Origin of the sequence: Nostoc sp. CCY 9925 (assembly GCF_963920935.1) — a bacterium.
Taxonomy (GTDB): Bacteria; Cyanobacteriota; Cyanobacteriia; order Cyanobacteriales; family Nostocaceae; genus Nostoc.
In genome coordinates, this window is record NZ_CAWUDO010000004.1 from 1 (window position 1) to 57,671 (window position 57,671).

Consider the following 57,671-nt stretch of genomic DNA (forward strand, 5'->3'; position numbering starts at 1 on the left):
ATCCACCTTTTATCTCCGTTAACGAGTATTTGAACTGGATGAATCCACCTTTTATACTTGTGAATCAAGAATCGTTAGTTGGGTTTTGTCCCTTAACCCAACCTACACGCCAGTACATACTATACTTCCTCTGCCCCATGTCCAATATTGCCCAAAACAAACTATCCTAAGATATATAAAACTTTATATCCTGAGTTTAATAAGCTTTAATAATTCTTTTAAAACTGGTGCAAGAAGATTTTAGATTAATTGTTGATTTAGTTTCAGTTTTGGCGGTTGCAGCCTGTGGCGGACTGTTAGCGGCACTTTTGCGACAACCGGTGCTGCTGGGGTATCTCATTGGCGGGATGATCGTCGGCCCAGCCGGACTGGGAGTGATTAAAGAAGTTATTCAAGTTGAGACTCTGGCACAGTTCGGGGTAGCGTTTTTATTATTCGCTTTGGGTGTAGAATTTTCTTTTGCCGAACTCAAGAAAGTAAAAGCGATCGCTCTGGGTGGAGGTGGACTCCAGATAGCTTTGACGATTTTAGTCACAGTTACGGTATGCGGGTTAACTGGTGCCTGGGGAACGTTACCCGCTAAGGGCATGTTTTTGGGCTGTATTCTTTCCTTGTCTTCCACGGCAGTTGTCCTCAAGTCGTTGATGGAACGCAATGAAACAGAAACGCCCCACGGACAAGTGATGTTGGGTATTTTGGTAGTCCAGGATTTGGCGCTGGGATTGATGTTGGCAGTCTTACCAGCCCTCAACCAACCCGCAGAAACTATTGGCATCGCCGTACTCACAGCGCTGGCGTTGATTGCTTTATTTGCCGCCGGCGCAATAGCAGCAGGGATTTGGCTGATACCGCCTTTGTTGCGGCTCTTAGCTCGTACTGAAAGCAAAGAGCTATTTTTATTAGGGGTTGTAGCTTTATGTTTGGGCATAGCCTTGCTCACAGAGCATTTGGGGCTATCCATTGAAATGGGGGCGTTTGTTGCCGGGTTGATGATTTCTGAGGTGGAGTATGCCGACCAAACCCTGACTTACGTGGAACCATTGCGAGATATCTTTGCCAGTTTGTTTTTCGCTGCCATTGGGATGTTAATTGACCCGGTGTTTTTGTGGAAGAACCTGGAATTGATTTTAGGGCTGGTGGCAATAGTTTTTGTAGGTAAGTTTCTGATTATCACTCCCCTAGTGAAACTGTTTCGCTACCCGTTGAAAACAGCCATAATCGCTGGTTTGGGACTAGCGCAAATTGGGGAATTTTCCTTTGTTCTCGCCAGTGAAGGGCAATCCTTGGGGCTGGTGTCCCGACGGATATATTTGCTGATTTTGGGAACCACAGCAGTTACTCTCGTGCTAACGCCATTTGTTTTGCGGTTTGTGCCATTGTTATTTAACTTCGCCGAATCCATGCCCTGGTTGAAACCGTATTTAGCAGAAGACCAGCCACGGGATATGTCAGAAGATTTACCTTCAAAAGGCCATGTGGTGGTTTGCGGCTATGGGCGAGTGGGCAAAAATTTAGTTAAGTTGTTGCAGCAACACGACCTACCTGTGGTAGTAATTGACCAATCAGAAAGTAGAATTCAGCAGTTGCGTGAAGCTGGGGTATCTTATGTTTATGGCAATTGTGTGAGTTTACATGTTCTGGAAACTGCGGGAGTGAATCATGCCAAAGGAATGGCGATCGCACTTCCTGACCCCATGAGTACGCGTCTTTGCTTGAAACGTGCTTTGGAATTGTATCCAGAATTAGATTTAGTTGTTCGCGCTACCCACAACAGAGATATTGAAGTGCTGTATCAACTGGGAGCCAGAGAAGTGGTGCAACCAGAGTTTGAAGCCAGTTTAGAAATGGTGACTTATTTATTAACTGGCTTAGGCTTTGCCCAAGCTGTTGTCCAAAAGGAAATGCAGCAAATCCGCAACGATCACTATTTAGACTTGCGGCCGGAACGTTCTGCTACTGAAGTTGCCCACGATTTACGCCAAGCAACTCAAGATTTAAATCAGCGCTGGTATCCTCTACCATCTGGTTCGCCTTTAATTGGCATGAGTTTAGAAGAAGCCGATATGCGCTACTTAACAGGAGCAAGTTTGATGGCGATTCGCCGCGCTAACGGCGATGAAATCGATTATCCCAGTAATGAAACTCGTTTGGAAGAAGGCGATCGCTTGCTAGTAGTGGGAGCAGATGAAGAACTGGCAGCTTTAGCAGAATTCGCCAAGGGACAAGCAGCTATTCCGGGAGAAAATAGTGCTTGTCAGTGGATGTCGGTAAACGCTGACTCTCCAAGCTCGGCTAAAACTCTTGCAGATTTAGGTATTAGCAAACAATACGGCGTACAAGTGCAGGCAATCCGCCGCGATGGTAAATTTATCCGCTATCCCGATAGCAGCATGGATTTGCGAGTCGGTGACCAAGTATTGTTGTGCGGTAACTTGACAGGTCTGAGTCAACTACAACAGTTATTTGGCATCCCAAGTTCAGTACCCCTTTCTCTGCCCATGGTGAAAGCTAGTGAAGCAGAAGCCCTCAAAGAGTTTTTGCCTGCGGATAGTGTGACGGATTAATCACAGCACAATTCAAGAGTCAGAATTCACAGTTCGGAAGTAATACCATTTGCAAAAATCTTTGCAACAAATAAATCGGCTGTAGGGGCGTACAGCTGTACGCCCCTACCCGTCACAATACTTGTCGGTTAAGGGGAAAAGGGGAAGGGGAAAAGGGAAAGAAAAAACCTTTAACCCTTACCCTTTAACCTTTTCCCCAAACCAAATTCTGAGTTCAAAATGCACAAAGCGAGTAGTATTGCTACCCGTCATCTGTGACATTCTGATTTGAAATTAATATAAAACAGTCTTGACACAAGGGTTTGAGACTACAATTGTGTAGCTTTTGGTGCAATATGTTTCGGCTAGGGCTAAAACTCTTGGTCAAAGTCAATTTTTTGAGCGTAAATGCAAAGCGGCTTCCCGCAGGGTAGGACACAAAGAGAAGAAAGAAATGCTTAACTGAACTGTATTGAATTTAAGAATCCTTTTTTAGGATTCGCACTATTTTCGTCTCATTTTCTTTAATTTCAAAACTCACAGACCTAAAATAATTTTGATAAATTGGATTAAACTGATAATTTGTTATAGCCTCTTCAATTGCTTCTAATTCTTGTTCCAATGCTTCTTGAGCTTTTTTTTCGATTTTAATATCATATTCCAACTCTAGTTTTTGATTAAGACCTGCCCTAGATATCTTATTTTTTTCTAATTGTGTTATTTTATTCTTTAGCACATCTAACACATCTTTTTTAGCCTTACGATCTTCCTCTAGTCTTTGCAGTTTCCCAAGAGTTTTTATATTTCCTGTCTTAGCCACAGAAGAATCTACATATTCTACATACAAGTCATAATAACCAGCTTTTAAGCTATTTTCACCCCAAAGATTATCGTCGCGTCTGGCAAGCTTATGGTTCTCAAGCTGCTGAATTCCTGCTTCAACAATCAGCCATCCGCGAATATTATTTTGTTGTTTTATTATAATTTTGCTCTCATCGGTTGACTTATTTGAATTCTTCATTTTATCTGTTTTATTAAACGATGAATTAACTGTTTTTACAACTACATCAAAATAGTCTTGTTCATCATATCTAAACAAACGAATTTTTTCACTTGACTTGGCAAATCTTTCTAAACTAGAGTTAGCAGAAGAATCTTTTTCTGAATAATCAATAATATACATAACAAAGTTAATATACTCTTCAAGTTTCTTGATAATCATGATGGGACTACCATCACAAGTATCGTAGCTACTTGTAATTAAAATAATATGAGGGATGCTACTTTTTTTTACCCGAGATATAAGTTTTTTAATAGGTTTACTATAAGAGCGTTTTTGTATTTCTTCTTCTAGTCTTTTTTCTACTTTTTGTTCTAATTCTTGTTGAGAGATATTACCAGTATTGCTCTTTCTTAGTTCTTCTTCTAGTCTTCTTTCTACTTTTTGTTCTAATTCTTGTTGAGAGATATTACCAGTATTGCTCTTTAGGATTTGTTGTTCTATTTCTTCTCTGAGCTTCTCTTTTTGTTTTTCTTCTCTTTGTATTTGTTTTTGTATTTCTTCATTTAGTATTTCTTCCCTGAAAATTTCTTTAGGTATATCATCGGAATATCGCTCTAGTATTTCTTGTTTTAATATTTTTTCTAAGACATCGGCTAGGGGCGCTTCTCCTTCAGGAAAAGTTTTGATTAAAGTTCTAATAATTTCAAGGTGTTGCCTAAAAGCAGGCTTTTTTATAAAATATGAATTAGGCTTATAATTTATACCAAAAATAGCTAATCCTATTTTTATAAATTTATTTTCATCAGCAAAGATTTGTTTGTCAATTATCATCTTTGCAATATCAATTTTTCTGATATGCTTCTCTAAGCCATCCCAAATCACATCTACTTCACTAGACATTCCTTGAGAAGCATCTAATATAAATATTAGTGTGTCCTGACGAATATCGCTAAAAAATTTGCTGACTTTAAATATAACAAATATAAAAATGAATGGGAAAGGTAATAATAACCAAAAAAGGTTAATAGCCCAAGGATTAGTATTTGTTGTTACTGGAGGATTAGGATTTGTTTTTTTTGAAATATTAATCTTTTGAAAGTTTACTTGGGTTGCAATTTTATTTAAGGGTACTGATTTACAATTGTAATTTTTCTTAATTTTATCTTCATTGAGTTCTTCTGGCTTTGCTCCATATAAAATTCTAATTTCTTTTAAAATCTTAAATTTATTAGGTGCGGCTTTGATTTCTTTATCTATACCATCCACAACGTCACATACTGGTACACCACAGTTGGGTTCGCCATCAGTCATGATGACTAATCGACGCTCACCTTGCTTATTCTTGACCATCTTCCATGCTAGATCAAGAGCTTTACCAGTTCCTGTAGAACCACTATGATTAGGAATTATTAGTTCTTTATTGTTGATTTGGTCTTTGAAAGAAGTGATGTTTTTTGTTAATTTAATGGCTGTCCTTACTAGACATGTTTCTTTTTTAATTTTAGTTAATTCTTCGGGATCTGTTGTAGTCACTCCCCCCATCTCAATTAGAGCAACTTCAGAATTACTGCTACTTAATTGATCAATTTTCTCGATGATTGATAGGCGACCTATATCAACAGGATATTTAACTGAGCTTTCACATCTCTCTGGATGAACTTTATCAACTTTATCGGAAAATTTTGTATCGCTGGCACAACCCATGCTACCTGAATTATCTAAAATAAATATATTGCTTGTAGCATAAGAACTAGATGGATCTGAATTAAAAGCAAGTAATAATACTATACTTCCTAAAAAAGAATATTTAAGCGAATATTTACGTTGATTTTGCTGCATAATTTTAGATTATTTTGGTGAGTATTAACGCAATTTATATGTGATACAATTCAAGTCTGAATTATTTTTTTTATATTTAGAGATATAGACAAGGAAAATGGTATTAAATTTAGGTTATTGTAGATTGCGTCCAACCGAAAGTAGGCAAAAACAAATTACTGGGAGCGCTATTAGCACTACCCAGCAATATCGGCGTTCCCAGACAGTTAATGCCAAAGAGTAATTTCACTCTTCAACCAGAACTGATGAGTTGTAATTTTTGTGCCTGAGTCTTAATTTTTTGGTTTAATATAAGCGATCGCTTGCTTCCAAACGGTTGTTTGCTCGCTGTTTTCATCTACAATGCATACACAATGTGGGTCTTGCCATAAAACCCTCCCTGTGATTACATCACCAGTCAGCAACTTGAACTGTGCTGGCATTGTTTGTTTAATCAGGATTTGAACTTGTCTAATACTAGGCAAAGAGGTGTCAAATTCAGTAATCATAGTCATTAGTCATTGGATATTGGATATTGGGCATTGGGCATTGGGCATTGGGCATTGGGCATTGGGCATTGGGCATTGGTAATTCACTAATGACAAAGGACAAATGACCAATGACAAAACACAAATATAATTTATTGATTTTGCAAATGGCAATCGAATTTACTAAGTATCATGGTCTCGGCAACGATTTTATTCTGATTGACAATCGCTCGTCTTCTTTGCCTGTAGTCACTCCAGAGCAAGCCATCGAGTTGTGCGATCGCCATTTTGGTATCGGTGCTGATGGTGTAATTTTTGCCCTGCCTGGAGAAAGCGGCACTGATTACACTATGCGGATTTTCAACTCCGATGGTTCAGAACCGGAAATGTGTGGTAATGGCATTCGCTGTTTAGCTGGCTTTTTGGCAGACTTAGAGGGTGAATCGCGCAATCAAGACTCATATCGCATTCATACCCTGGCTGGTGTGATTACACCCCAAATCCTAGCTAATGGTCAAGTGAAGGTGGATATGGGTTTACCCAGGTTACTCGCTGCTGAAATTCCTACTACCCTTGCACCCGCCGAAGAAAAAGTAATTAATCAGCCGTTAGAGGTGGCGACGCAAACTTGGGAAGTCACCTGCGTAAGTATGGGAAATCCCCATTGCATTACTTTTGTGGAAGATGTCGCCGCAATTGAGCTAGAAACCATAGGCCCCAAATTTGAGCATCACTCAGTTTTTCCCCAACGCACAAATACTGAATTTATTCAAGTAGTGCGCCGCGACTATCTGAAAATGCGCGTCTGGGAAAGGGGCGCAGGGATTACCCTGGCTTGCGGTACTGGCGCTTGTGCTTCTTTGGTGGCTGGTGTGTTAACTGGAAAATGCGATCGCACTGCCACTGTAGAATTACCAGGTGGACCATTACAAATTGAATGGTCAGAAATCGACCAACGAGTTTACATGACAGGCCCAGCCCAGCGGGTATTCACAGGTAAACTTTCTCAAGCCTCAAGGTAGGAGGTAGGAGGCAGGGGCAGGGGGCAAGGGTTAACCCAAGTCTTTCCAAGAGTTAGGAGTTATTATTCTCGCTCTGCTCCTCTGCCCCCTGCCCCCCTTGCCTCTTGTGTATTCTCCCGTCCTACCCTGTTGAAACCCCTCAGTTGTCGCGTTGGATCTTTGTCAGTCCCTCCCATTTTGCCGCGAGACCAACCCATATTACGGGTGTAACTACCCAGCAAGTTTTGGGCGATTAACTGTTCTGAATCAACTTCATCATCCAGTTCGGCGTGAGGGGACACATAAAGAGCATCCACAGGACAATACAGTTCACACAAAAAGCAAGTCTGACAATCTGACTTACGAGCAATTACGGCTAATCCGTCGGCTCCGGAATCGAATACATCGCGTGGGCAAACTTTTACGCAGATATCACATCCAATACAGCGATCGCTATTTACAATTTCGATCATTACGCTACCTCTTTCCACTGATTTTCTTGGGCAACAACCACAACATCATCGATACCATCGGTCAAGATTCGTCGTGTTTGTTGCACATCGGTTGTTGTGAAATCTGTCCGTCGGTGCATTCCTCGACTTTCCTGACGTGCAGCTGCACTCGCCCAGATCCAGCGAGCTGTGGCTGTCATGGCGGCTGCTTCCCTTGCCCGCACGGCATTGCGACCTTCGCCTCCTAAATGATCGCGAACATCCTTCCATACTGCATCCAGACGTTCGCGTGACAGCCCAATCCTGGCTCCAGAACGGAAGAAATTGACATCAAGCGGCAAAGTTTCAGCCTGAACAGCACTAATCACTTCCGAGATCAGTCCATCTTCTATCTGGTGTTTACGGGGACGTAAACCCGCTTTACCTAAACCACGAACCAAGCGTGTGTCTGCTTTGTCGCCAAGGGAGGCTGCAAAAAGGGCTGCTGCATAACCACTCCAAGTACCACTGGCAATAGCCCAGGAGGCGTTAGGGCTTCCTCCCCCTGACACAGCCCCTGTAATATTTTCACGAGAGGCTGCATCCCCCGCAGCATAAAGTCCGGGCACTGTTGTAGCACAATCATCATTGATGATTTCCAGTCCGCCGACTCCGCGAACAGTACCTTCTGAGCGTAGTGTGACTGGGAAGCGCTGCTTAAATGGATCTAATCCGATCCGCTCAAATGGTAAAAAACAGTTAGGCTGACCCTGGCGCAACCAATCATGTTCAACGGGATTGCCGCGATCCATTAGAGCATATACTTTTTCACCTGCTATCAACTGGCGGGCAATGCGTATTGCTCGATCTTCCCCAGTGTCCGGCAAAGGAGAGCCATCCTCCAGATAAAAGCTGGCGAAGGAGAATGTCAGCCCCTTGGTTACTGAAGTATGAGCGGGTGCCAAGCCATATTGGGAGGAAAATTCCATCCCAGATAGTCTGACGCCTGCTTCTGCCCCCATGAGATAACCATCCCCGGTATTACCATCGCAACCTAGTGCATGAGAGAGAAAAGCACAGCCGCCAGTTGCCAGCACCACGGCACCTGCCCTAACTTCCCAGCGATTCCCACTGCGCGGATGGATACCTGCCGCACCTGCGATCGCACCATCCGCCGCAAGTAGTTCCAATGCCGGATGATGGTCAAGAATCCGTACACCAGCAGCGATCGCTCTCTGCCGCATGAAGCGCATATAATCCGGTCCCCGCAAGTTAGCACGGTAGGGATTGCCTTCATCGTCAAAAGGAAAGGGATAGCCGCTATTGCCTAAGTCATCTAAACCTTTTTGCGCCTGCTCGATCGCACGCTGCAACCAACGGCGATCGGCAAGTCCTGTTGACCGCGACAGCCGACGCTCAATTTCTGCATCACGTTGTGGGCCTTTCGGAAGATACCACGCGCCAGTATTAGATGGAGCTGTTGCCCCTGACGTACCGCAATATCCTTTATCGGCTAGAACCACACGGGCACCTTGTCTGGCGGCAGAAAGGGCTGCCCAAGTACCTGCTGGCCCACCACCTAAAACTAGAACATCGGCTGTAATTACAGTTTGTGCTGCCGACACCTGAAAAGTTTCTGTATTCATAAACCCATAAATTCCTCAGATTGTTTCGGAGTTGCTTTAAAGTCCAAAAGAATTAAATTAATTTCACACTTGTGTCCCAAAAGAAGAAATAAGTTAATAATTATTCGATATAAGTTTACAGATAATTAGTATTAGAAAGTTTGAGTATTAGCCAGGTCACACAGCCTCAAATATATGCAACCTTTTCTCAGCTTCTGCAAAAAGTAAATTCTTCGATTTTTCCATACTTCGACGAATCAATCCTTCAGTTTTGAAAGCCTTTAATTAAGAATCCTTGCATATTATACTAAAAATCGACGTATTTACCGTATTTTATTAGAAATATCCCATAGCTTTTTGTCTATGTCAATAAGCACAGGACTTACGCACTGAAGCTTCAAACCCCGATCGCCCCTAACCCAATACTTGTCGGGTTTTGGGGAAAAGGGGAAGGGGAAAGGGGGAAAGAAAAAACCTTTAACCTTTACCCGGTTGGTGAGCTTGTCGAACCATTAACCTTTTCCCCAAATCCAATGCCGAGTTAAAAATGCACAAAGCGAGCAGTATTGCCCCCTAACCTGCCTTAAAAAGGGGGGGAACGTCTAAAGCCCCCTTGAAAATGGGGTTGGGGCATCTGAGTGCGTAATATCATGTCCGCCTAATCACTTATGAAAAAAACTCTCCGCGTCTTTGTGTCCCCGCGTCCCCGCGTCAGCCCTAATAATAAGTCTTCAACCGGACATGATATAACACCCATTCAGAATTGAAGATAGTGCGGTAGATAGGATTTTTAATTTTCAGATAGCCGTTGCGCTTCTCGACTAATCCCGATAGTAAAAGCTCTGTTTGTTCTGGGCTACGATCGATAAGTGTCGGGGATGGGACAGTGAAAGAGGCTGGGGTGCAGAGGGGATAGGAAACTTGAGGGAAAGATTGAGTGGAATTTCTTGTCTGTTCCTGTGCTTCTTCTGCTTGCAATATTTGGTGATAAAGACTGAGTAACCGTCCTGCTTGCTGTTGGTTGAAGAAAAGTAAGCGATCGCGAATGGTGCGGAGGTGTTGCGGTTCATCTTGTGATTCCCAGTTTTGGATAATGTGCGATCGCACCAATTTTTCTACCCAACACGCTTCAGTTTTTGGAGATAAATCAATCTTTCGAGTTGATGTCTTTAAGGCAGTTTGCATAACTACATGACAGAGTTTTTGGGTTAAAAAAGGTTGTCCCCCACTCCAGTAAATAATCTCTTGCAATACAATTTCTGGCTGAGTGATTACTCTCTTTAACCCTTCTAATAATGGTTTAGCTTCATCTAATTGAAAGTCGAATAACTCAATGGCTGTAGCAATATTAAAAGGTGTCTGGTCTCTGTCTGCAATTAAACCCGACGGACTGGCTACTCCAAATAATGCAAATCCCAGGTGTTGAAAATTTGAGTTGTGCGGCTGTTGTTCGTAACAATAACGAATCCAGGCAAAAAAGTCATTAACAGGAAAATTCAAACTCAGCAGACTATCAATTTCATCAATGAAGATGAAAATGCCTTTAGCTTTACCTTGTGTTTGAGAATCACTATTGACATTTGGTAACAACACTTCTTCAACGAACTGGTATAGTTTTTGCACAGGACAAAGACCTGCTTGCATCTTCCACCACTGGTTAAATTGAACCTGTTCTGCCAAATTTAAGCCGTATAACAAGCTGATGATGATACTTTTGTACCATTGTGCTAGTGTAATACCCTCACTCACCAATTGCGTCACATCTAAGTAAACACATTTATAGCCTTCTTCCTTAAGGCGATGACTAGTTCGCTGTAATAAGGATGATTTACCCATTTGGCGAGAACTGAATATGTAGCAAAAATTACCAGCTTTTAAACTAGTATAAAGTTTTTTGTCTGCCTGACGCACAATGTACGTGGGATCGTTGGTGTGGAGGCTACCGCCAACTTGGTATCTCATGTGAGGAGAGCCTAAAATAGACAATTTAATGGTAATGGGGATTGGGCATTGGAGATCGCATATTTGGTAATTAGTATTCGGTAGAGACAAAACTATTCGCTTTTTCTCAGCCCCTACTCCGTTATTCAATAATTTAGGTTTGAGCTAAAATCATTAAATAATTATAAATTTTATATAAATAAATTTAGTAAAATATATTACTTTCCGCCAGGGAATCTACTATTTCCTAACCCCAGTTTTTCCTCAAAAATATTTCATTGCTATTTGAATTTAGCAAAAATAGCTGTCTATTTAGTCTTGACATTTAACCACATTCGTAATTACATAATTACCCAGTTAGGCTTTAACTGTCTTAACTGTCTTAACTGTCTTAACTGTCTTTTTGAATATTTTTTAACTGTCTTAATTGGGATTGCCTTTTATTGACGATGATGAGAAGATACAAACTTGGCAACACAAAAGACATTTCTCGGCATCCGAATTACAGGAAGCCAATTTGATTTGGGAACAAACGATGTAGCTATTCATAATATGCAAGAGGTAGTTAATCTTTACCTATTGTAACAATGTCTCTTGGCTATTGACTAGCTTAAAACTAAATTCCCAAATCCAATTAGCAGTGGTATTTTTCAATTGACTTTCTTTTTTGAGGAGAAAAAAGCATGACTTCACTAAACCATAGAACAACTCAAACCTTAACACAAGGTAAAGGCATTCAACTGTCTGGAAATGATGTGACAACGGAAAAATTTTTTATTCAAAAAACCCTAAGGGATGGAGGTAGAATCCGATTCAAAGTTCGTTATTCTGCTGAACTCAAAGATTTCTGTCTGCTGGAAATTTTTTTGATAAACGCGCAGACGCAAACACCAGTTGCTAGCATGACTATTCCCAACAGTGGCTCTTCAACTAAGGTTCAGGAACAGGAACAAGAATTTAGTATTTGGGAATCAGGAGATTATTACTTCTTTTTCAAGATGTCTTCTAATAGTGGAAAATTGTTAATTGAAGAATATCAGCTTTATTGGTTAATTAGTTAATTTTTTGTACAAATAATTGCTAAATTATAGCAATTAAAGCATAGCTTAGGACATAAAGCCATCCTCAAACCCCGGCATCATAGAGACTTTCAAAGCCTTTTGTCTATTATATCTGACACAACTGAATATGACTGCGATCGCTTTGCTAAAAAGTAAATCTGAAATTGCTCATTGTGCCAAAAAAAAGATTGTTTTCTCATGAAATTGCTGTAATTAGCAATAAGCGATCGCTTCTTAAATCAGACAATTTTAGATTTTAGATTTTTGCTTGATCGGATGTGTTTATCTTGGTTGTTCCAATTAGAAGTTTTGTTGCCAGTTTTTCTAGTTTAATGTCTTTGAGTAGATTTTCCCAGTCTTCAGCAAGTTGTGAATCATCTAAATTTTTCAGACGCAGTTCGGCTAAGGTTGTCAAGGCATCGTACCAAATGCCATTTTTTGCGTAGATTACTGCTTGCTGACGTGGGGAAGATTGTTTAAGTTGCTCGCGTATTGATAAATCTAAATTTACGCGCTGCACCCAGCCTTCGACATAATTTAATGTTGTTGGTTGTTGGGAATCGCAGACAATTTTAACGTTAAAAAACCAGTGATAAGGTTTGTTAGTTTCTAAAATAGTTTTTTGATTTTGCAATTGCACTTGTACAATTCCAGGTACTGTAGGTGCTGTGATATTTTGACGATAAATTGTTGTATCATCATCAGCTTTTAAAACAAACTCAATGGTCTTAATAGAAGATTTTTGATAAGGAATATAAAACCAAAAGCTAGGCTGTTCTCTATTAGTTAATCCCCACACTTCTGTAATGGTAGCTGTTTGATTTGTGCCTTGCTTGAGTTGCTGTTCATAGCTGGGTACAAGAGCAGTTAAAGGTATCTCAGGTTGAGTACACTCGCCGCGTGAAGCTCCTTCACCTCGCTTTCCAGGTGCGCCGCGATCGGCTGGTGGGGGAGGTGGATTAAAATCAATTGAGTTTGATATTTCTGCTAGTGCTAGCGAAGTATTAAAGTAACTCATCAAAATGATGAATGTAGTAATTGAAGTTAGCCGCCTAAGAAATTGTTTCATCTGTTATTTTTCGCAACGTTTATTGATCTCTGTTTTTAGTAATCATAACAATCTATGCTGATTTCGATAAATTTAGATAATTCTTCATAAAATAAGCAGTGAGAATAATTGTAATAATGAAGCTGACAATAGGAGGAATAAGTGGTATCCAAATACTCCACTTAATTAAAAATACCAGGGATATTCCGTAGAGACTGGCAATTGTAATTCCAGTTACAACACTCAAATAAAATACCCGTTCGATGTAGTAAGTTAGCAAACTAGCTGTTAATGACCATGCCAAAATCCAGATAATTTCTTGCCAAATAGACCAAGTTGATAGAAGCGATCGCCCATCAAGAACGGCACTTAACAATTGACTAATCATTTGCGCTTGTAAGAGAACACCTGGTATTTTCTCCGTTGCACCTTCACTTGTAATATAAGGCGTCGATGAATAATCTTGAAAGCTTTGGGCTGTTGTACCAATCAAAACAATTGTGTTTTTGATTGTGCTAGCGTTAACTTTTCCTGTTAGTACCTCTGTTAGTGTTACCTGCGGCACAAATGTTTGTAAGGAATTATGAGAACGGTAATTCAATAAAATTTGGTGTCCCGAAGCATCAATTCTTTGGTATCCACCTGTGTGTGCTGTTAGTGGTTTAAAAGTAGTTTTACCCAGTTTCCAAGCACCATTGCTCGTAAATTCGAGAGATATATTATTAGCAGCCAAGTAACGCAGTGCTAATTGGACGCTGAAACTATACGAGGCTTTGCAAGGCGAAGATGGTGGTGGGGTTAATGCTAGTAAATGGCGACGGACAATGTTATCAGGATCGAGTACCAAATCACTAAAACCCAAGCGTTCTGACGATATTTCTGGAGGAGGTTTAATTCCAGGCTCGGATAGAGGATCGCTAACTCGGCAGACTGAAATTAAATGTTTGGTATTATACAAATACTTTTGTAGTTCTGGTAAGTCTGATTTGGCAGGGCGATCGCGGTAGATATCTAAGCCAATTGCTTGCGGTTGATGCGCTTCTAATTTTTTCAACAACTTCAACAGCGATTCGTCTGAGAGAGAACCTTGAGGTTTTTCTTGAGACTGCAATTGCACATCTTCTTCAGTAATTGTCACAACTAACAATCGAGACTCAGGCTCTTCATCTGGGCGTAGTTGTTGCAATTGATCGAATGCTTGTAACTCCAATTTTTGTAGCATTCCCAGATATCGCACGCTGACAACTAAACCACTAGTTATTAAACTCATACAGATGAGCCAGAAAAGATGAAGTTTTGAGCGTTTGGCTTTGTTTGTTGAATTTTTAACAGAAGTAGGGAGTGGGGAATCAGAACGGCGAACAGAAGGGTGCAGAGGAAAGGAATTTTCCTCCCTGCTCCCTGCTACGCCACTTGCTCCACTTGGGGAGACCCCAAGACCGCAGTGGCTCCCCTGCTCCCCTGCCCGATTTGCCCCATGCCCGATGCCCAACTCATGCCAACTGGGTGGTATCTCCGCTAGATTTTGGTAAATTACGGGTAGCCAACTGGCACAGGGAAATTGTCCATCTAACCCTTGCAGCCTTTCTCTAGCAATACGGACTGCCAAGTAAAGAGATTGACCTCCAGAATATGCTTGTAAGAAATGTTTGAGAAATGTTTGCGCTACTCGATCTGGAACCGGTTCACGCATAACAATCAACTGCGGAATCTGCAAAGAAGCAAATTCTCTTGCCAATCCTAAGCCATCGCAGGAGTTAAAAATTGCTAACTTTAAACCGCGTTCCACGGCTTGCTTCAAAGCATACTTTAACTGACTAATTGTCAAAGTCTCTGTTTGGTTAATGTAAATTTGACCTGTTTCTCCAGTACTGTGACTTGAACTATGTCCTGCAAAAAAAAGAATGTCCCAATTTTGTTGCCACAAATTATCTGTTAAATCTTCACAAGATGGCTCTACAAGAAAGTGAATTTTTGTATCAGGTAGCTCTTCTAAGAGTAGACGGTCTGTCGCTATATCGACTCCATGACTATCACCTAATAATGCTAAAATTTTAACTTGTGTAGTCGATTTCGACAAAAAGCTGACTTTTTCATAGCTAGGAGCGGCCAAGGCGATTTCTGCATTTGAATAGCGTTCTATTAACTCCCAAAGATGCCAAGGAAGCTTTTGAAGTTGATAATCTTCAGTTTGCAAAATTACTCGGATTTGGTCATATTTCTGAAGTTTTTCGAGCCACTTCTCGCGGATACAGCGAAAGCTTTCTGATTGCAGCCATTGATTCAGGCGATCGCGTAATTTTTCGGCTGCTTGGAAACACTCTCCATCGCTTGAAATTGCTTTCTGGAGTTTTGGTAGTCCTTTAGGACGACCAGCAAAATCTAGGTGACGATAAATAGCTTGCCAAAAATGAAAATTTAGCGGTAATTCTTGATCTGGCGGTAGTTCACCGATAACTTCAGTTTCCGGACGGCTATTTTCTTCTCCAATTTGGAGAGTAACTGGAAACCCAGCCTCAAAGCTGCCTTTGCCAAATTTTAAAACTACCAATTTAGTCATTAGTTATTAGTTATTAGTCATTAGTAGAGACGCGATTCATCGCGTCTGTACAATAGTCATTAGTAGAGACGCGATTCATCGCGTCTGTACAATAGCCATTAGTCATTTGTCCAATGACTAATGACGGTCTTAATCATAAAATATGTAACTTCGACGCACATTAGATATCATCTCCAATTATTATATTTATGCAAGAAACATAATTTTTGCTCAAAAATCTCACATAGACATAATGAACTCTACTATAAAGCAATACGGTTCAGCTAAGAAGACAATTAACTTGGGTTGAGCGACAAAGTTTGTTAAATTTCAGGCAAGTCTCAGTACAAGAAAGTAGTTTAAATTTATTAACTATTTCTATAAAACCAAAACTTTTATGTATTCAAGACAACATATCATTGAAATTTTTTCCACATTTGTGCTGTTCAAAGGTGATACTTTTGACCGTTGGATTACTGATAGTAAGCTACGACGAAGTATGGACAATTGTTTAAAACAGTCTTCTTTTCAAGAGTCTGAAACATTTTGGGCTATTTACTGGCATCGCATTTGGCAAACCCAGGCAAGTCCCATCGCTGTTGCTCATATTACAGCTTATTTACAGGAAGTCTGCTATTGGGTTGCGAGAAAAATGAAGATGAATGTACTAAGTCAACATTCGATCGCCGACTTTTTTCAAACAGCGATCGCTCGCATTGACAAAGTTCTCAGAGGCTTTAACCCACAATTAAGTTCAAATTTGAAAATTTATGCTGAATTTACTTTTAGTAATTTAATCAAAGATTTGTTACGTCAGCACCAAGAAATTGATATTTGTACTGATTGGGGATTGCTGCACAAAGTCAGTCAAAAGCGATTAGTGGAATCTCTCAAACAAGGGGGATATCCATCGCAAATAATCGCGCGTTATCTTCTTGCCTGGAATTGTTTGTTGCAAGTTTACGCACCTAGTGATGGTGCAACTGCTCACAAACTCATTAAACCAGATAAAGCAAAATTACAGGCGATCGCCCAGCTTTACAACACTGAACGCCTGAGTCAGCTTAGTTCTCAAAGTCCAGCCTGCACTCCAGAAAATGTGGAATCTTGGCTAATTGCTAGTGCTAAAGCCGTGCGTTTCTATGAATATCCCACCTCCGTTTCCCTTGATGCCCCCGTACCTGGACAAGAAACAGGTGAATTGCTCGATCGCCTGACAAATGATTTTCAAGAATCGGTGTTAAATGAAATAATTATCCAAGAAGAAGTAGAAAATTTAACACAGCGAACTACCGAAATCAATCGAGTTTTAAGCAATGCTCTGGAAAAATTAGATACCGCAGCCCAAGCACTTTTGCAAACCTACTACAAGCAAGGATTGACCCAGCAAGATATTGCCCAACAGTTAGGAGTCAAACAATATACAGTTTCTCGCCAATTAACTAAAATCAAAAAGACTTTACTAATGGAATTAGCGCAGTGGAGCCAAAAAACACTGCATATTTCAGTGACATCTGACGTAATCGACAGTATGAGCAATTCTCTAGAAGAATGGTTGATTGCTCACTATCGCCCTCTTGTTCTCTCGTCGCCAGTGGAGTCTTAACCATGACTTTTGATGTATGCCCAATTCCAGAACAGCTGACCTTAGAAATTTCGTTATCTTCTCAAACCCAGGAATTACCAGCTTTTTCTACATCAGGCGGACGCTGGCGAGCCTATCTTAACCAAATCTGCCTAGATGCATTTTTACCTTGGTTGAGAGACGAGCAATTTCCAACTGCGAGAGTTTCGACTCCAATAGCCGCGTTACCTAGCTTTTGGGAATTTGTTAATGGAAGTGCGATCGCTTGTGAGGGAGTACGATTAGTATTAATTCCGACAACAGCAATTGACATAGCAGAATTGCGCGTCCCACAGGAATGGGTGGATATTCCCAATTGGGTTGCTGATTATTACATCGGAGTACAGGTTAATCCGAATGGTGGCTGGGCGAGTGTTTGGGGGTATACAACTCATCGTCAATTGAAAACCAAAGGGGTTTATGATGGGGGCGATCGCACTTACTCTTTGGATGAGAATGACTTAATCAAAGACATTAATGGCTTGTGGATTACTCGTCAACTTTGTCCAGAAGAGATTTTACGTGCGTCGGTGACACCTTTACCAGAGTTACCTTTAGCACAGGCAGAAAACTTACTAGAACGCCTGGGTAATTCTGAAATAGTTTTCCCACGTTTAGCCATTCCCTTTGAACTTTGGGGAGCATTATTAGCACATGGCGGCTGGCGTCAGCAATTATACGAACGCCGCCAAGGACTATCACAACAGTGGTCAATTCAACAATGGTTGCAAACAGGAGTATCAAATTTAGCCCAACAGCTTGGTTGGGGAATGACTAGGTTGGAATTAGCTCCTCGTGGCGTGCGGAGTCGAGAAAACGCAGAATCAAATGTATGTTTATCGCGACAGTTAGCGATCGCTGATTATATCTGCGAGTTGCGCGTATTTCCGAGAGGTAATTTAACAGAGAATGTCTGGCGCTTTGAATTGCAAAATGCCAATCCAGATGAAACCATTCCAGTTGGATTTAAACTCAGACTATTAAGCGAAGATTTGCAACCTTTTATTAATAATGAGGATACAGCAATAGAAACGAGCGATCGGCTTTATGTCGATGTAGAACTAGAGCCAGGAGAAGGCTTAGTCTGGGAAGTTGAACCAACACCAGATGGCTACGAACGGGAAATTTTAAAGTTTTGAATATAAGCTGTGCAACAGCTTATACCAATTAAAAAAAAGAATGCGACAGATGGGTAGGGGCACAACATTGTTGTGCCCTTACGAATAATTGATGTGTCGCAAACATTATTTGATATTATTATGTTCGGGTAATTAGTTATGATTTCGTTAATCATTGACCCCACCCCTTAATTCCCTCCCCGCAAGCTCTTAGGGGAGACAAAGCACAGCTTTGGCGGGGTGGGGTTCTTCCAGTTTAGAAAGTAATTAACCGGACATGATATTAGACGTTCCGTCTAACACACCCTACATATACTTAGCTGCGTAGGTTGGGTTGAGGAACGAAACCCAACATTTCCGGGGTTTGTTGGGTTTCACTTCAGTTCAACTCAACCTACAATTATCCTTAAATGAAGCGTATTGACATATACTTAGATTTTTAAAAAATCAAATCGGACTCCTATATTCGTTGCTAATTAGTTATGATTACCATTGAATTCTTCTTAACGAACAGATTTCAAGCTTTCAGCTTTATCCACTAAGAAATCAGTGAAGATGCTCATCACTGTGCGCTGACGCAATTTAATATTGCCATTAATAGACATTCCTGATTGCAGTGGAATTTGACGTTGGTTAATCAGTAACTTCTGTCCATTAAGACGGACTTTTGCAGAAAAACGCCAGAAATTATAAACTTGGTCTGGAGGTAGAGCATCAGAACCGATTTCAATTAACTCGCCTTTGATATCACCATACTCTTGAAAAGGAAAGGAATCAATTCTCACATCTACTTGTTGCCCTTCTCGAACAAAGCCAATATCACGGTTGGTGATGTAAACTTTAGCAACTAAATTATCGCTAGGAACGATTTTAAGAATTGGTTCGCTGGAGTTGACAACAAACCCTGTTGTTTGAGGTTTGAGTTCAAATACTGTTCCATCTACGGGAGCAACAATTTTTTGATATTTCAGTGTTTGTTGCGCTTGAGTTAACTTGCTGTCAATTTCTCCAATTTGACTATTAATTTCATACAGTCGTTTCTGATTTTCTATAATTACTTTAGTTAATTGACTGTCAATTTCCGCAATTTTTTTGTCGTTTTCTGTAATTTTAGCTAATAAGTCTTCTTGAGATAGTGCCGCAGCATTCCGAAATTTCTCATTTCCTTGAACAACGGCTAATTGTAATCGCTGCTTTTCTTGAGTTAGCCGCATTACTTCTGCTTGTTTGACATTTACTTCTTGCTCCTGTTTGAGGATTTGCATTCTGGGATATGCACCCGCTTTATCTAAAGTTTTGAGATTTTGATAAATTTGGCGATTAATTGCCAGCACATCTTGGGCACTGCCTAATTGTGCTTGGGTTTGGAGTAATTGTTGTTGTGTTTGTTGCGTTTCTAATTTAGCTGCCATCAAGCGGGATTCCAATTCTTTCTGGCGATTTTCTAAGCGTAACTGTTGCTCTAAAGTGAGAGTTACTGTAGTATTACTGCCGTTTAATTGTGCGCGATACAATTGATTTTCGGCAAAAACAGCAGCGCGATTTTTAGTTAATAACGCTAGTTCTGGCTTAAGTTTTAAAAGGGCAGTTTGCTGTAATATTTGCTGTTGTGAAACTTGTCCTTGTAGCTGCCGTCGATAGAAATCATTTTCTAGTTCTAAAGACTGTTTTGATTGTAATTGAGCAGCGCGACTTTGTTTCAATGAAGTAAGTTCTGCCTCAGATGTTGTTTGCTCTAGGCTAATAAGTATTTCACCTTTTTTGACTCGCTGACCATCTTTAACTAGAATTTCTTTGACAACGCCGTTAACTGGAGCTTGAATTTCTTTAACTGCACCTTGCGGTTCTAGTTTGCCAGTGGCATGAACTGATTCTTCAATTTTGAATACTGATGCCCAAATTACTGTAAAGGCACTAACTCCGATAATAGTCCAAGCGATCGCTCTTGACCAAGTAGGCGTTTGTTGTAAAAGAACTGGTTGATCGAATTTGTGTGGAATGTTCATAGGGGATTGGGGACTGGGGGATGAGTGAGATAAATCAATGACTAATGACTAATGACTAAATCTGCGTTTCTTGTTGTTGATAAAGGCAGTAATAGTAACCTTTGAGCGCCATTAATTCTTCGTGAGTACCTTGTTCGACGACGACGCCTCTATCCATCATCAGAATGACATCGGCATTGCGAATTGTACTGAGGCGATGAGTGATGAAAAAGACTGTTTTACCTTGGAAGGCTGTTGCTAAGTTGCGGCAAACTTGGGCTTCGGCGTTGTAGTCTAAAGCACTTGTAGCTTCATCAAGGATGAGTAATTGGGGATTTTGCAGGACGGTACGAGCGATCGCAATTCTTTGGCGTTGTCCTCCAGATAGTGCTGAACCCCGTTCGCCGACCAGGGTATTATAACCACTGGGCAAGTCCATAATAAAGTCGTGGGCAAATGCTACTTGAGCCGCAGCAATAATTTCTTCGTCGCTGGCTTCAGGACTTGCCAAAGCTATATTTTCACGTACTGTCCCATCAAATAACAAGGTATCCTGTAACACCATGCCAATTTGACGACGTAAGGAGTATAGCTCAACTTTGTTGATATCATACCCATCAATCAAGATTTTGCCAGACTTGGGTTCGTAAAGTCGAGGTAGCAATTTTAGCAGTGTACTTTTACCGGAACCGCTTTGACCGACAATGCCAATAAAAGAGCCAGCCGGTAAATCTAAGTTAATATTGGACAGTTGCAATGGTCCCTGTTCGCGGAAGCTGAAGCAGAGATTTTCAAAGCGGACGTTACCTTGAATGCTAGGCATGAGGATATTTTGCGCTTCTGTTTCTGTTTCTTGAGGAGTGTCTAAAATATCAGCAAGGCGTTGCAGAGATAAGGCTGTTTCTTGGAAATTTTGCCATAGTTGCATCAAGCGTAACAACGGACTAGTTACATAACCTGCAAGGATGCGAAAAGCGATGAGTTGTCCAAGGGTGAGTTGTTGGTTGAGGACGAGATAAGCGCCTACCCACAGCACTAACATGCTAGAAAACTTGTTGAGGAAGCTGCTAACAGAACTGGCTGTAGTTTGGGTAGAAACTGTTTTAAAACCGGCGCTGATGTAACGAGCATAACGTTCTTGCCATTGCCAACGCGATCGCATTTCTAAATTTTGCGCCTTGACTGTCTGCATTCCTCCCATGACTTCTACTAAGTAAGATTGAGTCTGGGCATTGCGTTCGGCTTTTTCTTGTAATTGTCGCCGCATTACAGGCGATACTACCAAGTTCAGCAAGCCAAACAACGGTACTGTTACTAATGCTACTAAAGTGAGAATTGGGCTATAAAATGCCATCACCACAATGTAGACTACAGAAAACACTGCATCCATCACCACAGTTAAGGCAGTACCAGTCAAGAAAGAACGGATATTTTCTAATTCATGAATGCGTGTTGCCAATTCACCCACAGGATGACGCTCAAAATAAGATAATGGCAAACGCAACAGATGACTAATCACCTCTGAACCAAGGGAGAGGTCAATACGATTAGTTGTATCTACAAATAAATGAGTGCGGACTGTGGTAAGTATGGCTTCAACTACCCCTACTACTAGCAAAAATATCCCAAAAACCTCCAAAGTACCAGGACTATTGCCCACCAATACTTTATCAATAATTGCTTGGGTGACTAAAGGATTTACCAACCCAAAAATCTGAATGACAATCGAAGCCAACAACACTTCAATAAGTACTTTGCGATGGCGTTTGATTGCAGGTACAAACCAATTCAAACTAAACCGCGCCTTGGGAGTATTTTTAGTTGTTTGTAGTAGCAGTACTTCTCCTTCTTGTCCCCAGTTTTCCACAAAGTCTCGCAGTTTGTAGCGCAAAAATCCCATTTCTGGAACAGCAATCAGTAACTCTTGGTTGCTATTTTGATAAACAATTGCAAAACTACCTTGCCAACTAATCATTAGTGGTAGTTGCAAACGGCTGACAGCAGCAGCAGGAACTTTCACCATCTGCGTTGTCAATCCCATTAATTCAGCGGCGGCTGCACAAAATTGCAGAGATATAGCACCTTTATGTTCTTGCTGCTTTGTCAAAACTCGCCGCAATACATCTCGGCGCATGGGGATGTGAAAGTATTTGCTCAACATTTCAAAGCAAGCCAAAGAACCATCTAAAGGGCCTCTACCCCGGATGTAAGGATACTTTTTTTGCTTAGCTGGAGTAGTTGATTCTTCAGTAATGGTAATTTCAGAAGCGTAGGGAATGTCTGCGGGTAAAATTGTTGTCTGTGTGGGTTCTTCTCCTAATAAAGATTTGGGTAAACCCACTAAACGCATACTTACATTAAATTTAAGTTTGTGATTTAAATTATCTAAATCTAAAGGAGTTCCTACAGGAAATTTAGCGTCAAAATTACTGCTGACTAACCATAAAAATTCTGAGTTTAATTGATTGTGAAATACTTTGCGTGCAGGCAATGTTTGGATGACTGCTGCTTCAGTTGCAGCTTGAGCAAGCTTAACTAAATTTTTGCTGCCATCTGCGCGACGGCTGAGTTCTTTTGTTAGCAGTTCATATACTTCTAGAAGAGTAACATGATTTTGTAAGGCTTGTGCAAAAGCTGGCTCTTGCTTAAGTAGTGTGAGAAAATCAGCAATGGGTAGATTGAATGCGATAACTTCAGTAGAAGCGATCGCAGTTTCACATGCAACCCCCCGCACATGACTTAACCAACCTAATACCTCTCCTGATGACAGCAGTTTCAGCGTTACAGGTTTTGGGTTATCAGCATTGTAGCCTAACAGTCTCGCTTGTCCTTGATAGATAATAGTAATTTGAGCAGGCATAGCTTCTTGAGTCACTATTACCTGTCCGATGCGATAGCGTAAAAATTGTACCTGACCGAGCCAAGTTTCTAAAACGCTCTGGGGTAAGTGATTAAATGGAAATAAACTTGCAATTAATTCTTGGAGATTTAGTGTTGGATTTGTCATGATTTTTAATCATAGATTTTTTAATTAACGAACCGCAAAGGGCGCAAAGGACGCAAAGAAGAAATTAGAGAGAATTTTTGCGTAAATTGTGAACTTATCTCTCAGTAAACTTTAGTTAAGTCTAAAACTCTTTTTTAACGTAGACGTTATTCTCTTTGCGCTCTTTGCGTCCTTTGCGGTTCGTTCCCTTATTCTTTCTTCACTTAACACTATGCAACTTCTTGCAACTGTGCAGATTTACTATTAACGCCCATCCAAACTTTTTCTTCTGGCGACAATTGATTTAATTGCTGTTGAAACCAAGCTTCAAAATGTTCTTGCAGCAATCTTTGGCGCATAAAATCATCTAACTGTGCAGAAATTAGCTTTTCCACACGTACAATAACCCATGAATTTCCAAAAGCTACGGGTGGTTGAACTACACAGACTTGACTTGTATAAAGAAGTTGAGCAAAATTCGGAGTAATACTACCAAGTTCCACTGGGCCGATAATGCCGCCCTTATCAGCTTCCGAACCTTGAGAATATTCTCGTGCCAGTTCGGCAAAGGAACATTCACCTTCTGTTATTCTAAAAAATAGCTCATTAACAATACTTTTGTTGTCAGTTTGAATTAAAGAATAAATAATTCGATCTAAATATCTTTTGCGTTTGAGAAAGTAAGATTCTATTTGATGTCCCCAAGTTATTTGTTTGAACTTTTCTACTCTCAGCTTGCGGGTTGCCAAAACTTCTAATTGTTCTCTATTCAAACTATAACGCAAGCACCAATCTTGTATTTTTTCTTCGCTTGTCAAATCCCAATGCTGATAAAATTGCTCTAGGGCATGAGATGTTTCTGCTTGGGTGCAGGTGATTGGTGCGATTGCTGATTCGATTATTTTCTGGGATAACAATTGCGGTATCAGGTTATAGCTAGCCAAAAAAGAGATAATTTCTGTAGATATGTTTGCATAGCTTAACCCAGGCATTGCACCATTGATTTGTAAAACTTTACTCATATTTGTAGAAATATTTAATCCGTGCGGTTATAAAATTTAGAAATGCAAGCGGTAAAGTTCAGGTCAAGTTCTGTACCGCTTGCAACGTTTGGATAATATTGAAAGCATTGCCCTACAATGCTTTCAATTACCACTTACTAATGCTAAGCAAAAGTGGTGGTGAAGTGGTCAAAATTCAAGCTGTAGCCAGTGTTGCCACTAAATTGCTGAACTTGCAAGAAGTAGTTACCGGAATTGTTGATGTTGGAAATTACATCAGCCGTAGTACCACCATTAGTAGAACGTGCAATTTCTTCGCCAGCGTCAACAATGCGATTGTTGTTAAAATCGTGAACCAGTCTAATATCAGCATCAGCTAGAAGTCCGCTGAGTCTAATGTTCACACCTTCAAATAATCCTAAAGAGAAATGGTAAGTATCTGTGGTGTCTGCATCATTGATTAAACTAGAGCGAGTAACATCACCTGATAAATTACCAAGTTCAAATTCTTTAGGTAGAAGATTGCTAAAACCGGCTGTTGAGTTGGGTGTAGTCGCAGACACAGCCAAATCGTAAGTTACAGTGCCGGAACTACCAGAAGCAAAACGACGGACTTGAGCAAAATAAGTACCTGTGCTTTCTCGATTATTGAGAGACTCATCTCTGTTGCTAGAATTAGTTGAAAAATCAACTAATTGGTCGGCGGAATCAAAGATGCCGTTACCGTTGTCTCGAAAAAGGAATAACTCGGCATCATCACCAGTGCTGATATCTGTTAGAGACAAATTAATGTTTTTGGTGCCGCTAATTTGAAACTTAAAGACATCAGTGGTATCGGATGTAGTTAAACTGAAGTTGTTTCTCACAACAGGGGTAGTGCCTACTGTACCAAGATTAAATGTAGCCATTTTTTTCTCCTTTAGTTAGTTGAGTGTTTTAGTAATGCGGTCAATTGATACTAATTCTTCAAAATTAAGCAACATATATAAATCAGGAACCTATTGCTGCATCAATTTTCTGAATTGGGAATTGGTATTAACATGTGCCACAATTATCAATACGTGTAAGACGGAAGTTTATGCAAGATGCAATATTTTTGATGTCTAAACTTACAGGAATTTTCAGGTATAACAAGAGCAAGAGGTAAAACCATTGCTTTCTAAATGTTTTAACTTAGGGACTACCAAATAAAAAAATATACAACTTTTCTTGTGGGGTGGGCGTCTCGCCCGCCTGTAGAAAGGGGCGGACAAGATGTCCACCCCACAAGACTGGATAATTTATTTGTTGGTAATCTCTTACAGCAGATTGCTACTTTGTGAGGTACAGATAATTGTAGGGGCACAATATATTGTGCCCCTACCCATGTACGCTTATTTGTAAAGCTGTATTCATATTTGTAGAAATATTTGATCTATGCAGTGATAAAATTTAAAAATGCAAGCGGCATTCAGGTATGCATCTGTACCGCTTGCACGACTTAAATATTATTGAAAGCATTGTACAGCAGTGCTTTCAATTCCCTCAATCTAAGCTGTAACAAAGTCGAGGGAAGCAAACACATTAGTATTGTCTTGTACAACCGCAATGAGATCGCCGTTTCTGAAAATTTGCGTGTCTAATGCGGAACCACCAGAGACATTAATGTTCTTGTTTAATGTGTAACCAAAGACACTACCGTTAACTCGAATCTTGTCACCCTGACTGAAATCGAAATCAACAATTGTGGCAAAACTAGAGCCGGTCGAATTGAGGTAGAAGGAACGGGCTTTATCTCCGAGTGCAAACGTGTCGGCTCCAGAACCACCCCTGAGAGTGTCTAACTCATTTCCACTGACTCCATTAAAGCCTATGAGAATATCATTGCCGGTGCCACCACTGAGGGAGTCACTACCAGAGCCACCGAAAAGGGTGTCATTGCCGGAGCTACCGAAAAGGGTGTCATTGCCCGCGCCACCACTAAGGTCGTCATTGTCCGCGCCACCGTTAATGAAGTCATTGCCGGCAGCACCGAGAATTATGTCATTGCCACCCCTACCGAAGATGATGTCGTTGCCCGAACCACCGTTAATAAGGTCAATGCCTAATAGACCATCGATAAAGTCATTAGCTCCATCAGCAATGATGATGTCATTTCCATTGGTTTGTTGTCAGGGCGGCCGCATCATGTCAACAAGCAAAGTCTATTCTCAATAGAACTAAAATTAATGTCATTAACTCTTGCTTATTGCGAAAATTTTAGGCGATCGCTTTGGGGCTTAAAAAATAATCAAGCGCGAAATCCTGATTTTTTCGTTGGTTTTTAACCTTCGTTGTGATCAAGAGTAATTTAGATGCGTTTGCCCTGGGTTTGTTGTCCTTGTATAATAGCCATAAGTATTTTCCTTGTTGAAGTTAGTTAATCCAGAACTTGAGAGCGATCGCAACAAGCTAAAGTGAAGACTGGTTAGTATGAGTATTTGAGAAACTCATGTTATCTTCAGCAACTAGTTGTCACACTTATCCATACGTGAGCTACAGAAGTTTATGCAGAGTAAATTTTGAAGAGGTACAGATAATCGTAGGGGCACAACATGTTGTGCCCCTACCCGTGTATTTCATCAATAAATTGAAGAACCACTTGCTCTACTTGGGCAAAGCTTAAGTAGAGCAAGTGGCGTGGGGTTATATCTCAAATAGATCGATTATTTAATTACGTCTACAATTGCGTTACTACGAATTGCAAATTGTTCGGTCAAAAGTTTTCTTAGACCAGCACAACGTCTGTACTGATTGAGAAGCCAGCAGGTTTGTTCTCGACAGTTGCAAACAGCTGTCCTTGGTAAGACAAACCACCAGTGATGTTGTTATAGCTGAACTGACTTAGGTTACTCGCACCAAAGCCAATTTTGCTAACTTGGATTTTATCTCCCTGTGCATATTGGAAATCTTTGATAATGTCTATGCCGTTCAGCTTAGACTCAAAGTAGAACTTATCTGCGCCTAAACCGCCAGAGAGTACATCATTCCCTTTACCACCAGCAAGATAGTCATTGCCAGCATCACCATAGAGACTGTCATTTCCACTGCCGCCATAAAGTATGTCATTGCCATCATTGCCATAGCCAACTAATGGCGTAGATGTGCCACGACCATCAAGCAAGTCATTGCCTGCACCACCTGTAAATTGCACACTTGTGATGCTAGTGCCAGCCAAGCTGTTAACATCGAAGATGTCATCGCCGCCTTGACCGTTGACTTCAAACCTTTCGGCAGTGTCTACAGTTAAGGTGAAGGGCACCAAGTTCAAGCGGTCAAAGATGGCTCTGCCTTGGGCATCTGCTTGCAAGCGGAAGGTATCCCCGGCAGCCCCCGCACCATTGACCTCGACTACATCGTAGCCAGCATTGCCACTCATTTTGTCGCTGCCATCACCGTTGTTCCAAATCAGCCTGTCGTTTCCGGCTCCACCAACGAAGATATCATTACCGCGATCGCCTATTATGGTATCGTTGCCATCACCACCTGATAACCAGTCAATCCCGTCACCGCCCCGTAACAAGTCGTTACCAGCATCACCCGAAAGACTGTCAGTTCCAGCACCACCCTTAAGGGTGTCATTGCCCTCGTTGCCATAACCAACTAACGGCGTAGTTGTATCAGCACCATCGAGCAAGTCATTACCCGCACCACCTGTAAATTGCACACTTGTGATGCTAGTGCCAGCCAAGCTGTTAACATCAAAGATGTCATCGCCACCTTGACCGTTGACTTCAAACCTTTCGGCAGTGTCTACAGTTAAGGTGAAGGGCACCAAGTTCAAGCGGTCAAAGATGGCTCTGCCTTGAGCATCTGCTTGCAAGCGGAAGGTATCCCCGGCAGCCCCCGCACCATTAACTTCGACTACATCGTAGCCAGCATTGCCACTCATTTTGTCGCTGCCATCACCGTTGTTCCAAATCAGTCGGTCGTTTCCGGCTCCACCAACGAAAATGTCATTACCGCGATCGCCTATTATGGTATCGTTGCCATCACCACCTGATAACCAATCAATCCCATCGCCGCCCCGTAACAAGTCGTTACCAGCATCACCCGAAAGACTGTCAGTTCCAGTGCCACCCTTGAGGGTATCATTGCCCTCGTTGCCATAACCAACTAACGGCGTAGTTGTATCAGCACCATCGAGCAAGTCATTACCCGCACCGCCTGTAAATTGCACACTTGTGATGCTAGTCCCAGCCAAGCTGTTAACATCGAAGATGTCATCGCCGCCTTGACCGTTGACTTCAAACTTTTCGGCAGTGTCTACAGTTAAGGTGAAAGGTACTAAGTTCAAGCGGTCAAAGATGGCTCTACCTTGGGCATCACCTTGTAAGCGGAAGGTATCGCCGGCAGCCCCCGCACCATTGACTTCGACTACATCGTAGCCAGCATTGCCACTCATTTTGTCGCTGCCATCACCGTTGTTCCAAATCAGCCTGTCGTTTCCGGCTCCACCAACGAAAATGTCATTACCGCGATCGCCTATTATGGTATCGTTGCCATCACCACCTGATAACCAATCAATCCCGTCACCGCCCCGTAACAAGTCGTTACCAGCATCACCCCAAAGACTGTCATTCCCAGCCGCACCATCTATAATATCGTTACCTGCCAATCCAGAAATGCGATCGTCGCCATCAGTGCCTGTGAGGGTGGGGTAAAATATACCGTTTTGAATTGTGCCGTTGTCGTTGAAATTAGTACCAAATTTAGTAACCATGTGGATTTTTCCTTACGCTATGGAACCTTACACCTATCCATACGTGGATTACTAAGGTCTATGCAGGGTACTTTTTACTTAAGCAGTGTTTGTAAAATTTCTTAATACAATCGCATTGCATGGCGACGCAACTCAATTGTGAGGCGACGCAACTCAATTGTGAGGCGACGCAACTCAATTGCGAGGCGACGCAACTCAATTGCGAGGCGATGCAATTCAATTGCATGGCGACGCAACTCAATTGCGGGGCGATGCAACTCAATTGCGGGGCGATGCAACTCAATTGCGGGGCGACACAACTCAATTGACGTGAATTCGATGTATATTTTGACCTCACCCCCAGCCCCTCTCCTTGAAGGAGAGGGGAGCAAAGAGCCTAATTTTTCTTACTCCTCCCTCTCCTGGTAGGCTACGGTGTACACACATCTGTGTAGGAAACCAAAATCCTCGTAGATCCTCCTAAATCCTCCTTAAAAAGGAGGACTTTGAGAGGTTTTTGCCCCCCTTTCCAAGGGGGGTTGGGGGGATCAAAAGTCTGGGGGCAACTGTAGAAGACTTGTGTGTACACCGTAGCTCCTGGTAGGAGAGGGAGGCTGGGTGGGTGAGGTCTGCCGAATTCACGTTCAATTGCAGTGGAGCGATCGCCTAAAATAAAAACACGAGTGGAGATGAAAGCGATGGTTTCCCAAATCGAATCTTCTGCACCTGCGGAGATTTTCTATCCAGAATCTGACGATCAGCCGATGGCCAATAATACAGAACATTTTGAAATTATTGTGCTGATTAAGGGTAATTTAGATCTTCTGTTTGCAGGCGATCCAAATGTTTTTGTCGCTGGCGATTTATTCTGGTATCCCATTGAAGGTAATAATAAGATTAAATATGCACCCGATGTGATGGTTGCCATCGGTCGTCCAAAAGGTTGTCGGTCTTCTTATAAACAGTGGGAAGAAGGAAATCAACCGCCGCAAGTAGTGTTTGAAATCCTCTCGCCAGTCAACACATCAGTAGAAATGGCTCGGAAGTTGCTGTTCTACAATCAATACGGTGTGGAGGAATACTATATATACAACCCAGAAAATAATGAACTACAAGTTTGGTTACGCGGTGAATATGGTTTAGACTCGGTAGATTTTGGTCAAAAATGGGTTAGTCCACGGCTGCAAATTAATTTTGATGTCTCTGGCGAACACTGGCAACTTTCCTACCCAGATGGTCAACCTTTTATGACATTTGGGCAATTAATGGCACAGTCTCAAGCTGCACAACAACGACTGCAACAAGCAGTACCTAAACTACTGAGTATCGGATTAAACCGAGAACAAGTGGCTGATGCTTTAGGATTGACTGTAGAAGATGTAGAAGCGATCGCGATGAATCTCTAACTTGAAATGTTGACTGTTGAATGATAACTGAGCAGTTATTATTCTCCCGCCCACCCCTCTACTTCTGTTATTAGGGCAGTATAAAATTTTTCTGGATAACCCCTAGCATTTGAATTGAAGGGGTGAAATGTCTTATCTGTCTCAAAAATTTTTCTTAAGTGTCTTATCTGTCCTTGCATAATAGTTTTTTTACTGAGATTATAGATATGATTTATCGTCATAATTCAGGAGTTAGCAGTCAGGAGTCAGAATAGTTGAAGAATCAATCATTAGATACTGCTTGATTTTGTTCAAATTATCAAATTTCGATATCTCACTCTTATTAATTCTGAATTTTAAATTCTGAATTCTTATAGGTTTTCCCGCTTTTTTCAGAGTAAAAAATTAAAATGGTAAAGACGGGTTAAAATAAGTGCTTTTTAATAGGTTTCCAGAAAAATTGTAAAAAACTCCAAATCAACAGAGCTAGATTACTTAATTAATTCATGAACTTAACACTTTCAGAACAGTACGACTTTGTGCCGCGCTTCTTTCGGCTGGCGATCGCTAATATTGTTTCCAATCTGATGATACCTCTAGCGGGTTTAATCAGCGTGGCTTTTTTGGGTCATTTGAAAGACATCGATGCCTTGGCGGGGGTTTCCATCGCTAATATCTTATTTGGCCTTGTCTATTTGATTCTTGAGTTCTTACGCATGGCAACCACTGGGTTGACGGCTCAAGCTGTGGGAGCAGATGACCAAGAGGCAGCGCTGCTAATAGGACTACGCAATGGCTTAATAGGCTTGGCATTGGGTATCGCTGTATTAATTTTGCAGTATCCTTTGCGAGAAATAGGTTTTTCGCTCTTGAGCGGTGATGTCGCTATCAAAGCTGCTGGTATTGAGTATTATAATGCTCGGATTTGGGGAGCGCCTGCTGTTTTACTCAACTTTGTTCTCGTCGGTTGGCTGCTGGGACGAGAAGAGAATGCTAAGGTTTTGATAATTTCAATTATTGCTAACGCAGCCAATATAATTTTAGATTACGTATTTATTATTCAGTGGGGTTGGAATAGTATGGGGGCTGGAGCATCTCAAGCATCTAGCCAATATTTAATGTTGGCGATCGGCATCATCTTAGTTAGTAAAAAACTTCAGTGGGAAGAAGTACGAGCAGTGATGCCACAAATGATGGATTTGTCAGCTTTGAAAAGGACTTTATCTCTCAATACAGATATCATGCTCAGAACTATTACTGAGGTGTCTATCTATACCTTTTTTAGTAATTTTAGTGCCATGATGGGTACGATATTCTTTACCCAAAATGCTTTGTTGGGGCAGGTAATACAACTGAATGTTTACTTAAGTAATGGAATAGGATTTGCCACAGAAACATTAACCGGAAACTTTAAAGGCAGTGAGTCAAAAGAGAAATTTATCCCTTTACTGAGACTTTCAATTACAATTAGCTTGTTGATAGGACTCACTATAGCCACAATTTGTATTTTATTTCCCCAAAAAGTTTTTGGAATATTAACCAACCACACTGAAATTACCGACACTATTGATAACTATGTTTGGGTCTTAATTTTCTTTCTTGCATTCAATTCAGTTTCCTCAATGCTAGAAGGATATTTCTTAGGTTTAGCGGAAGCCAAAATCGTTCGTAATGTCAGCTTTATCTCTGCTATTTTTGGATTTATTCCATCAGCTATAGTAGGTTGTTATTTTCAAAATAAGCATATTTTGTTGCTCTCGCTCGTCTTATTGATGTTTAGCAAAATGGTCGCGATGCTAGTCTATTTACCAAAATCTTTGAATTTTGATGTAGAAGTTAATTCGAGTTCTCTGACAGCTGTTGAAAATTAAATGTACTATCAGAATTCAGAATTGAGAAGGCTTTAATATCAAATATTTATCAAACAGAATTCAGGAGTCAGGAGCCAGAATTCAGTTGGGTATTTTGTGAGACTGGCGGATAGCGCAGCTAAGCCGTGTCCGCGAGCGTCTGAATAAACGGCGTTTTTGCACCACCACCAAATTGAAAATTTGGTGGTGCAACAATTCAGTGGCGGGTCTGAATCCCACACTGATAGCGTAGCAAAGCTGAGTCTTCGAGCGTCTTGATTCTGACTCCTGAATTCTGACTTCTGAATTGTTCTTCAAAATTTTTAGATGAAAATATTAAAAAATAAAGATTATTTTTATAAACTTATTTGTTTATCATATACTGATTAATGTTTATTCAAGATGTAGCTGAGATGAGAGAAGCACCAGGCGCTGACATAATTATTCTCAACAGACAGCAGCAAGTTTTACTTGTACTTCGAGATAATAAAAGCTCTATTCCTTTTCCCAACACTTGGGCACTACTGGGAGGATATATAGAAGAAAATGAATCTCCAGAAGCAACTATTCGCAGAGAACTAGTTGAGGAAATGGAACTAGAGTTAGGCGAAATTAAATTCTTTAAGTCTTATTATTGGCAAGAGTGTGACGAACACATTTTTTGGACTCAGCTGGATTTAGATATTTCCCAAATAACGCTGCATGAAGGTCAAAAATTAGCATACTTTAGTCGAGAAGAAATCAAGGAACTGGAATTTGCGTCTCACTACGACCAAATTCTAGCTGAGTTTTTTGATTTCTTAGCAATGAATTTAGAATTAAGTATGGGTTAAAGGTAATGAAAAGCTCAGTTCAAGAAAATTTAAAAAATACACTGCCAACAGATATCGCTCAGGCATTAGAGCGTGCTTTGGATTATTTACCTGGAGGTCAAACAGCAAAAATAGAAAAACCTGAGTCTGAAGGATTATTTAACCATATCTTATTCATTACAATAGCAGGCGATCGCTACGTTTTTCGTGCTAGGCGGGATATTGCTACTGAAGCCGGTGATGCTTATATGCAGTATATGTATGAAGCTACTGGATTCATCCAAAATGGTGGTTCATTCAAACTCAGAAATATTGCTGATGAAGTGGATTTTCTTAAGCGCGCGTTAGCTGCTGGCTTACCAGTTCCGAAATTAATCCATGCAGCTGAAGATTGGATGCTGATTGAATATGTCACAGGCAAAACTTTATTTGAATTTTTAGAAGCTGGAGAAGTAAAATTTCTGCCGAAGATTGTGCAAGAAATGAATTTAGCTCACAGACAGGGAATCATTTATGCCGACCGCTGGGGCGGTAATGAAATGATTGACGACGAAGGAAACGTGCGAATGATTGATTTTGATATTGAATGGTTTTATCAAGGCGGTAATGATGGCACCCTTGAAGCATTAGAAATGGCATGGACTATTTTTAATGCCATGAGAGTGACAAGTAGACGAGATGATTTATTAAAAATCGTGGAAACAGAAGTTTTACCATCATTAAAAGTATGGGGCTATGACATCTCCAAGATGAAAAATTTTATTGAAGGTTTATGCAACTTTTATCTCGACCCCAATAAGCCAAGTAATAATTGGTCTTTCCCAACAACTTTGTATATTTCCATGCCTGAACCTGCAAATCGTTTGGTTGCGATGTTTGCTGAATAATATCATGTCCGCTTGATTACTTATTAAACCCGAAGAACCCCACCCCTTAATCCCCTAAGAGCAAGCCTACGGTGTACACACAAGTCTTCTAGAGTTGCCCCACAGACTTTTGATCCCCCCAACCCCCCTTGGAAAGCAGGGCTGTTTCATTCCCTAAATAGCCTGAAAAATCAAGGGTTATAGCAATTAAAGATTGATTATTTTGTTACCAACGTGCCGATAAAATGAACAATTTTACTGTTGTTTAAGTGCTTAAAAGTTCATCTGGTCGTCACTCTCACTTACAATTTTTCTCGCTGACCATCTTGACAAATTGTGTTTGAAATGAAATGAAACAGCCCTGCCTTTCCAAGGGGGGCAAAAACCTCTCAAAGTCCTCCTTTTTAAGGAGGATAATGACGGATATACAAGGATTTTGGTTTCCTACATAGATGTGTGTACACCCTAGCCCCGCAAGCTCTTAGGGGAGACAAAGCGCAGCTTTGGCGGGGTGCAATGACTGTGGGAATCATAACTAATTATGCGGACATGATGGCGCGATAAATCGCCGATTGATTCTTGTAGATACGGCGATTTATCGCGTCTTTAAATTTAGAATTTTCATCAAAAACCTTAGCGAACCGTATTGCAAACCAACCTAAAAATTCAAATCTGCTGTAATTCAAACCCCGCCCAGAATCATAGCGGGGTTTAATTTTACTTGAAGTTAATTTCCTTCATCACTTTGACGTTATAGTAACGAGAATCTGTTAGAGAATTGGGAATTTGATTAGCTTTAAATGCTGAGGTTAAATCTTGGATTGCATTTTCCACTGTATGTGAAGGTACAAATCCCAGTTCTTGCTTAATTTTCTCTGAGGAAATATGGTATGAACGCGTATCATTTGTAGGTGTAGTCACAATTTCTACAGAGTCTCCCACTACCTCACGAGTCATCTCTGCAATTTCGGTCACTGTATAATTTTCATACCCAACATTGAAAATTTTGCCATCGATCGCCTCATCCGTCCATTGTAGAGAATTGAGATAAAACTGAACCATATCTTCAATATGAAGACTGGGGCGCTTATTCTCACCACCAAAAACTGTAATTTTACCATTATTGATAGCTTGGTTAGTAAAAATATTGACTATTAAATCTAGTCGCTGGCGAGGAGAGTAACCGCATACTGTTGCTGGACGCACTATTAAAGTGACAAATCCTGGTTCTCGTTTACTGAGTAATACTTCTTCGCATAAAGCCTTGTAACGAGAATAGTCTGTTAAAGGCATTAATGGTAAATCTTCTGTGACATTTTCTGTTTCTTTGACGCCGTAAACACTGGAGGAAGAAGCATAGATAAACCGCTTGACTCCCGAATCTTTTGCCACATCCACCAGATCAAAAAAAGCATCATAATTAATGGAACGCCCTAAATCTGGATCTAATTCAAAACTCGGATCGTTGGAAATGCAAGCTAAATGAATAACTGCATCACATCCCGGCATGATTTTTTCCAGAAGTTGGCGATCGCGGATATCGCCTTGAATCTCTTGTAAGTTAGGATGATCTTTAACAGCAGCTAGTACATCTTTGCCATAAAGATACAGGTCTAGCACCTTGACTGCATATCCGGCTTGCAAAAGCTTAGGAACTAGCACAGACCCGACATAACCAGCACCGCCGGTTACTAAAACTTGTTTAATTGAACTCATAACTCGGCTCCTTGATAATCTTTTAAAATGTGCAAATTGTTTTGGCAAACTTGAGTAATCGTGCTTTCTCTACAGGCTTTTCGTTACCCAAAATATTCGCCGCGATCGCTCCTGCTAAATTTCCCAAAAACGATCCCAACGGTAGGGGTAAATCTAATTTGGCGCTCATACTAGCTAGAGCAAAAAAGGCATCTCCCGCACCTGTGGTATCTTTGACTTGTTGTGTCATGGCTGGGGTAACTTCCATCTCTCCGTTGGCTTGAATTGCCAAAGAACCCGCAGCCCCCAAAGTTAACCAACCTTGTTGCGCCCCTAGATGGTATTGCAAACGTTTTAATAACTCGTCCCGATTCCCGTAGCGATTAGAAAAAGCGAGACGAATTTCTTGCTCGTCTATACAAAAGCTATCGGCTCGTTGATACTTACTAATCAAGTTGTAACCGTAATTTGCACTGTTTGTTTGACAATTCAAAGCGAGGAATGGTGCTTGGGTTTGAATCAATTCGATGGCAGATGCATCAATCAGTCCATGACCGTAATCTGCCAAAATTACTAAATCGCAATTTTTTAGTAACTTCTCCCAAGAATCCAACAGTTTTTGGCGTTCTTCGGTTACTAATCCCTCTTCGTCCATAGAGTTGATCGCAAATAGTTGCGTATAACCCTTTGTTGCTCCTTGTTGTTCAATATAACGACGCTTGGTGACAGTGGAATAATTCTCTGCACACTGCAAATTTAGATGCAGCGAACCATTCACATGATTGGCAATTAAGCGATGCACATCTGGTTCGCTACCAATGGCGCTAGCTAGAGTCACTGACTTGGCAAAACTAGACAGATGGCGAGCGATCGCAAAGACTCCCCCCAAATGCTGTTCCTTTTTCAGAAAGCGAGTTGCAGGCGCCCTGCCTTTGGAAGTTAGCCCTTGAACAGTACAGTGAACAAACTCATCAATAATAATATCGCCAAGTACTAAAACATTGAGATGCTGCATTGCATCTACAGCATTTGTAATCTGCTCAAAACTATACTGCTGACTAAAATCGCTGGCGTAATGTTTTAATTCTGAAGGGAGAACATCAAGATAATTATTAATTAACCGCGTTGAGCTAAAAGTAATTTCTTGGGTATAGCGAATGTCACCGCCATAAGCTCTAACTTGGGCAATTTCTTTGTCAATATTGTGGGTTACATCTTTTTCGGTCTGTGCATATTCATCACCCTTGCAATAAATATGCGGACGTACTTTTTCAATTACTTCTAAAGCTGTTACCGCCGGAGTTAAAATCACGTAATCAACACAAGCTAAAGCAGCGATGGAACTCACACGCAATTCATCAGAAAATATTGGTCTTCCGGGGCCTCGGTTAATGTAGGGAGTCGCAGTTAAAGAGACTACTAACAAATCTCCCATTGCTTTGGCTGCTTGCAGGTGAGCAATGTGTCCGGGGTGCAGCAAATCAAATACACCATTGCAGAGAACGATTTTGCGCCCCTGTTCTCGGTAGATAGCAAACACCTCTGCACAGGTTTCAAAGTCAAGGCTTTTTTCAGTACCGATTGCTAGTTTCATGGAATCCTAAATTTTACGGCAATTACATTCAGGTAATTTGTGTAGAACTTGCATAAGTTTAAGATGCTTGAATTTCATGAAAACTTACATAGTTATTTGCATCTCTACTAGGTAAAGCACCTTTCACTAAGCCATCTATAATGCAGTGGCAGATACATAAATGCATAATTTCTGCAAAACCATAAGACATAGTTGGAACATAAAAATTTAGATGTCCCATTTGACGCAAAGGATTATTTGTTTGAAAGGCTGAAAGTGTAATTACATGGCAATCCATCTTTATTGCTTGGCGAACACCTGCGAGGATGTTTTCTGATTGCCCAGAACTACTAATTGCAAATAAAATATCTCCAGATTGGGCAAATGTAGAGATTGGCTTGCTGAATACTTGTTCGTAACCAAAGTCATTACTAATGCAGGTGATTAAAGCACTATCATTAAAAGCGATCGCTGGAATATTACCGTTGCGCCAGAAGTCAATGGCTTGATGACTAGCTACAGTTGCACTCCCTCCATTTCCAATGAAAATAACTTTTCGCTGCTGTTGATGTTGCTGATTTATTAAATCAGCAGCTAGGTTAATCCCGTGAGAATTTGAAAAATATTTGCCTTGGCAATCTGTTACCTGAAATTTTTCTCCAAGATTAGCTAGTTGGCTAAAGTAATCAGTAGAAAATGAGTATAGTTGCTGCTGTACTGAAGGCATTGATTTTACCTAGAATTACATTTCTGATCTGAGCAAATCTTTTTTATTTTTACTAAAATAAAAAAGATTTTATTATACTTAGTTAATTTTTTAATAAAAAATTAAACTAATTTTTCACAAGCAAATAATAAAATTAAAATTGCAGCCATTTTTGAATTTACACAAATATTTAACATTTTCAATCGATGGCAACTATATTAAACCTCAAGAATTACTTAGTTGACACTGGATTTTTATTTGTTAAAGTAGACAAATTAAATCTGATAGCCAGGCATAAAGCTTGTTTGACATGCCGAACTTTTTTGCATGAATTTCATTAGCTTTAAATTCATGTCACTTTCAAAAAAGCATTGGACAGAAGCATTTTTCAAAACTTAATAAATCACACATACTTTCAAGATTAATTACACTCATTAATTTTTCTAATGATACGTTCTGAGTTTAGCAGTGTTTACTGATGTGGCAAAGATTGACTTCTATGTAATGCAGAAGTAGGGTTGCGAAGTCTATGGTGCTTGAGTATAAGAGGGTTTCAAAAATTAGTGTTTTAATACTATCTTATTTTTGCATTCAAAATGCAATAGTAAATTCGGACACTTAAGACAGTTAAGCGGACAGTTAAGACAGTTAAGACAGTTAAGACAGTTAAAAACAGGCATTACATTGAAATTACCAAGAAAATTTATGCCATACAAAGTTTTTTTGTAAAATGTAAACAGATTGTAATACTAATTGCGTTTGACAGATGTATGCAAACAGGTATAATGATGAATCAGAGCATAAAAATAAATTGAAAACTGATTATTTCGCAGGTTTTTCCACTAGTTGTTTAAATTAGATAAAGATTTTTCGCCTCTGTTTGCTGACTAAATCTGAGAATTGTTACTGAATTTAAATATTGAGGTAAATAGAATCGGCAACGTCTTCATTCAGGAGTAATAGTGGCTAAATTTTTATTTGTGACCGACTTAGATCACACTTTAGTCGGTGACGATGTAGCTTTAAATAAATTAAATCAATGGCTACACGAGCAACGCCAAAATTACGGTACAGTTATTGCCTATACTACAGGGCGATCGCTACCTCTTTATCAACAATTAATTGCCCAAAAAGAACTCTTAGAACCTGATGTATTAATGTTGGCGGTTGGTACAGAAATATACTATCCAGGTAGCAATAACCCTGATGAAGAATGGGCGACCAAAATCTCCCAAGGTTGGAACCGAGAAATAATAGTAGAGGTAGCAAAACGGTTTCCTTGCCTTGTCCTCCAACCTCCCACAGAACAGACTGACTTCAAAATTACCTATTACACCTGCCTACAGGGATTATATGTTACAGCTCCCCATTTAAAGGCAATTCTCCAGAGTCAAGGCATAGCAGTGCAAATGGTAGACTCTTATGATGGCGGATTTTTAGACATATTGCCTGCATCCGCAAATAAAGCTTCAGCGGCTATTTTTGTGCAACAACTTTTGGGCTTTACCGATGAAGAAACTGTGATTTGTGGAGATTCAGGTAACGATTTGTCCATGTTTCAAAATATGCATTGTCCCGCCATTATCGTGGGTAATGCTCGGTTAGAAATATTAAACTGGCATGAAAATTCTCCACCAGGAAAACGCTATCTAGCAAAAAGTAATTTTGCAACTGGAATTTTAGAGGGATTAGAATACTTGGGATTTTATAGAGGATGATTGAAATGAAAACTATTGTTTATCAATCCTATCGCGGAGATGAAACACCAGCTTGGCTGGAAACCTGTATGCAAACAGTAAAAAATTGGGCAGAATTGAAGGGTTTTGATTACCAGAGAGAAGATAATTTTTTTGACTATGTTCCAGATTGGTATATAGAGAAAGCCCAAGGAAAAATTAACGTCATTGCAGACCTAGCTAGGCTAGAAATAGCTAGAAAGTTTCTTGAACAAGGATACGAAAAAACTATTTGGATGGATGCTGATATTGTAGTTTTCGATCCTGAAAAATTAACGATTGACACTACAGAAAACTATTTACTATGCCGTGAAGTCTGGTTAGATACAGCAGATAATATCAACTTAGGAGAAGGGCCTTTATTCTGTATCAGCAAAGCCACTAACTCATTGGTCTATTTTGAGCAAAATAATAGTTTCTTGGATTTTTATATATATGCCTGTAAATCAATCATGAAAAATCAAACAGGCAGGTTGTCTAGACTAGCTGTTAGCACAACATTTTTAACTAATCTTGATGAAATTATGGAATTACCTGTTTTCCCAAACATGGGGCTTTTTAGCCCTATTCTCATGCATGGACTTATGGAAGAAGAAAAATCAATTATTCAGTTGTATGTAGAATCATTAAAATCACCTGTTTATGCTGCTAACTTATGTTTCTCTTTTAGAAAGAAATCCTATAAAGGGATAATAGTGACAGATGAATTCTTCGATCGAGTAATTGATAAATTGATACGTACTAAGGGAGAAACGATTAATCGCTACTTCTCTCCCACCCTCATAGATTATAGATGATGGCTGCACTTATTAACACACCGGAATAATAGCAATATGCTTTTTTTCTATTAGTTGAAGAATAAAAGATATAACTAAATAATTAGTTAATAATCCATTTTTTTACCAAATATTTATGACACCCACTCGCAAAATAGCCGTAATTGGAAGTAATTCATTTTCTGGTAGTGACTTCATTGATTTGTTATTGGAAGATGACAAAAATGAAGTAATCGGTATTAGCCGTTCGCCCGAAAAAAGTAAACTATTTCTTCCTTATCTACAACATAACAGCCCTCGATTTGAGTTTCATCAACTGGACTTAAACCGAGATATGGCGAAGATTCTTCAGGTACTTGATGATTTTGCACCTGAATACATCGTCAATTTTGCCGCACAGAGTGAAGTCGGCCCTAGCTGGGTCAATCCCGACCATTGGTTCCAAACCAATACAGTGTCGTTGGCTCAATTAATTAATCACTTAAAAGACCAAAAATATCTACGTCGCTACTTTCATATTTCCTCTCCAGAAGTTTATGGAACTTGCCAAGGTATTGTCACCGAATCTGCTCCTTTAAATCCTTCTACACCATATGCAGCCTCTAAAGCAGCCGCCGATTTATTGCTTTTTACCTATTATAAAAACTTCCAATTTCCTTTAGTTATGGTTCGCTCTACCAATGTTTATGGAGCTTACCAGCAACTATTTAAAATCATTCCTCGTTCAGTAATTTATCTGAAATTGGGTAAGACAATTGAACTGCATGGTGGTGGATATGCGAAAAAATCTTACATTCATATCCGCGATATTTCCAGAGGGGAACTCCTCGTCATGGAACAAGGTAAAATCGGAGAAATTTATCATCTTTCACCTGACCAAGGTTACGCTGTGCGAGATGTAGTTCAAAATATTTGTGAAGCCATGAATTGCTCTTTTACAGACTCTACTGTGAGCGTAGCAGAACGAATAGGTCAAGATGCAGCGTATATAATTGATTCCACTAAAGCCAGAACTGAATTAAGCTGGTTCCCCCAAGTATGTCTAAATGATGGCATTACTGGAGTTGTAAATTGGGTAGATACTTATTGGAATGAGATTCAGCAACAGTCACTAGAATATATTCATCAGCCGTAATAAGAAACTGGTAACTAGGGATTGGGGATTAGGCTTTTAATAGAAAAATTAACATTTTGGCTTACCTCAAAGTTAGAGTGTAGTTCCAGTAGCCAATCCCAAAACAGGGAATATTTCAACCACAATCATCAAGTAATTCATGCAGATTAATACACCTGATTGGGTCAAACATGCAGTTTTCTACCAAATATTTCCTGACCGTTTTGCTCGGAGTGTTCCAGCACACCAAAGTTGGTTACTGAATGTACCCTTAGAAGATTGGAATGCTCCGCCTACATTTAATGGTTATAAAGGAGGAAACCTTTGGGGGATAATTGAAAAACTAGATTATTTACAAGATTTAGGGATTAATGCGATTTATCTCAATCCCATTTTTACCTCTGCTAGTAATCATCGCTATCATACCCTTGATTATTATCAAGTAGATCCCTTATTAGGGGGTGAAGAAGCATTTACAAATCTCCTCAAAGAAGTTCACCGCCGTAATATTAAACTGGTGTTAGATGGAACTTTTAATCATGCTAGCAGAGGCTTTTATTTTTTCAATGATATTTTAGAGAATGGTCAAAATTCTCCTTGGTTTGATTGGTTCAAAATTGAAGGTTGGCCTATCTCACCCTATGATGAATCTCTCCCTGCTAATTATGCTTCTTGGTGTGGCTTTCGTGCTTTACCAGAATTGAATACCAATAATCCAGGTGTACGCGAATATATTATGCGCGTAGGCGAACATTGGATTAAACTTGGTGCAGATGGTTGGCGTTTAGATTCAGCAGATTACATCAAAACACCTGGATTTTGGCAAGAGTTTCGCGACCGAGTAAAGGCAATTAATCCCGAAGCATATATAGTTGGAGAAATTCCAATGGAGGCCACTGAGTGGTTAGATGGGACACAATTTGATGGCGTGTCGAGTCTGCCTTTTCTTAACGCTACCACAGCTTTTATTGTCGGCGATCGCCAAGTCAAAGGTCATTTAGAATTTTATGCACCACCACCACCTTCCGATGCTGCTGAATATGGGGAAAAAATTAATGAATTGATACAACTTTATCCTTGGGAAATTCAGCTAACTCAACTTAACGGGATCAACAATCACGATACAGCTAGATTAATTGATGTTGCCGGAGGCGATCGCCCCAGTTTATATTTATCAACGTTACTATTATTAACTTTCCCCGGCGCACCTTATATATATTACGGCGATGAAGTTGGTTTGACTGGCGGTTACGATCCTGATTGTCGCAAAGGTTTCCCCGACGAACAAGAGTGGGATCGAGATATTCTAGAGTTTCATCGTCAATTAATTAAACTGCGTCTTTCTCATCCAGCATTACGAATTGGCGAATATCAAACTTTATATGCCCAAGGACAAGTTTACATTTTTGCGCGGATATTAGAAACAGAAGTTTTAGTAATTGCTGTTAATGCTGGTAATGAAACAGCAAAAGTTAGTATTCAGCCTTCATTATCTTCGCAACCTCATCAAGTATTATTCACCTATGGTTCTGGCGAAGCAAATTGGAGTGGCGAAACAACACAAACAAGTCTCAATTTTATACTTGCACCGCGCAGTGGATTAATTTTGGGCTAATTTTAATATGAACTATAATCACTCATTACTGTTAGCAACTGACCTCGATGGCACTTTTTTAGGTGGCTCTGAACAAGAGCGATCGCAATTTTATCAATATATTCACGAACAGCGCGATCGCATTCTTTTAGTATATGTAACCGGCAGAGAACTTGACCGAGTTAGCGAACTATATGAAGACCCAAACATTCCGCAACCCGACTACATTATTGCTGATGTCGGAACCACAATTGTAGATGGGGAAACCTTCGAGCCTATTTCTGTTTTGCAAGACTGGGTAGCACAAACTTGGGGAAATGCTAACGAAAAAGTCAAAGCTTTATTAGCCAATGAACCCGGATTAAAATTACAGTCTGTTAATCCCGACTATCGTGTATCTTACTACTATGAACCTGAATCATTGCAACCTCAAACCATTCAAAAAGTAATTGATGCTGGATTTGATACCATCCTTTCCCATGACATGAGATTAGACTACTATTATTTTGATGTCATGCCAAAAGGAGTTTCTAAAGGCCCAACCCTCCTAAGATTTTTGGCAGAAATGAATTTTAATTATGATGACACAGTTACTTGTGGAGACACCCTCAACGATTTCTCATTATTTGAGACAGGTTTAAAGGGTATTGCTGTGGGAAATTCCGAACCCAGATTAGTTGAGAAAATTCAAACAATGGAGAACGTTTATTATAGTCCCTATCCTGGGGTGATGGGTATTTGGGATGGTCTCAAGAAGTATGGCAAAAATTAAAAATAATTAAATAATTTCTGGGATTTTCCCGAATGTTAAAATCATCTCCTAATGTAAAGGAAGTATCTAGTATTATACGTGGCTATATGCCCGTATTAAATGGCTATCGTGGCATAGCTATTTTGTTAGTTTTTCTGCGTCATTGTATTTCCGAACCTGCTGCTGAACACGTTAACTTTGTAGAAAAAGTTTACGCAAAATTGATGTTTTTAGGTTGGTGTGGAGTCGATGCTTTTTTTGTTCTTTCTGGATTTCTGATTACAGGAATCCTCCTTGATAGCCGCGAAAAACCGAATTATTTCAAAAATTTTTATGCCAGACGAATGCTCAGAATATTTCCCGCTTACTATGTTTTCTTGAGCATTTTTTTAGGAATAATACATCCGCTAATTCGGAGTTATGAATCTCTAAATCATATAGATAGTAGCCAAATTTGGTATTGGTTTTACCTACAAAACTGGTACATGATATTTCAAAAAGACTTTCTGGTTGGGCCAATCAGCCATCTTTGGAGTTTAGCTGTTGAAGAACAATTCTATCTTATCTGTCCGGCGCTGATTTATTTTTTGCCTCGCAAGCTCTTAAACTGGTTTTTTGGAACAGTCATTTTGTCTGCGGTCTTTTTTCGCAGTTGGTTGTTATTAACTCATCCTTTAACTGATAACCTTTTTAGTAGTATATTCGTTAATCCTGTCTGTCGTGTGGATGCTTTAGCGATAGGTTCTTTGATAGCCTTGTGGATGCGTTCAGATAGAATACTTCCTCGGCTATTATCGATTTCGCCAATACTTCTGATTGTGAGTGCTATTAGTTTGGCCATTATAGAAATCACTCAAGGAGGACTTGATACATTAAATCCATTGCTTGAATCAATCGGCTTTTCTATACTAGCTATCTTCTTTGGTTCGCTGTTAATTTTGTCCGTCACACAATCAGAAAATAGCCTTTTGGTCAAATGCCTAAGTTGGTCGCCGCTACAAGGATTAGGTACTATTAGTTACGGATTTTACATTTATCATTTTCCTATATTGTGGATGTTTTGTGAGAGGATTTATGAATACATGGGTCACTCTTTTATCGTGGGACATTTAGCTACTGTGTTATTTTGTGGAGTGTTGACATTAGCTGTCTCACTTGTCAGTTGGTATTGTTTAGAGCAACCTATCCTTCGTCTCAAGACTTATTTTTCATCAAACCCGGAAAATAACTTGAGTTCTGGTGTTAATGCTTGAAAAATGATTGCGGCAATCCTAAATCTAAAATGCAAAATAATATAAACTACAAAAATCAATGACTGTAACAAAACTCCGTTTTCCCATTGACTTAGATGCTTACAAACAGTTGAAATTAGATCCGACTAATTCAACTTTGACGAATCAACAACGAGAAACGTTGAAAGCTAATATTCAACTTTGCCGAGATACTATTGTTTTCTTTACAGCCATAGCAGCAGCAAAAGGTGTAGGCGGTCATACAGGAGGAGCTTATGATACAGTTCCCGAAGTGATGATTTTAGATGCTTTCTTTCGGGAATCGGCAGATAAATTTGTGCCGATTTTCTTCGATGAAGCAGGACACAGAGTCGCCACACAATATTTAATGGCTACTTTACATGGGGATCTTGATGTGGAAGAATTGCTGCATTATCGAGAACCCTATTCTAAACTGCTTGCTCATCCAGAACGAGGACGCACTCCTGGCGTGAAATTTAGCGCCGGTAGATTAGGACATTTGTGGCCTTATGTGAATGGAGTTGCGATCGCCAATCCCCAACAAGTAGTATTCTGTCTAGGATCGGATGGTTCGCAGCAAGAAGGAAATAACGCCGAAGCCGCACGTTTAGCCGTCGCCAAGAATCTCAATGTCAAATTAATTATTGACGATAACAATTCCACTTGTAGCGGATATCCTTCAGATTATTTACCAGGCTACGATGTCAGTCAAACCTTAGCAGGACACGGATTAACTGTACTAATAGGACAAGGCGAAGATTTAGATGATTTGTATAGTCGTCTGTGTGAAGCAGCTACCACAAACGGCCCAGTAGCAGTTGTGAATAAACGTCCCATGTGTCCTGGTATTGCTGGGGTAGAAGGTACGCCATTTGGTCATGATGCATTATCGCCTGATTTGGCGATCGCATATCTCGAAACTCGCGGACACACTCAAGCGGCTAATTATCTCAAAGGAATTGTTGCATTCAAAGCAAGCTACACCTTTACGGGTTCTAGCAGCAAAACTCGCCATATTTTTGATGCTACCGTCGTTTCAATTCTCAGTGGGATGACTCCAGCCGAACGCCAAGAAAAGGTAATGTGCATTGATAGCGATTTAGGAGAATCTTGCGGGATTAACAAAATTAGTCAAGCCTATCCAGAAATTTTCTATCACGGCGGTATCATGGAACGCGGAAACTTCGCGGCGGCGGCGGGGTTTGGGATGGAAAAGGGAAAACAAGGCATTTTCAGCACCTACAGCGCCTTTTTAGAAATGTGCATTTCCGAAATCACAATGGCACGGCTGAATAAATCTAACGTTCTGTGCCAATTTTCCCACAGTGGCATAGATGAATTAGCAGACAACACCTGCCATTTTGGTCTGAATAACATGTTTGCAGACAACGGCTTAGAAGACGGCTACGAAACCCGTCTGTATTACCCAGCCGATGGCGGACAAATGAAAGCCTGTGTAGAAACTATATTCCATCAACCTGGTTTAAGGTTTCTCTTTTCCAGCCGTTCCCCAGTCCCCGATATCCTCGATACTGAGGGCAAACCTTTGTTTGGAGAAAGCTATACCTTTGTTCCTGGCAAAGATGACGTGATACGCGAAGGTACAGCCGGCTACATCGTCAGTTTTGGCGAAGTACTTTATCGCGCCTTGAATGTAGTAGAAAACCTCAAGCAACAAGGCATTGATGTCGGCTTAATTAACAAGTCAACCTTAAATATGGTTGATGAAGAAATCATAGCAAAGATTAGTTCCACACCCTTTGTTTTAGTTGTGGAATCCTTGAATCGTCGCACAGGTTTAGGAATTCGTTTTGGTTCCTGGTTACTAGAGAGAGGTTTCTCTCCCAAATATGCATACATGGGTACCCATCAAGAAGGATGTAGTGGAGTATGGGAACAATTACCGAATCAAGGTATTGATGCTATTGGAATTATGAACCAAGTCAAAAAGCTGCTTGGTTAGATGTTAAGTATTTTTAGATCCCTAACTTCTTGAAGAAGTCGGGGATCTAAATATATCAAGTTACAACTTCCACAACACCAAAAATTACCATCATGATTCGGGTGGTAATAGGCCTGACTTTTCACGACAAGTTCTCAAACCGCGAAACAACGTGATTTTTTCCAGAGGTTAATTCTCAATAGCTCTAAGTTAATGAAAATAGCTAAGGTAAAAATTAGGGTTTGAGAAAAGCTCAAAATGGCATTTTTCAGATGCCGTGAAAAGTTAGAGCAATAGGTCTTGTGGCGCATATACATCGCGGTAGAAGGTTAGTTGTTCGCTCTTGTAGTAACAACCACCCCGATGTCCCCGGCGTATCCAGACAACTAATCCTTTGGAAGCAGTTTCATTTGTCGCATTGTCCACACACTTCCATTCAAAGTGAACAAATTCACGCCAAAAAAAGACAATCGGCCAGCACATTGTCACTCCAGGCTGTGAAAGCAATGCCCACCAATGTGTCTCTCGGTCTTTTTGCTCTTCCGTACCAACAAAGGGGCCATCTTGGCATAAATAAACCAAGTTTTTATGATACTCACCACTTAAGATATTGTTTCCTCTGTCTCCTCCTGTTCTCAAAGCTGCACAATGGGTTGGCCACCAATCCTTGTTTTCTTTTTCGATTTGCGCCCAGGTATAATTATTATCTACTGGTGGAACTTCATCTTCTTTCAGACTAACGAAATATTCTCCCTTTTCAAGTAATTCTTCCTGTTTCTCTGGGGAAATAAGTCCAGGTTTTGAAAAGTCTGCCTCTAAGCCCCAATACGTGTAATAATTGACTGGCTTTTGAAGTCTTAATTGTCTTAATTGCTCAAATTGATCCGCCATGTTCTTAATTCCTTCGACGAAAAATATTTAATGCTTAAATTGCAACAGTTTATTCTGGCTAAAAAGCAGAAAGGAGAAAGCTGGCAATAGAAAATTTGCTGTTCTCAAAGCCTGCACTAGGAACGAAAGAAAATCAAGGTTATTTAATAACCCTTATTCTTGTTTAAACAAATATTTTTTCCTTAACTAGAATTATGTATGAATACAGATATCAAAAAAAAATACTTAAAGTCAAGGACAGTTAAGAGAAATCTGCGGACAGTTAAGACAGTTAAGACAGTTAAGACAGTTAAGACAGTTTTTAAGAGAAATACATGCTCTACAATCCTTGCTATATAAAGGATTTAAAAATTTTAGCCCCATCAATTTGGTTGTGATTCTAAATAATTCCAGTTGCTAATTAATTGATGGGAGGGATTGGGATAAAATTATTTCAAGGGTTATCGCTACCGCTTAAAGCATTAATTTTTGTGTTTACTTTTCAACAAGCATTTTTAGATAATTTAAATTAAATATAGAAGACTACAATTTACTTAATTTTGGCTCCACTTGGATGCTAATGCAGGTCGTAACAACAATAAAGTTAGTCAAATGATCGAAGTAGCTTTCCTTGACCGCGATGGTGTTATCAATGTTGATTACGGCTATGTTTTTAAACGCGAGCAGTTTGAATTTATTGATGGTCTGTTTACCATCTGTCGTCTATTGCACGATTTAAATTATGAATTGATTGTAATTACTAATCAGTCAGGCATTGCTCGTGGTTATTATTCCGAACAGGATTTTTTAGACCTAACTGCATGGATGTGCGAACAATTTAAAAAACAAGGTGTACCATTGCTTGATGTATTTTATTGCCCGCATCATCCCGAAGCTGCCATATCTAATTACCGTCAAAAATGCCGATGTCGTAAACCATCCCCAGGAATGATTGAGCAGGCTTGTGAAAAATATCCAATAGACCTGCAAAACTCAATCTTGATTGGTGATAAAATATCTGATATGGAAGCTGCTAAAGCAGCAGCGATCGGTAAATTTTATTTACTTAGTCAAGAAATTGTTGAAGAACAATTAATAGTCTCGGCTCGGCTGGATAATTTACTCCAACTCAGCTATTTCATTTAAAAATAATTTATGTACCCACGCCTATAAGATAAATATAGTAGGGTGCGTTACGGCGCAGCCTAACGCACCGCTAATTCTGATTTAACATAAATTTATTTATTAAACATTCATAGAATTTCCATCAATTCCTACTAAAAAATAACAAGATTACTTCGTTGCTGCAACTTCAACTCAGAAGGCTATAGTCAGATGAATAAACCTTGGCGCTATTTACAAGAATTTTTGATATTTAAATTAATATATCCTGCTTTATTAAAATATATTAATGAGCATCTCATCACCCCAACAGATGAGATGGAAAAAGATAAAAGGGAAAATAACATTCCCAAATTAGAAGCAGAATATCAGCAATTACCTCTTCTTCGGTTTATTTATTCAATTTTATTTAATTATCTTCATCAAAATTTAATTTCCAGGATAGATTTGCTCGAACAATCTCAAGCTGAGAATAATCTTTATCAATTAAAGTATGAAGAAATTATTCAGATTAAACCAGCTATCAGCTATCAAAAAATTCCGTCCGCATTTAGAGCAAAAGAAGGTAAATTTGAATTTACTAATCCTTTCGCTGCGGTTGTCAAAAATATAGAATTATTTGGGATTCATGCTATTGGATTTACAGAAGATAAAAAAATTATCTTAGAAACAGCTTTAGATAGAGTAGATGTTTTAGAACATACTGCCATTTCCACACTGAGACAAGGTTTTAATTCTCAATATCTTACACCAGTTGGGAATATAGAGCATATAGATTTAGCTTGTTCCCTAGTTCATTATTGGAGTCCTTTATATGCCCATTGGATATATGAGGCTTTAACTCGATTAGAAGTGCTTGAATATTATTCTCAAAAAACAGGCAAAAAACCAAAATTAATTATCGATAAAAACCCTCCACCTTGGGAAACTCGTTCTCTCGAATTGATGGGTTATCGTCCAGAAGATTATATCGAATGGAATGGAACTAGAGCGAAAATTAACGAATTAGTTATTTGCTCTAAACGACGGGAAGGAGGACGTATTTCCATCAAAGCTTGTCATTGGTTAAGAGAACGTATTTTGAGTAATGTCGATACTTATGCAAATCCAAACCTGTTTTTGAGTCCGAAGATTTTTATTTCCCGGAGAAAAGCCAATACTCGGCGCATTCTGAATGAAGAAGAAGTAATAAATACTTTAGCTAAAATGGGTTTTGTTCCTTATGTTCTTGAAGATTTAGATTTTGCAGATCAAGTGAGATTATTTGCTCAAGCTGAATTTATTATTGCTCCTCATGGGGGTGGAGTCACAAATATTATTTTCTCCAAAAATTTAAGTTTAATTGAGCTTTTTGGCCAGAAAATTAGCCATTTTTATTACACAGTGGCTCAAGGGTTAGGATTTGATTATACTTGTATGTTTTGTGAATCAAAAAATGAAGATATTATTATTAATTGTGAGGATTTAAACAAAATTATTTATAGAATGAGCAAAGTGTAATAATCTTAAATTTTAAACTTGCAGTACGCAGTGGATTAATCTTAGTTAAACTAATAAAAACAAAGCAGAACAACCTAAATAGTTTATTCTTAAAGTAAATTTATGATTCAAAGCAGGTATTTAAAAAATATATCATTTTCATTAAAACCATTAATTATATTTTCTTTAAGTTTAATCTTTATGTTTTTTTTAATTTTATCTACTGGATTATTAAATACAGTTTTTCCCTATTCGGATACACCTCAAAACCATGATGAGACTAGTCTGAAATGGAAATATTTCACTGAGCATAAAGATGATTATGATATTATTTTCATCGGGGGAAGCGCTACACATTTTGGAGTTATTCCAAAATTGTTTGATGAATTTATGGTAAAAGAAGGTAGCAATATAAAATCTTTTAATTTTGGTATTCAAGGTGCAAATGCATCACAAGTTGATTTTTATTTACAAAAGATTCTGGCTATAAAGCCAGCAAATTTAAAGTGGATATTCCTAGACTGTGCGCTTGATTTGTACATAGTTGAATTTCCTAGATCTCTTACAGATATTTACTGGCACACTCCTCAAAAAACCATAGAAAGTTTTCAATTAACTCTTGAAACTAATGAAAGCTGGAAAACGAAAGCTAAAAAAATATATGTTAATTTTCAAAGCTTTGTTTACCGATGGCTAGGTATTGCTAGGGTTTCTAATTGGTGGAATGAAAAAATATTAAGTTTAAGTTTAACAAAAACAGACTCATTAGGTTCATTATCAGCAACATCTGAGGATAAAATTATCGAAGAATCTGGATATTATGCAATAGATTGGAGAGAAGACTTTGATAATTGGAAGAAAAGATTCTTTAACGTAGAAAAATCTAATAAATATCAAAAAGATTTACAAGAAGAGTTAGCAAAAATAAAAAATTTCAGCCAAACAAATATGTTAATAAGAGATAAAAATTCTCATGCCCAGGGAATAAAAATTGTTAAAACAATTGTTTCACGAATTGAACACCAAAATGAACATGTTTCAAAAAAAATTGAGCCTATATTTGTTATTCCTCCAACTTTAGAGGCTAATTACAATCATTCTGCTATTATACAAGCATATAATTTAGGATATATTTCTACCTTATTTGCTTTTAATAAACCCAACATTTTTGCTAATTTATTTCAACTCGATAGAAGAGTCGATGCTGCACATCTAAATCACCAAGGAGCTAAGGAATACACGTTGTCTCTAGCAGAAGAATTTTCTCAGCATCTTAAAAATCCAACAAAAATTTAATATTTATATTTATATATGGTCTTTACAGAATTTCGTTTTCTTTTTTTCTTCCTTATCGTTTTCTGCATCTACTGGGGTTTACAGCAATCCAATCATCGTAAATTTTGGTTACTACTTTGTAGTTTTATTTTTTATAGTGCTTGGGATTGGCGTTTTCTTTTCCTGTTATTGTTCTCGACAGTGATTGACTACTTTGTCGGTTTGATGTTGTCTAGACCACAGCTTGATTTTTCAATAACAGGACAAGAAATTCAAAAAAGTAAAGCAATACAGTACGGAGAAACGAAGAACAGATGGATAAATGTATTTTCTTGGAATGCACTGCTGAGTAAACCGCTAAATCGGCATCAACGTCTAGGATGGTTGATACTCAGCTTAGTTGCAAATCTAGGTTTATTAGGATTTTTTAAATATTATAATTTTTTTGCTGATTCTGCCTCACAGTTATTAAATTTTTTAGGTTTACCTATTAGTATTAAATCCCTTCAAATCATTTTGCCAGTAGGGATTAGTTTTTACACTTTTCAAACTTTAAGCTATTCGATTGATGCATATCTTGGTAAACTCAAACCTATTAGAAGTTTTTGGGATTTTGCTTTATTTGTAACTTTCTTCCCTCAACTGGTTGCAGGCCCTATTGTCCGTGCATCTACTTTTTTGCCTCAATTACTAACCCCAAAAAATCTAAACGATGTTGATGTTCGAGGATTTTTAACACTATTTTTAGTAGGATATTTTAAAAAAGCTTGTATTTCCGATAATCTTTCTCCTCTAGTAGATCAATATTTTACAAACCCAGAAAATTATACCGCTTTAAGCTGTTGGATTGCTGTTATCTCTTTCGCAGTACAAATATACTGCGACTTTTCTGGCTATTCAGATATGGCGATCGCCTGTGCAGGTTTACTGGGATACAAGCTACCTCTGAACTTTAATTTTCCCTACTTTTCCAGTAGTGTCACTGATTTGTGGCAACGTTGGCATATTACCCTCTACAGTTGGCTTCGAGATTATGTCTATTTTCCTTTAATGGTCGCGCTAAGAAAAAGTCAACGAATAGAACTGGTTGCCTACGGAAATCTTTTTATTACGATGCTCCTATCAGGACTCTGGCATGGAGCAGCTTGGCATTTTGTCGTTTGGGGAGGATTGAATGGAATTGCTTTAATTGTTCACAAGCAATGGTCATTTTGGGTTGCTCCCTACAAGTGGTTACTACCTTTAAGAAACATGATAGGTATCCCCCTGACTTTTTACTGGTTTTGTGCCTCTTCAATTTTGTTTCGGAGTAACGATTTAGCGACTGCTATGCAAGTGGGGAAATCCTTTATATTCTTAAATTCTCCTGGTTTTCAAAACTTAAACATCCAAGTTGCATGGATTTTTTTACCTTTAATCATAATGCACTGGGCAGCCTATAAACTTGACGGAATTGATTGGTGGCAAAAAATTCCCAACTGGAGTTTTGCAGCTTTATTTGGAGTGTTAGTTTCAGTAATACTTCGGTTTGCAGCAATGAGTCCTCAACCCTTTGTCTACTTTCAGTTTTAATTGTTTGAAATGATGTTTCCCAACTTTTGAAAATGTAGTTTTATAATTCAGTTAAAATACTATGGAAATCGAGCAAAAAAAGAATAACACCATATACGATCGAGATCCGAGCAGCGTAGATTGTGAAGTCAGTCTCAATGAATATTTTTTGAAAAAACTTATATCTCCCAAAGCCTACGTTACAACTCCTGCGGAATATTGCACTAATTTTAAGATTAAGAAAGGAGAGCTTTTAATTGAGCTTTCTTATGCTAATAACCCAGGAAATATTCAAACTTGGGTTGAAGTATCTGGAGGAGCTAACGCTGATTTTGATTGGCATGGATTACAGGAAGATTGGTTAATATTATTGCAAGGCTCACATAGTGTTGAAGTTATTGAGCTACCAAACATTGATTTAAAATCGGTATACGAAGATGTGATATATTTAAAATCAAAAAAAAAGCCTATTACGCTTGCTAGTCTTCGAGTTACTAACTATCGAAGTTACGAAGAACTTAAAGAAGCTGGGCTAACTAGAGTAATTGAATTATCCTCTTCACCAGAATTGAGTGTTAATAATATTCCGATTGTGGTTATTCCTCAGGGAGTGTTTCACTCTGCTATAACATCTAATCGCTGCTTAATGCTGAACTTAGGAAAAAAATTTGGCATATCTAGTAATTACAGAGAGTATAGTAAGTTAGAATATCAAACATATGCAAGATAAATCTATTCGGTATAAATAAAAAATCACGAGAGAGCTTTTGTTAGGAATTAATTATAGACCACGTAGATCATAAATACTTTTTAGGAAAGTAAGCATGGCATATTTACTCCAACACTTATTAGAAATAAATGCCAGAAATTATTCAGAGAAAGAAGCTGTAATTTATAAAAATCAAAGTATAACTTATCAACAGCTAGATAAAGTTTCTAATCAGTTAGCCCGTGTTCTTAATGATGCCGGAATAGGCAAGGGCGATCGCGTTGGTATTTGTCTAAACAAATCCATCGAAGCAGTAATAACTATTTACGGCATACTGAAAGCTGGCGCTGCCTATGTTCCTATAGATCCATTAGCTCCAGTTAAGCGCCTGAGATTCTTGATTGAAGATTGCGAGCTAAAAGCTCTGGTGACTACTAGCCCAAAGCTTACCAAACTCTATGAAGACGTAACAGATAATAATTTTTTTCAATATCTACAATGCGTCATTCTCCAAGATTTAGGTATACCAGAAAGTGAAAGTGAGCTTTTCCCAACAAATATAGTTACATGGCAAGAGGTATTGCGATCGCCTGACTCTCCTTTATCGCCAACTGCTCTGATTGACCAAGATTTAGCTACTATCATGTACACTTCAGGTTCAACTGGCAAACCAAAAGGGGTAATGATTAGTCATCGAGCTTTGCTGACTTCTGTTAACTGCTTTTATCAAGGTTTTGATGTCCAGCCTACCGATCGGATATCCGGCCTGTTTCCTATCTATTTTATCGGTTCAATTTTTGATATTTTTTTGCCCATTAAGGCAGGAGCAACTCTAATTTTAGTTCCCTCTGAACTTTCAGTTTTGCCAATAGAATTAAGCAAGTTTACAGAAAATCAGCGAATTACAATCTGGTCTTCAGTATCATCTTTACTAACCCAACTTGTACTCCGGGGAAATTTAGAGGAGTATAAATTTCCCGATTTAAGAATAATTATCTTTGGTGGCGAAATATTTCCTCAAAAATATCTTCATAATCTGATGAAGGCGATTCCCCAGGCTAAGTATTATCATCTCTACGGCTCTACAGAAGCATTCCCTCGTAGCTTTTATTTACTTGGGGATATTACTCCAGAAATGACAAAAATTCCTATTGGAAAAGCATTCCCTAATATTGATTTATTTGTGCTTAATGAAGAGAATCAAATTGTTAATCCTGGAGAAAGTGGCGAACTCTGTATGCGAGGGTCATCACTCATGAAAGGATACTGGAAAATGCCTGAAAAAACCAAAGAGGTTCTGGTTCCTTATGTACTTAACCCACAACTGGGCGAAGAAATTGTGTTCCGTACTGGCGATATAGTGAAACAAGATGCAGATGGCAATTATATTTATGTAGATCGTGGTGACTACCAAATTAAAAGTCGGGGATACCGTATTGAATTGGGAGAAATTGAGACTACGCTTTACAGCCATCCAGATATTGAAGAAGCAGTAGTTATTGCCATTCCTGACGAACAAATCAGCAATCGGATCGAGGCTATAGTTGTGGTCAAACAAGAGAGTAATTTGAAACAACACGATTTGCAATATTTTTGTGCAGAGCGTCTTCCCAAATACATGATTCCTGAGAATATTGACTTTAGCCATACCTCTTTGCCTAAAACAGTCACAGGCAAAATTAACAGGAATTTACTACGCACAGAAGCCATTGAGAAAAATTTAAAAGCATAGTGAGCTTTTTTTAGCATTTCATGAAAACCCCGATCCGAATAAAAAGTGCCGCGTTCTAACTAAAAAATCTATATTGGCTTATTTGAATAAATTAAAAATACTTGAAAAATATTTCAACAAGGATCTTAATAATTATGCCGACAAACAAGTACACCGAAGCAGAGATAGAAAGAATAATTAAAGAGCATATTGTTCAAAATTTTATGTACAATAGAGGGGATAGAAATTTCTCCAATGAAATGCTTTTAATTGAAGCAGGAATTATTGACTCAATAAGCATTTTTAAGCTAGCTAGCTTTCTGGAAGAAAAGTTTGGTTTTACGTTAAATTCAAAAGAATTATTATTAGATAACTTTGAATCTGTTAACGCTATTAAGCATTTGGTTGTTAAAAAAGTAGTAGATTGATTTTGGCTTATACTTATTAATTTTTATCAGCCTACTACGAATCTGATTTGATTTATGAAATTATTTGTGTGGGCAGAGAATAGGGAGGGGGAAGTAGCTTGCGGGGCTACAAAAAGGGCTAGGATGGAGATAGAATAAGCCTCATAGCCCTCTCTCCTTGCTGATAGTACTTCCGCTTATTAGGACTAATCTCAATAATTCAGTGACTAACTCATAAGAATTTTCCATGAAATTAACCCAATTGTCGCCATAAAGACCAATATAAAAACTACTATGTCGTCGAAAAATCCTTAAGGATTCTTTAATTCGTCCAACATATTTTTGAACACCCATGCGTTTAATTTTTTGTCCAGATATAGTTGCAGCCGTATAAGCAAGTGAGATCAATAATATTAGAGAAATTAACCGTTCACCTGATACATTAGTATCTTCCAAATTGTAACCACCGCTTTTAAAATCTCTAAACATCTCTTCAATGTCAAAACGCTGTTTATAAGCTCTAATAACGGAATCTAAATCATCTAAATTGCTAAGGATAAACCAACCCTCCTCTGGCGCAACTCCCAAACGTTTACGCTTCCATTTAGCAGAAGGGGAAGTTGTTCGTAACGTCAGCTTAATTTCTGCTGCTTTAGAATTTCTGCCCTCAGTTATGGCGGTGTGGTATTTTCATAATAATCATATTGTTTGGCTATCACTGTCATTGTTCCTATTCTTCAAGACGGTTGTACTGCTGGTTTATCTACCAAAATCTTTACAAAAATCTTTGAGTACTGAGGTTGAAGTTGAGCCGGTTTCTTTAACTGCTGTTGAAAATTAAATTTGCTTAACTGAGAATTTGCATCATTCTCAATTCACCTCAAGGTGGGCAATGCCATAACGTAAATATGTAAAATATTTAAGAGAATTATAATTAATATAAATTCTCTCTCTTTGAGTTGACTTTTGAGGTGATTTTGGTAAAATTCAGGTAACATTATCATTAGATGGGTCTTATTGACAATTGAGACCTATCTTTTTTTACCATGAATTGCTGTACTCTTTACACCACAAGCTCTTCACCGTGTATTGTCACCCCGTCAGATATAGCATATAGTAATTTCAACAGTGTTTACCCTAGTTAATTGGGATAATTTCGGTTATTAAATACAAAATATTACAGCAGTATTGCGTCTATAAGGATGCAAAAATATGCAAGCAGTAAATTGTATTTAATACTGCTTTTACAAGAACTTTGCAGATTAATTATAAGAGGCTGATATGAGTAAAACTATTGAAAACAAAGTTGCTTTAGTAACTGGTGCGAATCGAGGAATTGGAAAAGCGATCGCTATTCGTTTGGCAAAAGAAGGTGCCTTGGTTGCTGTTCACTATGGACATGACAGTTCTGCCGCTGAAGCCGTCGTTAGCGAGATTAAGGCTAATGGCGGTTCAGCCTTCACTATTGAAGCAAAATTAGATACCCTTAACGGTGTACATCTTCTTTATGAATCGCTTGACATCGCTCTTAAAGAGCGCACAGGTTCTATAAACTTTGATAT

The 57,671-nt window shown here is 39.2% G+C and carries 44 protein-coding genes and 1 pseudogene (1 of these 45 running past the window's edge); 26 read left to right on the top strand and 19 right to left on the bottom strand.

Translation table 11 applies throughout. The features are described from left to right. Positions 1–227: 227 nt before the first annotated feature. A complete protein-coding gene (locus ACM0OY_RS03120) occupies positions 228–2,564 on the top strand; it encodes a cation:proton antiporter (RefSeq protein WP_414567433.1) in 2,337 nt (778 codons plus the stop codon). A gap of 457 nt (positions 2,565–3,021) precedes the next feature. Here ACM0OY_RS03120 and ACM0OY_RS03125 read toward each other — a convergent pair whose 3' ends face one another. Next, on the bottom strand, positions 3,022–5,385 hold the full coding sequence (locus tag ACM0OY_RS03125) for a hypothetical protein (RefSeq protein ID WP_414567434.1): 2,364 nt from the start codon (positions 5,383–5,385) through the stop codon (positions 3,022–3,024). Positions 5,386–5,482: 97 nt separating this feature from the next. On the opposite strand from ACM0OY_RS03125, the gene ACM0OY_RS03130 reads away from it, so the two are divergent. Next, positions 5,483–5,608: a hypothetical protein gene (locus ACM0OY_RS03130; protein WP_414567435.1), complete on the top strand. Its 126-nt coding sequence runs from the start codon at positions 5,483–5,485 to the stop codon at positions 5,606–5,608. A 49-nt stretch (positions 5,609–5,657) separates the two neighbouring features. Here ACM0OY_RS03130 and ACM0OY_RS03135 read toward each other — a convergent pair whose 3' ends face one another. Beyond that, positions 5,658–5,873 carry an Hfq-related RNA-binding protein gene (locus ACM0OY_RS03135; protein ID WP_414567575.1) on the bottom strand — a complete coding sequence of 72 codons (216 nt, stop codon included), beginning with the start codon at positions 5,871–5,873 and terminating at the stop codon, positions 5,658–5,660. 146 nt (positions 5,874–6,019) lie between these two features. Between ACM0OY_RS03135 and dapF the strand changes: the two genes are divergently transcribed. Further along, a complete protein-coding gene (gene dapF, locus ACM0OY_RS03140) occupies positions 6,020–6,874 on the top strand; it encodes a diaminopimelate epimerase (RefSeq protein WP_414567576.1) in 855 nt (284 codons plus the stop codon). A gap of 62 nt (positions 6,875–6,936) precedes the next feature. Here dapF and ACM0OY_RS03145 read toward each other — a convergent pair whose 3' ends face one another. From ACM0OY_RS03145 to ACM0OY_RS03155, 3 genes are all read right to left on the bottom strand, one after another. Further along, on the bottom strand, positions 6,937–7,326 hold the full coding sequence (locus tag ACM0OY_RS03145; protein WP_414567436.1) for a 4Fe-4S binding protein: 390 nt from the start codon (positions 7,324–7,326) through the stop codon (positions 6,937–6,939). Continuing rightward, a complete protein-coding gene (locus ACM0OY_RS03150) occupies positions 7,326–8,930 on the bottom strand; it encodes an FAD-dependent oxidoreductase (protein ID WP_414567437.1) in 1,605 nt (534 codons plus the stop codon). Before ACM0OY_RS03150 ends, ACM0OY_RS03145 begins: the two co-directional genes overlap by 1 nt. Positions 8,931–9,626: 696 nt before the next feature. Continuing rightward, entirely contained in the window at positions 9,627–10,871 is a 1,245-nt protein-coding gene (locus ACM0OY_RS03155; RefSeq protein WP_414567438.1) for an AAA-like domain-containing protein, read from the bottom strand. Positions 10,872–11,533: 662 nt separating this feature from the next. Between ACM0OY_RS03155 and ACM0OY_RS03160 the strand changes: the two genes are divergently transcribed. Continuing rightward, positions 11,534–11,911: a hypothetical protein gene (locus ACM0OY_RS03160; RefSeq protein ID WP_414567439.1), complete on the top strand. Its 378-nt coding sequence runs from the start codon at positions 11,534–11,536 to the stop codon at positions 11,909–11,911. 256 nt (positions 11,912–12,167) lie between these two features. Here the strand turns inward: ACM0OY_RS03160 and ACM0OY_RS03165 are convergent, their stop codons facing one another. Both ACM0OY_RS03165 and ACM0OY_RS03170 read right to left on the bottom strand, forming a co-directional pair. Then, positions 12,168–12,980 carry a DUF928 domain-containing protein gene (locus ACM0OY_RS03165; RefSeq protein ID WP_414567440.1) on the bottom strand — a complete coding sequence of 271 codons (813 nt, stop codon included), beginning with the start codon at positions 12,978–12,980 and terminating at the stop codon, positions 12,168–12,170. Positions 12,981–13,032: 52 nt separating this feature from the next. Next, positions 13,033–15,519 carry a CHASE2 domain-containing protein gene (locus tag ACM0OY_RS03170; protein ID WP_414567441.1) on the bottom strand — a complete coding sequence of 829 codons (2,487 nt, stop codon included), beginning with the start codon at positions 15,517–15,519 and terminating at the stop codon, positions 13,033–13,035. A 376-nt stretch (positions 15,520–15,895) separates the two neighbouring features. Here ACM0OY_RS03170 and ACM0OY_RS03175 point away from each other — a divergent pair, with 376 nt between their 5' ends. Together ACM0OY_RS03175 and ACM0OY_RS03180 are read left to right on the top strand one after the other, a co-directional pair. Beyond that, positions 15,896–17,104: a sigma-70 family RNA polymerase sigma factor gene (locus tag ACM0OY_RS03175; RefSeq protein ID WP_414567442.1), complete on the top strand. Its 1,209-nt coding sequence runs from the start codon at positions 15,896–15,898 to the stop codon at positions 17,102–17,104. Positions 17,105–17,106: 2 nt separating this feature from the next. Further along, positions 17,107–18,261 carry a DUF1822 family protein gene (locus ACM0OY_RS03180; protein WP_414567443.1) on the top strand — a complete coding sequence of 385 codons (1,155 nt, stop codon included), beginning with the start codon at positions 17,107–17,109 and terminating at the stop codon, positions 18,259–18,261. A 482-nt stretch (positions 18,262–18,743) separates the two neighbouring features. Here the strand turns inward: ACM0OY_RS03180 and ACM0OY_RS03185 are convergent, their stop codons facing one another. The 7 genes from ACM0OY_RS03185 to ACM0OY_RS03215 all read right to left on the bottom strand — a co-directional run bounded on the left by ACM0OY_RS03185 (position 18,744) and on the right by ACM0OY_RS03215 (position 29,252). Beyond that, positions 18,744–20,246 carry an HlyD family efflux transporter periplasmic adaptor subunit gene (locus ACM0OY_RS03185; protein ID WP_414567444.1) on the bottom strand — a complete coding sequence of 501 codons (1,503 nt, stop codon included), beginning with the start codon at positions 20,244–20,246 and terminating at the stop codon, positions 18,744–18,746. 55 nt (positions 20,247–20,301) lie between these two features. Beyond that, positions 20,302–23,232, bottom strand: coding sequence for a peptidase domain-containing ABC transporter (locus ACM0OY_RS03190; RefSeq protein WP_414567445.1), 2,931 nt, complete (start codon positions 23,230–23,232; stop codon positions 20,302–20,304). Positions 23,233–23,441: 209 nt separating this feature from the next. Next, positions 23,442–24,233 (bottom strand): peptidylprolyl isomerase, encoded by a 792-nt coding sequence (locus ACM0OY_RS03195; RefSeq protein ID WP_414567446.1) that lies wholly within the window; start codon positions 24,231–24,233, stop codon positions 23,442–23,444. 143 nt (positions 24,234–24,376) lie between these two features. Next, positions 24,377–25,120 (bottom strand): PPC domain-containing protein, encoded by a 744-nt coding sequence (locus ACM0OY_RS03200; protein ID WP_414567447.1) that lies wholly within the window; start codon positions 25,118–25,120, stop codon positions 24,377–24,379. Positions 25,121–25,741: 621 nt separating this feature from the next. Next, the gene (locus ACM0OY_RS03205) at positions 25,742–26,341 is read right to left on the bottom strand and encodes a calcium-binding protein (RefSeq protein WP_414567577.1); all 600 of its coding nucleotides are present in this window, start codon (positions 26,339–26,341) and stop codon (positions 25,742–25,744) included. A 617-nt stretch (positions 26,342–26,958) separates the two neighbouring features. After that, complete coding sequence (locus ACM0OY_RS03210; RefSeq protein WP_414567448.1) at positions 26,959–28,953, bottom strand: calcium-binding protein; 1,995 nt, start codon at positions 28,951–28,953, stop codon at positions 26,959–26,961. Positions 28,954–29,054: 101 nt separating this feature from the next. Further along, complete coding sequence (locus ACM0OY_RS03215) at positions 29,055–29,252, bottom strand: hypothetical protein (protein ID WP_414567449.1); 198 nt, start codon at positions 29,250–29,252, stop codon at positions 29,055–29,057. Between the two features lie 378 nt (positions 29,253–29,630). Between ACM0OY_RS03215 and ACM0OY_RS03220 the strand changes: the two genes are divergently transcribed. The 4 genes from ACM0OY_RS03220 to ACM0OY_RS03235 all read left to right on the top strand — a co-directional run bounded on the left by ACM0OY_RS03220 (position 29,631) and on the right by ACM0OY_RS03235 (position 33,866). Continuing rightward, positions 29,631–30,338: a Uma2 family endonuclease gene (locus ACM0OY_RS03220; protein ID WP_414567450.1), complete on the top strand. Its 708-nt coding sequence runs from the start codon at positions 29,631–29,633 to the stop codon at positions 30,336–30,338. A 485-nt stretch (positions 30,339–30,823) separates the two neighbouring features. Beyond that, complete coding sequence (gene gntT / locus ACM0OY_RS03225; protein ID WP_414567451.1) at positions 30,824–32,188, top strand: guanitoxin biosynthesis MATE family efflux transporter GntT; 1,365 nt, start codon at positions 30,824–30,826, stop codon at positions 32,186–32,188. Positions 32,189–32,556: 368 nt separating this feature from the next. Beyond that, positions 32,557–33,000, top strand: coding sequence for an NUDIX hydrolase (locus ACM0OY_RS03230; protein WP_414567452.1), 444 nt, complete (start codon positions 32,557–32,559; stop codon positions 32,998–33,000). A 5-nt stretch (positions 33,001–33,005) separates the two neighbouring features. Next, positions 33,006–33,866 carry an RIO1 family regulatory kinase/ATPase gene (locus tag ACM0OY_RS03235; protein ID WP_414567453.1) on the top strand — a complete coding sequence of 287 codons (861 nt, stop codon included), beginning with the start codon at positions 33,006–33,008 and terminating at the stop codon, positions 33,864–33,866. 696 nt (positions 33,867–34,562) lie between these two features. On the opposite strand, the gene ACM0OY_RS03240 is transcribed toward ACM0OY_RS03235, so the two are convergent. The 3 genes from ACM0OY_RS03240 to ACM0OY_RS03250 are packed head-to-tail and all read right to left on the bottom strand — an operon-like array spanning position 34,563 to position 37,840. Next, positions 34,563–35,561, bottom strand: coding sequence for an NAD-dependent epimerase/dehydratase family protein (locus tag ACM0OY_RS03240; protein ID WP_414567454.1), 999 nt, complete (start codon positions 35,559–35,561; stop codon positions 34,563–34,565). A 22-nt stretch (positions 35,562–35,583) separates the two neighbouring features. Then, entirely contained in the window at positions 35,584–37,134 is a 1,551-nt protein-coding gene (locus tag ACM0OY_RS03245) for a PfkB family carbohydrate kinase (RefSeq protein ID WP_414567455.1), read from the bottom strand. A 58-nt stretch (positions 37,135–37,192) separates the two neighbouring features. Further along, positions 37,193–37,840 (bottom strand): SIS domain-containing protein, encoded by a 648-nt coding sequence (locus ACM0OY_RS03250; RefSeq protein ID WP_414567456.1) that lies wholly within the window; start codon positions 37,838–37,840, stop codon positions 37,193–37,195. A 941-nt stretch (positions 37,841–38,781) separates the two neighbouring features. On the opposite strand from ACM0OY_RS03250, the gene ACM0OY_RS03255 reads away from it, so the two are divergent. The 7 genes from ACM0OY_RS03255 to ACM0OY_RS03285 all read left to right on the top strand — a co-directional run bounded on the left by ACM0OY_RS03255 (position 38,782) and on the right by ACM0OY_RS03285 (position 47,006). Next, positions 38,782–39,537 (top strand): sucrose-phosphate phosphatase, encoded by a 756-nt coding sequence (locus ACM0OY_RS03255; protein ID WP_414567457.1) that lies wholly within the window; start codon positions 38,782–38,784, stop codon positions 39,535–39,537. A gap of 5 nt (positions 39,538–39,542) precedes the next feature. Beyond that, positions 39,543–40,352: a hypothetical protein gene (locus tag ACM0OY_RS03260; protein ID WP_414567458.1), complete on the top strand. Its 810-nt coding sequence runs from the start codon at positions 39,543–39,545 to the stop codon at positions 40,350–40,352. 115 nt (positions 40,353–40,467) lie between these two features. Next, positions 40,468–41,466: a GDP-mannose 4,6-dehydratase gene (locus tag ACM0OY_RS03265; protein WP_414567459.1), complete on the top strand. Its 999-nt coding sequence runs from the start codon at positions 40,468–40,470 to the stop codon at positions 41,464–41,466. Between the two features lie 139 nt (positions 41,467–41,605). Further along, entirely contained in the window at positions 41,606–43,060 is a 1,455-nt protein-coding gene (locus tag ACM0OY_RS03270) for a glycoside hydrolase family 13 protein (RefSeq protein WP_414567460.1), read from the top strand. A gap of 7 nt (positions 43,061–43,067) precedes the next feature. Next, positions 43,068–43,811 carry an HAD-IIB family hydrolase gene (locus tag ACM0OY_RS03275; RefSeq protein ID WP_414567461.1) on the top strand — a complete coding sequence of 248 codons (744 nt, stop codon included), beginning with the start codon at positions 43,068–43,070 and terminating at the stop codon, positions 43,809–43,811. A gap of 32 nt (positions 43,812–43,843) precedes the next feature. Beyond that, positions 43,844–45,043, top strand: a complete 1,200-nt coding sequence (locus ACM0OY_RS03280) for an acyltransferase family protein (RefSeq protein WP_414567462.1) — start codon at positions 43,844–43,846, stop codon at positions 45,041–45,043. Between the two features lie 58 nt (positions 45,044–45,101). Beyond that, a complete protein-coding gene (locus tag ACM0OY_RS03285) occupies positions 45,102–47,006 on the top strand; it encodes a transketolase C-terminal domain-containing protein (protein ID WP_414567463.1) in 1,905 nt (634 codons plus the stop codon). 264 nt (positions 47,007–47,270) lie between these two features. Here ACM0OY_RS03285 and ACM0OY_RS03290 read toward each other — a convergent pair whose 3' ends face one another. Continuing rightward, a complete protein-coding gene (locus ACM0OY_RS03290; RefSeq protein ID WP_414567464.1) occupies positions 47,271–47,876 on the bottom strand; it encodes a hypothetical protein in 606 nt (201 codons plus the stop codon). Between the two features lie 591 nt (positions 47,877–48,467). Between ACM0OY_RS03290 and gmhB the strand changes: the two genes are divergently transcribed. From gmhB to ACM0OY_RS03325, 7 genes are all read left to right on the top strand, one after another. Then, positions 48,468–49,001 (top strand): D-glycero-beta-D-manno-heptose 1,7-bisphosphate 7-phosphatase, encoded by a 534-nt coding sequence (gmhB, locus tag ACM0OY_RS03295; RefSeq protein ID WP_414567465.1) that lies wholly within the window; start codon positions 48,468–48,470, stop codon positions 48,999–49,001. A gap of 189 nt (positions 49,002–49,190) precedes the next feature. Then, complete coding sequence (locus ACM0OY_RS03300; protein WP_414567466.1) at positions 49,191–50,477, top strand: glycosyltransferase family 61 protein; 1,287 nt, start codon at positions 49,191–49,193, stop codon at positions 50,475–50,477. 102 nt (positions 50,478–50,579) lie between these two features. Beyond that, positions 50,580–51,752: a hypothetical protein gene (locus ACM0OY_RS03305; RefSeq protein WP_414567467.1), complete on the top strand. Its 1,173-nt coding sequence runs from the start codon at positions 50,580–50,582 to the stop codon at positions 51,750–51,752. 204 nt (positions 51,753–51,956) lie between these two features. Next, complete coding sequence (locus tag ACM0OY_RS03310) at positions 51,957–53,303, top strand: MBOAT family O-acyltransferase (protein WP_414567468.1); 1,347 nt, start codon at positions 51,957–51,959, stop codon at positions 53,301–53,303. Positions 53,304–53,364: 61 nt separating this feature from the next. Next, positions 53,365–54,012 (top strand): hypothetical protein, encoded by a 648-nt coding sequence (locus tag ACM0OY_RS03315; RefSeq protein ID WP_414567469.1) that lies wholly within the window; start codon positions 53,365–53,367, stop codon positions 54,010–54,012. A gap of 94 nt (positions 54,013–54,106) precedes the next feature. After that, positions 54,107–55,723: an amino acid adenylation domain-containing protein gene (locus tag ACM0OY_RS03320; protein WP_414567470.1), complete on the top strand. Its 1,617-nt coding sequence runs from the start codon at positions 54,107–54,109 to the stop codon at positions 55,721–55,723. Between the two features lie 134 nt (positions 55,724–55,857). Next, complete coding sequence (locus ACM0OY_RS03325) at positions 55,858–56,130, top strand: acyl carrier protein (protein WP_414567471.1); 273 nt, start codon at positions 55,858–55,860, stop codon at positions 56,128–56,130. 118 nt (positions 56,131–56,248) lie between these two features. Here the strand turns inward: ACM0OY_RS03325 and ACM0OY_RS03330 are convergent. Beyond that, positions 56,249–56,721: pseudogene (locus tag ACM0OY_RS03330) on the bottom strand (IS4 family transposase); the annotation flags it as partial. On the opposite strand from ACM0OY_RS03330, the gene ACM0OY_RS03335 reads away from it, so the two are divergent. Then, positions 56,657–56,950, top strand: a complete 294-nt coding sequence (locus ACM0OY_RS03335; protein WP_414567472.1) for a hypothetical protein — start codon at positions 56,657–56,659, stop codon at positions 56,948–56,950. The pseudogene ACM0OY_RS03330 and the gene ACM0OY_RS03335 sit on opposite strands and share 65 nt — an antisense overlap. A 440-nt stretch (positions 56,951–57,390) precedes the next feature. Further along, positions 57,391–57,671, top strand: partial view of an SDR family oxidoreductase gene (locus ACM0OY_RS03340; RefSeq protein ID WP_414567473.1) — the 5' portion only. 514 nt of this gene lie beyond the right edge of the window; the window shows 281 of its 795 coding nt (coding positions 1–281); the start codon lies at positions 57,391–57,393; its stop codon lies beyond the right edge, outside the window.

Excerpts from the sequence above, each read along its gene's own strand:
- ACM0OY_RS03265 (WP_414567459.1), top strand. The coding sequence starts at position 40,468 with ATGACACCCACTCGCAAAATAGCCGTAATTGGAAGTAATTCATTTTCT.
- ACM0OY_RS03230 (WP_414567452.1), top strand. The coding sequence starts at position 32,557 with ATGTTTATTCAAGATGTAGCTGAGATGAGAGAAGCACCAGGCGCTGAC.
- ACM0OY_RS03125 (WP_414567434.1), bottom strand. The coding sequence starts at position 5,385 with ATGCAGCAAAATCAACGTAAATATTCGCTTAAATATTCTTTTTTAGGA.
- ACM0OY_RS03300 (WP_414567466.1), top strand. The coding sequence starts at position 49,191 with ATGAATAAACCTTGGCGCTATTTACAAGAATTTTTGATATTTAAATTA.
- dapF (WP_414567576.1), top strand. The coding sequence starts at position 6,020 with ATGGCAATCGAATTTACTAAGTATCATGGTCTCGGCAACGATTTTATT.
- ACM0OY_RS03150 (WP_414567437.1), bottom strand. The coding sequence starts at position 8,930 with ATGAATACAGAAACTTTTCAGGTGTCGGCAGCACAAACTGTAATTACA.
- ACM0OY_RS03290 (WP_414567464.1), bottom strand. The coding sequence starts at position 47,876 with ATGGCGGATCAATTTGAGCAATTAAGACAATTAAGACTTCAAAAGCCA.
- ACM0OY_RS03245 (WP_414567455.1), bottom strand. The coding sequence starts at position 37,134 with ATGAAACTAGCAATCGGTACTGAAAAAAGCCTTGACTTTGAAACCTGT.
- ACM0OY_RS03275 (WP_414567461.1), top strand. The coding sequence starts at position 43,068 with ATGAACTATAATCACTCATTACTGTTAGCAACTGACCTCGATGGCACT.
- gntT (WP_414567451.1), top strand. The coding sequence starts at position 30,824 with ATGAACTTAACACTTTCAGAACAGTACGACTTTGTGCCGCGCTTCTTT.
- ACM0OY_RS03195 (WP_414567446.1), bottom strand. The coding sequence starts at position 24,233 with ATGAGTAAAGTTTTACAAATCAATGGTGCAATGCCTGGGTTAAGCTAT.
- ACM0OY_RS03160 (WP_414567439.1), top strand. The coding sequence starts at position 11,534 with ATGACTTCACTAAACCATAGAACAACTCAAACCTTAACACAAGGTAAA.
- ACM0OY_RS03145 (WP_414567436.1), bottom strand. The coding sequence starts at position 7,326 with ATGATCGAAATTGTAAATAGCGATCGCTGTATTGGATGTGATATCTGC.
- gmhB (WP_414567465.1), top strand. The coding sequence starts at position 48,468 with ATGATCGAAGTAGCTTTCCTTGACCGCGATGGTGTTATCAATGTTGAT.
- ACM0OY_RS03185 (WP_414567444.1), bottom strand. The coding sequence starts at position 20,246 with ATGAACATTCCACACAAATTCGATCAACCAGTTCTTTTACAACAAACG.
- ACM0OY_RS03165 (WP_414567440.1), bottom strand. The coding sequence starts at position 12,980 with ATGAAACAATTTCTTAGGCGGCTAACTTCAATTACTACATTCATCATT.
- ACM0OY_RS03320 (WP_414567470.1), top strand. The coding sequence starts at position 54,107 with ATGGCATATTTACTCCAACACTTATTAGAAATAAATGCCAGAAATTAT.
- ACM0OY_RS03220 (WP_414567450.1), top strand. The coding sequence starts at position 29,631 with ATGGTTTCCCAAATCGAATCTTCTGCACCTGCGGAGATTTTCTATCCA.
- ACM0OY_RS03235 (WP_414567453.1), top strand. The coding sequence starts at position 33,006 with ATGAAAAGCTCAGTTCAAGAAAATTTAAAAAATACACTGCCAACAGAT.
- ACM0OY_RS03180 (WP_414567443.1), top strand. The coding sequence starts at position 17,107 with ATGACTTTTGATGTATGCCCAATTCCAGAACAGCTGACCTTAGAAATT.
- ACM0OY_RS03190 (WP_414567445.1), bottom strand. The coding sequence starts at position 23,232 with ATGACAAATCCAACACTAAATCTCCAAGAATTAATTGCAAGTTTATTT.
- ACM0OY_RS03270 (WP_414567460.1), top strand. The coding sequence starts at position 41,606 with ATGCAGATTAATACACCTGATTGGGTCAAACATGCAGTTTTCTACCAA.
- ACM0OY_RS03250 (WP_414567456.1), bottom strand. The coding sequence starts at position 37,840 with ATGCCTTCAGTACAGCAGCAACTATACTCATTTTCTACTGATTACTTT.
- ACM0OY_RS03310 (WP_414567468.1), top strand. The coding sequence starts at position 51,957 with ATGTTGTCTAGACCACAGCTTGATTTTTCAATAACAGGACAAGAAATT.
- ACM0OY_RS03280 (WP_414567462.1), top strand. The coding sequence starts at position 43,844 with ATGTTAAAATCATCTCCTAATGTAAAGGAAGTATCTAGTATTATACGT.
- ACM0OY_RS03325 (WP_414567471.1), top strand. The coding sequence starts at position 55,858 with ATGCCGACAAACAAGTACACCGAAGCAGAGATAGAAAGAATAATTAAA.
- ACM0OY_RS03200 (WP_414567447.1), bottom strand. The coding sequence starts at position 25,120 with ATGGCTACATTTAATCTTGGTACAGTAGGCACTACCCCTGTTGTGAGA.
- ACM0OY_RS03175 (WP_414567442.1), top strand. The coding sequence starts at position 15,896 with ATGTATTCAAGACAACATATCATTGAAATTTTTTCCACATTTGTGCTG.
- ACM0OY_RS03285 (WP_414567463.1), top strand. The coding sequence starts at position 45,102 with ATGACTGTAACAAAACTCCGTTTTCCCATTGACTTAGATGCTTACAAA.
- ACM0OY_RS03210 (WP_414567448.1), bottom strand. The coding sequence starts at position 28,953 with ATGGTTACTAAATTTGGTACTAATTTCAACGACAACGGCACAATTCAA.
- ACM0OY_RS03170 (WP_414567441.1), bottom strand. The coding sequence starts at position 15,519 with ATGACTAAATTGGTAGTTTTAAAATTTGGCAAAGGCAGCTTTGAGGCT.
- ACM0OY_RS03130 (WP_414567435.1), top strand. The coding sequence starts at position 5,483 with ATGGTATTAAATTTAGGTTATTGTAGATTGCGTCCAACCGAAAGTAGG.
- ACM0OY_RS03260 (WP_414567458.1), top strand. The coding sequence starts at position 39,543 with ATGAAAACTATTGTTTATCAATCCTATCGCGGAGATGAAACACCAGCT.
- ACM0OY_RS03135 (WP_414567575.1), bottom strand. The coding sequence starts at position 5,873 with ATGATTACTGAATTTGACACCTCTTTGCCTAGTATTAGACAAGTTCAA.
- ACM0OY_RS03155 (WP_414567438.1), bottom strand. The coding sequence starts at position 10,871 with ATGAGATACCAAGTTGGCGGTAGCCTCCACACCAACGATCCCACGTAC.
- ACM0OY_RS03305 (WP_414567467.1), top strand. The coding sequence starts at position 50,580 with ATGATTCAAAGCAGGTATTTAAAAAATATATCATTTTCATTAAAACCA.
- ACM0OY_RS03315 (WP_414567469.1), top strand. The coding sequence starts at position 53,365 with ATGGAAATCGAGCAAAAAAAGAATAACACCATATACGATCGAGATCCG.
- ACM0OY_RS03240 (WP_414567454.1), bottom strand. The coding sequence starts at position 35,561 with ATGAGTTCAATTAAACAAGTTTTAGTAACCGGCGGTGCTGGTTATGTC.